The sequence below is a fragment of the Klebsiella sp. 54 genome (genome assembly GCF_018223875.1).
Lineage (GTDB): Bacteria > Pseudomonadota > Gammaproteobacteria > Enterobacterales > Enterobacteriaceae > Klebsiella > Klebsiella quasipneumoniae.
In genome coordinates this window covers 113606-170020 of sequence record NZ_JAGRRA010000007.1, presented here as the reverse complement: position 1 = coordinate 170020, position 56415 = coordinate 113606, and the positions used below count along the sequence as shown (strand labels likewise).

57 protein-coding genes and 1 pseudogene (2 of these 58 only partly in view) are annotated in these 56415 nt (G+C 57.7%); 32 read left to right on the top strand and 26 right to left on the bottom strand.

What is annotated here, in order from left to right:
• On the bottom strand, positions 1–193 hold the beginning of the coding sequence (locus KHQ24_RS17460) for an MFS transporter (protein WP_049092171.1). The gene continues 1229 nt to the left of window position 1, outside the view; only the first 193 of its 1422 coding nucleotides appear in the window; it begins with the start codon at positions 191–193; its stop codon lies off the left edge, out of view.
• A gap of 147 nt (positions 194–340) precedes the next feature.
• Here KHQ24_RS17460 and KHQ24_RS17455 point away from each other — a divergent pair, with 147 nt between their 5' ends.
• On the top strand, positions 341–592 hold the full coding sequence (locus tag KHQ24_RS17455) for a DUF2766 family protein (protein WP_004203448.1): 252 nt from the start codon (positions 341–343) through the stop codon (positions 590–592).
• A 37-nt stretch (positions 593–629) separates the two neighbouring features.
• Here KHQ24_RS17455 and KHQ24_RS17450 read toward each other — a convergent pair whose 3' ends face one another.
• A complete protein-coding gene (locus KHQ24_RS17450) occupies positions 630–2141 on the bottom strand; it encodes an MFS transporter (RefSeq protein ID WP_004203444.1) in 1512 nt (503 codons plus the stop codon).
• 65 nt (positions 2142–2206) lie between these two features.
• Between KHQ24_RS17450 and KHQ24_RS24570 the strand changes: the two are divergent.
• Positions 2207–2284, top strand: a pseudogene (locus tag KHQ24_RS24570) (succinate dehydrogenase); the annotation flags it as partial.
• 160 nt (positions 2285–2444) lie between these two features.
• On the opposite strand, the gene KHQ24_RS17440 reads toward KHQ24_RS24570, so the two are convergent.
• Complete coding sequence (locus KHQ24_RS17440) at positions 2445–2954, bottom strand: non-heme ferritin-like protein (RefSeq protein ID WP_032425947.1); 510 nt, start codon at positions 2952–2954, stop codon at positions 2445–2447.
• Positions 2955–3846: 892 nt separating this feature from the next.
• Here KHQ24_RS17440 and KHQ24_RS17435 point away from each other — a divergent pair.
• From KHQ24_RS17435 to otsA, 5 genes are all read left to right on the top strand, one after another.
• Positions 3847–4827 (top strand): arabinose ABC transporter substrate-binding protein, encoded by a 981-nt coding sequence (locus tag KHQ24_RS17435; protein ID WP_004203441.1) that lies wholly within the window; start codon positions 3847–3849, stop codon positions 4825–4827.
• A gap of 60 nt (positions 4828–4887) precedes the next feature.
• The gene (gene araG, locus KHQ24_RS17430; protein WP_043520582.1) at positions 4888–6402 is read left to right on the top strand and encodes an L-arabinose ABC transporter ATP-binding protein AraG; all 1515 of its coding nucleotides are present in this window, start codon (positions 4888–4890) and stop codon (positions 6400–6402) included.
• Between the two features lie 14 nt (positions 6403–6416).
• The gene (gene araH, locus KHQ24_RS17425; protein ID WP_004203438.1) at positions 6417–7397 is read left to right on the top strand and encodes an L-arabinose ABC transporter permease AraH; all 981 of its coding nucleotides are present in this window, start codon (positions 6417–6419) and stop codon (positions 7395–7397) included.
• 161 nt (positions 7398–7558) lie between these two features.
• Positions 7559–8347: a trehalose-phosphatase gene (gene otsB, locus KHQ24_RS17420; RefSeq protein ID WP_004203436.1), complete on the top strand. Its 789-nt coding sequence runs from the start codon at positions 7559–7561 to the stop codon at positions 8345–8347.
• A complete protein-coding gene (gene otsA / locus KHQ24_RS17415) occupies positions 8322–9746 on the top strand; it encodes an alpha,alpha-trehalose-phosphate synthase (RefSeq protein ID WP_004203435.1) in 1425 nt (474 codons plus the stop codon). The genes otsB and otsA overlap by 26 nt, the downstream gene beginning before the upstream one ends.
• A 23-nt stretch (positions 9747–9769) precedes the next feature.
• Here the strand turns inward: otsA and uspC are convergent, their stop codons facing one another.
• Positions 9770–10198, bottom strand: a complete 429-nt coding sequence (gene uspC / locus KHQ24_RS17410; RefSeq protein WP_004203433.1) for a universal stress protein UspC — start codon at positions 10196–10198, stop codon at positions 9770–9772.
• 352 nt (positions 10199–10550) lie between these two features.
• On the opposite strand from uspC, the gene KHQ24_RS17405 reads away from it, so the two are divergent.
• On the top strand, positions 10551–12134 hold the full coding sequence (locus tag KHQ24_RS17405; RefSeq protein WP_017900226.1) for an MFS transporter: 1584 nt from the start codon (positions 10551–10553) through the stop codon (positions 12132–12134).
• 4 nt (positions 12135–12138) lie between these two features.
• Positions 12139–13278 carry a glycoside hydrolase family 88/105 protein gene (locus tag KHQ24_RS17400; RefSeq protein WP_048295108.1) on the top strand — a complete coding sequence of 380 codons (1140 nt, stop codon included), beginning with the start codon at positions 12139–12141 and terminating at the stop codon, positions 13276–13278.
• Between the two features lie 60 nt (positions 13279–13338).
• Here the strand turns inward: KHQ24_RS17400 and argS are convergent, their stop codons facing one another.
• Positions 13339–15072 (bottom strand): arginine--tRNA ligase, encoded by a 1734-nt coding sequence (argS, locus tag KHQ24_RS17395; protein WP_004203428.1) that lies wholly within the window; start codon positions 15070–15072, stop codon positions 13339–13341.
• Positions 15073–15308: 236 nt separating this feature from the next.
• Here argS and KHQ24_RS17390 point away from each other — a divergent pair, with 236 nt between their 5' ends.
• Positions 15309–15878 carry a VOC family protein gene (locus tag KHQ24_RS17390; protein WP_049092170.1) on the top strand — a complete coding sequence of 190 codons (570 nt, stop codon included), beginning with the start codon at positions 15309–15311 and terminating at the stop codon, positions 15876–15878.
• Between the two features lie 76 nt (positions 15879–15954).
• On the top strand, positions 15955–16698 hold the full coding sequence (cutC, locus tag KHQ24_RS17385) for a copper homeostasis protein CutC (RefSeq protein WP_023318626.1): 744 nt from the start codon (positions 15955–15957) through the stop codon (positions 16696–16698).
• Between the two features lie 80 nt (positions 16699–16778).
• Here the strand turns inward: cutC and cmoB are convergent, their stop codons facing one another.
• The 5 genes from cmoB to KHQ24_RS17360 are packed head-to-tail and all read right to left on the bottom strand — an operon-like array spanning position 16779 to position 20392.
• Positions 16779–17783, bottom strand: coding sequence for a tRNA 5-methoxyuridine(34)/uridine 5-oxyacetic acid(34) synthase CmoB (gene cmoB / locus KHQ24_RS17380; RefSeq protein ID WP_017900222.1), 1005 nt, complete (start codon positions 17781–17783; stop codon positions 16779–16781).
• On the bottom strand, positions 17780–18523 hold the full coding sequence (gene cmoA / locus KHQ24_RS17375; protein WP_057216066.1) for a carboxy-S-adenosyl-L-methionine synthase CmoA: 744 nt from the start codon (positions 18521–18523) through the stop codon (positions 17780–17782). The genes cmoB and cmoA overlap by 4 nt, the downstream gene beginning before the upstream one ends.
• A 39-nt stretch (positions 18524–18562) precedes the next feature.
• Positions 18563–18958: an MAPEG family protein gene (locus tag KHQ24_RS17370; RefSeq protein WP_004203421.1), complete on the bottom strand. Its 396-nt coding sequence runs from the start codon at positions 18956–18958 to the stop codon at positions 18563–18565.
• A gap of 52 nt (positions 18959–19010) precedes the next feature.
• Positions 19011–19829 carry a DUF72 domain-containing protein gene (locus KHQ24_RS17365; RefSeq protein WP_004203419.1) on the bottom strand — a complete coding sequence of 273 codons (819 nt, stop codon included), beginning with the start codon at positions 19827–19829 and terminating at the stop codon, positions 19011–19013.
• A complete protein-coding gene (locus KHQ24_RS17360) occupies positions 19826–20392 on the bottom strand; it encodes a hydrolase (protein ID WP_017900220.1) in 567 nt (188 codons plus the stop codon). The genes KHQ24_RS17365 and KHQ24_RS17360 overlap by 4 nt, the downstream gene beginning before the upstream one ends.
• Positions 20393–20659: 267 nt before the next feature.
• On the opposite strand from KHQ24_RS17360, the gene aspS reads away from it, so the two are divergent.
• The 6 genes from aspS (at position 20660) to ruvB (ending at position 25926) form a co-directional block, all read left to right on the top strand.
• Complete coding sequence (aspS, locus tag KHQ24_RS17355) at positions 20660–22447, top strand: aspartate--tRNA ligase (RefSeq protein ID WP_004203416.1); 1788 nt, start codon at positions 20660–20662, stop codon at positions 22445–22447.
• A 1-nt stretch (position 22448) separates the two neighbouring features.
• Positions 22449–22892 (top strand): dihydroneopterin triphosphate diphosphatase, encoded by a 444-nt coding sequence (gene nudB / locus KHQ24_RS17350; protein WP_002911477.1) that lies wholly within the window; start codon positions 22449–22451, stop codon positions 22890–22892.
• Positions 22893–22919: 27 nt separating this feature from the next.
• A complete protein-coding gene (locus KHQ24_RS17345) occupies positions 22920–23660 on the top strand; it encodes a YebC/PmpR family DNA-binding transcriptional regulator (protein ID WP_002911459.1) in 741 nt (246 codons plus the stop codon).
• Between the two features lie 34 nt (positions 23661–23694).
• A complete protein-coding gene (ruvC, locus tag KHQ24_RS17340; RefSeq protein ID WP_004203412.1) occupies positions 23695–24216 on the top strand; it encodes a crossover junction endodeoxyribonuclease RuvC in 522 nt (173 codons plus the stop codon).
• Positions 24217–24295: 79 nt separating this feature from the next.
• Positions 24296–24907, top strand: coding sequence for a Holliday junction branch migration protein RuvA (gene ruvA / locus KHQ24_RS17335; RefSeq protein WP_002911454.1), 612 nt, complete (start codon positions 24296–24298; stop codon positions 24905–24907).
• A gap of 8 nt (positions 24908–24915) precedes the next feature.
• Positions 24916–25926 (top strand): Holliday junction branch migration DNA helicase RuvB, encoded by a 1011-nt coding sequence (gene ruvB, locus KHQ24_RS17330; RefSeq protein WP_004148860.1) that lies wholly within the window; start codon positions 24916–24918, stop codon positions 25924–25926.
• 63 nt (positions 25927–25989) lie between these two features.
• Here ruvB and znuB read toward each other — a convergent pair whose 3' ends face one another.
• Positions 25990–26775: a zinc ABC transporter permease subunit ZnuB gene (gene znuB / locus KHQ24_RS17325; RefSeq protein ID WP_004203408.1), complete on the bottom strand. Its 786-nt coding sequence runs from the start codon at positions 26773–26775 to the stop codon at positions 25990–25992.
• Positions 26775–27494 carry a zinc ABC transporter ATP-binding protein ZnuC gene (gene znuC / locus KHQ24_RS17320; RefSeq protein ID WP_228958578.1) on the bottom strand — a complete coding sequence of 240 codons (720 nt, stop codon included), beginning with the start codon at positions 27492–27494 and terminating at the stop codon, positions 26775–26777. Before znuC ends, znuB begins: the two co-directional genes overlap by 1 nt.
• Positions 27495–27605: 111 nt before the next feature.
• Here znuC and znuA point away from each other — a divergent pair, with 111 nt between their 5' ends.
• The 3 genes from znuA to lpxM all read left to right on the top strand — a co-directional run bounded on the left by znuA (position 27606) and on the right by lpxM (position 30974).
• Positions 27606–28550 carry a zinc ABC transporter substrate-binding protein ZnuA gene (gene znuA / locus KHQ24_RS17315; protein ID WP_004203405.1) on the top strand — a complete coding sequence of 315 codons (945 nt, stop codon included), beginning with the start codon at positions 27606–27608 and terminating at the stop codon, positions 28548–28550.
• 15 nt (positions 28551–28565) lie between these two features.
• On the top strand, positions 28566–29885 hold the full coding sequence (gene mepM / locus KHQ24_RS17310) for a murein DD-endopeptidase MepM (RefSeq protein ID WP_004203403.1): 1320 nt from the start codon (positions 28566–28568) through the stop codon (positions 29883–29885).
• Between the two features lie 117 nt (positions 29886–30002).
• On the top strand, positions 30003–30974 hold the full coding sequence (gene lpxM / locus KHQ24_RS17305; RefSeq protein WP_017900217.1) for a lauroyl-Kdo(2)-lipid IV(A) myristoyltransferase: 972 nt from the start codon (positions 30003–30005) through the stop codon (positions 30972–30974).
• A 30-nt stretch (positions 30975–31004) separates the two neighbouring features.
• Here the strand turns inward: lpxM and dcuR are convergent, their stop codons facing one another.
• The 3 genes from dcuR to KHQ24_RS17290 all read right to left on the bottom strand — a co-directional run bounded on the left by dcuR (position 31005) and on the right by KHQ24_RS17290 (position 34470).
• Entirely contained in the window at positions 31005–31721 is a 717-nt protein-coding gene (gene dcuR, locus KHQ24_RS17300; protein ID WP_060656073.1) for a two-component system response regulator DcuR, read from the bottom strand.
• A gap of 53 nt (positions 31722–31774) precedes the next feature.
• Entirely contained in the window at positions 31775–33460 is a 1686-nt protein-coding gene (locus KHQ24_RS17295) for an NAD-dependent malic enzyme (protein ID WP_087832167.1), read from the bottom strand.
• A 62-nt stretch (positions 33461–33522) separates the two neighbouring features.
• Positions 33523–34470, bottom strand: coding sequence for an AEC family transporter (locus KHQ24_RS17290; protein ID WP_004203397.1), 948 nt, complete (start codon positions 34468–34470; stop codon positions 33523–33525).
• Positions 34471–34886: 416 nt separating this feature from the next.
• On the opposite strand from KHQ24_RS17290, the gene KHQ24_RS17285 reads away from it, so the two are divergent.
• Positions 34887–36221 carry a 2-hydroxycarboxylate transporter family protein gene (locus tag KHQ24_RS17285; protein WP_053810189.1) on the top strand — a complete coding sequence of 445 codons (1335 nt, stop codon included), beginning with the start codon at positions 34887–34889 and terminating at the stop codon, positions 36219–36221.
• Positions 36222–36280: 59 nt separating this feature from the next.
• Here the strand turns inward: KHQ24_RS17285 and pyk are convergent, their stop codons facing one another.
• On the bottom strand, positions 36281–37723 hold the full coding sequence (pyk, locus tag KHQ24_RS17280) for a pyruvate kinase (protein ID WP_002911440.1): 1443 nt from the start codon (positions 37721–37723) through the stop codon (positions 36281–36283).
• 125 nt (positions 37724–37848) lie between these two features.
• Positions 37849–38754 carry a MurR/RpiR family transcriptional regulator gene (locus KHQ24_RS17275; RefSeq protein ID WP_072096624.1) on the bottom strand — a complete coding sequence of 302 codons (906 nt, stop codon included), beginning with the start codon at positions 38752–38754 and terminating at the stop codon, positions 37849–37851.
• A 159-nt stretch (positions 38755–38913) separates the two neighbouring features.
• On the opposite strand from KHQ24_RS17275, the gene KHQ24_RS17270 reads away from it, so the two are divergent.
• The 4 genes from KHQ24_RS17270 to KHQ24_RS17255 all read left to right on the top strand — a co-directional run bounded on the left by KHQ24_RS17270 (position 38914) and on the right by KHQ24_RS17255 (position 43263).
• Positions 38914–39063 carry a hypothetical protein gene (locus tag KHQ24_RS17270; RefSeq protein WP_032425929.1) on the top strand — a complete coding sequence of 50 codons (150 nt, stop codon included), beginning with the start codon at positions 38914–38916 and terminating at the stop codon, positions 39061–39063.
• Positions 39064–39073: 10 nt separating this feature from the next.
• Positions 39074–40549 carry a glucose-6-phosphate dehydrogenase gene (zwf, locus tag KHQ24_RS17265; RefSeq protein ID WP_004203394.1) on the top strand — a complete coding sequence of 492 codons (1476 nt, stop codon included), beginning with the start codon at positions 39074–39076 and terminating at the stop codon, positions 40547–40549.
• Positions 40550–40771: 222 nt separating this feature from the next.
• On the top strand, positions 40772–42583 hold the full coding sequence (edd, locus tag KHQ24_RS17260) for a phosphogluconate dehydratase (protein ID WP_004203393.1): 1812 nt from the start codon (positions 40772–40774) through the stop codon (positions 42581–42583).
• A 38-nt stretch (positions 42584–42621) separates the two neighbouring features.
• Positions 42622–43263, top strand: coding sequence for a bifunctional 4-hydroxy-2-oxoglutarate aldolase/2-dehydro-3-deoxy-phosphogluconate aldolase (locus KHQ24_RS17255; protein WP_002911423.1), 642 nt, complete (start codon positions 42622–42624; stop codon positions 43261–43263).
• Between the two features lie 57 nt (positions 43264–43320).
• Here KHQ24_RS17255 and purT read toward each other — a convergent pair whose 3' ends face one another.
• Positions 43321–44499, bottom strand: a complete 1179-nt coding sequence (gene purT, locus KHQ24_RS17250; protein ID WP_049003580.1) for a formate-dependent phosphoribosylglycinamide formyltransferase — start codon at positions 44497–44499, stop codon at positions 43321–43323.
• Between the two features lie 135 nt (positions 44500–44634).
• Here purT and KHQ24_RS17245 point away from each other — a divergent pair, with 135 nt between their 5' ends.
• From KHQ24_RS17245 to ptrB, 3 genes are all read left to right on the top strand, one after another.
• Positions 44635–44982 (top strand): YebG family protein, encoded by a 348-nt coding sequence (locus KHQ24_RS17245; RefSeq protein ID WP_004203390.1) that lies wholly within the window; start codon positions 44635–44637, stop codon positions 44980–44982.
• 243 nt (positions 44983–45225) lie between these two features.
• Positions 45226–45885: a tellurite resistance TerB family protein gene (locus KHQ24_RS17235; protein ID WP_048295100.1), complete on the top strand. Its 660-nt coding sequence runs from the start codon at positions 45226–45228 to the stop codon at positions 45883–45885.
• 120 nt (positions 45886–46005) lie between these two features.
• Positions 46006–48066, top strand: coding sequence for an oligopeptidase B (gene ptrB, locus KHQ24_RS17230; protein ID WP_004203388.1), 2061 nt, complete (start codon positions 46006–46008; stop codon positions 48064–48066).
• Between the two features lie 3 nt (positions 48067–48069).
• Here the strand turns inward: ptrB and exoX are convergent, their stop codons facing one another.
• Together exoX and KHQ24_RS17220 are read right to left on the bottom strand one after the other, a co-directional pair.
• Positions 48070–48729 (bottom strand): exodeoxyribonuclease X, encoded by a 660-nt coding sequence (gene exoX, locus KHQ24_RS17225; RefSeq protein ID WP_004203387.1) that lies wholly within the window; start codon positions 48727–48729, stop codon positions 48070–48072.
• Between the two features lie 78 nt (positions 48730–48807).
• On the bottom strand, positions 48808–49038 hold the full coding sequence (locus KHQ24_RS17220) for a DNA polymerase III subunit theta (protein ID WP_002911406.1): 231 nt from the start codon (positions 49036–49038) through the stop codon (positions 48808–48810).
• A gap of 112 nt (positions 49039–49150) precedes the next feature.
• Between KHQ24_RS17220 and yobA the strand changes: the two genes are divergently transcribed.
• The 3 genes from yobA to KHQ24_RS17205 are packed head-to-tail and all read left to right on the top strand — an operon-like array spanning position 49151 to position 50753.
• On the top strand, positions 49151–49525 hold the full coding sequence (gene yobA, locus KHQ24_RS17215) for a CopC domain-containing protein YobA (protein ID WP_004203386.1): 375 nt from the start codon (positions 49151–49153) through the stop codon (positions 49523–49525).
• 3 nt (positions 49526–49528) lie between these two features.
• Complete coding sequence (gene copD, locus KHQ24_RS17210; RefSeq protein ID WP_135722190.1) at positions 49529–50398, top strand: copper homeostasis membrane protein CopD; 870 nt, start codon at positions 49529–49531, stop codon at positions 50396–50398.
• Positions 50399–50414: 16 nt separating this feature from the next.
• Positions 50415–50753, top strand: a complete 339-nt coding sequence (locus KHQ24_RS17205; RefSeq protein ID WP_002911404.1) for a YebY family protein — start codon at positions 50415–50417, stop codon at positions 50751–50753.
• Between the two features lie 657 nt (positions 50754–51410).
• Here the strand turns inward: KHQ24_RS17205 and KHQ24_RS17200 are convergent.
• Positions 51411–51554 carry an Ecr family regulatory small membrane protein gene (locus tag KHQ24_RS17200; protein WP_032425946.1) on the bottom strand — a complete coding sequence of 48 codons (144 nt, stop codon included), beginning with the start codon at positions 51552–51554 and terminating at the stop codon, positions 51411–51413.
• A gap of 103 nt (positions 51555–51657) precedes the next feature.
• Positions 51658–52626 (bottom strand): VirK/YbjX family protein, encoded by a 969-nt coding sequence (locus KHQ24_RS17195; protein ID WP_004203383.1) that lies wholly within the window; start codon positions 52624–52626, stop codon positions 51658–51660.
• A gap of 156 nt (positions 52627–52782) precedes the next feature.
• Here KHQ24_RS17195 and pphA point away from each other — a divergent pair, with 156 nt between their 5' ends.
• A complete protein-coding gene (pphA, locus tag KHQ24_RS17190) occupies positions 52783–53436 on the top strand; it encodes a protein-serine/threonine phosphatase (RefSeq protein ID WP_032456309.1) in 654 nt (217 codons plus the stop codon).
• Here pphA and KHQ24_RS17185 read toward each other — a convergent pair.
• From KHQ24_RS17185 to KHQ24_RS17170, 4 genes are all read right to left on the bottom strand, one after another.
• Positions 53433–53624, bottom strand: coding sequence for a YebW family protein (locus tag KHQ24_RS17185; RefSeq protein ID WP_002911395.1), 192 nt, complete (start codon positions 53622–53624; stop codon positions 53433–53435). The two genes, pphA and KHQ24_RS17185, sit on opposite strands and share 4 nt — an antisense overlap.
• A gap of 97 nt (positions 53625–53721) precedes the next feature.
• The gene (locus KHQ24_RS17180) at positions 53722–53961 is read right to left on the bottom strand and encodes a YebV family protein (protein WP_002911393.1); all 240 of its coding nucleotides are present in this window, start codon (positions 53959–53961) and stop codon (positions 53722–53724) included.
• Positions 53962–54077: 116 nt separating this feature from the next.
• Positions 54078–55511, bottom strand: coding sequence for a 16S rRNA (cytosine(1407)-C(5))-methyltransferase RsmF (gene rsmF, locus KHQ24_RS17175; RefSeq protein ID WP_114508269.1), 1434 nt, complete (start codon positions 55509–55511; stop codon positions 54078–54080).
• A 128-nt stretch (positions 55512–55639) separates the two neighbouring features.
• Positions 55640–56415 carry the 3' end of a PqiB family protein gene (locus KHQ24_RS17170; protein ID WP_017900210.1) on the bottom strand. It continues 1858 nt past the right edge of the window, so only the last 776 of its 2634 coding nucleotides appear in the window; the start codon falls outside the window, past its right edge; the stop codon is at positions 55640–55642.

Here is a 56415-nt window from a genome sequence, read left to right as displayed (position 1 = left end):
CCGCGAGGGTTATCAGATAGGCGCTGATGCCGATATTAAGCTCGACGGCGGTGACGCCAAAATCTCTCGCCATGTCGGGCAGGGCAGTAGCGATCACCGTCCCGTCGAGAAACTCCATAAAAAAGGCGCCAGCCACCAGCAGCGCCGGGGCTGAAAAAGCACGTTCGTTACCGGAAGAGATCGCGGTGTTCATGTTGTCGCTGCCATCAAGGGGATCCTCGGCAAAGCGGCAGCAGAGGCGCCGCCAGCCACTCGGGTGGTGAAAAAAACCTGCCGCGGCAGGTTTTATTATCGTTATCGATTTAGGGTACTATTACGCTCCTGAAAAAAGGAGTAATTAATGTCTCAACATCTTACCGAACACGACGAGCTGGTTTCCGATGTGGTTGCCTGCCAGCTGGTTATCAAGCAGATCCTCGACGTGATTGACGTCATCGCGCCGGTGGAAGTGCGTGAAAAAATGACCAGTCAGCTGAAAGCCATCGACTTCGCCAGCCACCCGGCTTCTGCCGACCCGGTGACGCTTCGCGCGGTGCAAAAAGCGATTGCCCTGATTGAGCTGAAGTTTACCCCGCAGGAAGAAACGCATTAGTAACCGGCCCCGCGGATTACCGCCGGGGCCTTTTTCTTTAATGAGAAACCACGGTCTGCACTGGCGCAGGCTCAGCGGTTTTAAACAATTTGCTGTTGCCCCAGCACTCTTCGTAGCGATGGCCAACCAGATCCTCTACGATTGCCCGCACCTCCGGCGCAATATCACTGATTTTACCGCCTGCTTTAATCCGCGCGACTTCCTGCAGAACCACCAGATGAGCTTTACGGTCCAGTTTCATCTGCTTACTGAAGACGATGGCGGCCAGGGCTAAGGCGACGACACCGACGCAGAATACCACCGCGATGGCGGTCACGGCGCTTTCCGGTTGGCTGTGCGCTTTTGACTGGAAACCGTAAAAGCTCAGGATGGCTCCCATCGAAAACACCACAATCGAGCGCAGAATTTTCCCTGAGAAGGTCATGGCGCCGGCATAGATGCCTTCCCGGCGGCGTCCGGTGTAGATTTCGTCGACATCGGCGAGGAAGGTGTAAACGGTCCAGGGAATATAGTAAACCCCGCCGGTCCCCAGGCCGAACAGCACGGTAATACCGAACATCAGCACTGTCGCCAGGCCTGACGGCAGATGGAAGAACCACAGCGAGGTATACAGCAGGACTGCGAAAATCACGATCCCCAGCGCGAGGATATAGGGTTTGCTAAAGCCCTTTTTCACACACAGGCCGATAAACAGCGCGGTGGAGATCAGCTGCAGAATCGAGTTCAGGCTGTTCAGCCCGGCCACCATTGCCGGATCGTGCTGCAGAACGAATATCACGAAATAGGTAAAGATGGAGGCAAACAGCCATTCCGCGCCAAACCCGCACAGGTACATACCGAGATGTTTGCGGAACACGCGCAGATAAAAGGTGGAACGCATGTCTTTCGCCAGCGACAGCAGGGTGCTCAGCAGCCCCTTTTTCGCGCTGGTATCCACGGCTTCCGCACGCTCGCGCTCCCAGCTGCACAGCCACAGGCAGGTAATCGCGACGATCAGGATCGCGCCATAGGTCAGCCCGGTGAGGAAGAAAGGGGTGGCGGAATCTTTGCCGTACAGCAGAATGAACTGTCCGGGAATAAACGCGGCGAGGAAGTTGGCCAGCTTGCCGAAGATGGCTTTATAGCCGGTGAGCTTTGAGCGTAGCGAGAAATCATCGGTCATCTCTGTCGCCAGCGTCTCATAGGGCACCATGATGGAGGTATAGATGATCTCAAACACCACATAGGTACACAGGTAGTACCAGAAACTCAGGCCCTCTACCCATAGCAGCGGGTAGAACAGCATCAGAGGAATGCCGATCAGCAAAAAGAAGCGCCGACGTCCAAAGCGCTTGCCTAACCGCGTTTTGCCAAAATTATCCGTCAGATAGCCCATCAGCGGGTTGCTGATGGCGTCGATGATGCTGGCGACGGAGAAGATAAATGAGGCCTCGATCAGCGTCAGGCCGCAAAAGGTCGTATAAAAATAGAGTAGCCATGCTCCGCTTATCGCCAGTGCGCCACTCCCTAACAGGTTACCGCCGCCGTAGGCTAACTGATGGCGTAACAAGATCGGTCTTCCCTGCAGCCCTTCAGAGGCTGAAGCCGTGTATCTAGCCATAAAAAATAAACCTCGTGTTTTATATTTTTGAAACAGTGTTTTTATATTTCTTTATGACTCAACAAAAAGTGACCGCGCTCACTAATCCCCCCTAAGGGGTAACGGTGACGAGGGAATGGGATCGAGTTAAAACTTTTTTATTCGTTTGAGGAATAAATAGCAGGGGAGAATAGCAAGAACGGATTAATAAACAGGGCGGGGCAGCGCGAACGCGCTCCCCCTGACCGGGCGAGAAAGGCCCGGCGCGTCTGATTAGTGGGGGTTCTGTGACGCTCCGACGAGGGTCATCAGACGGCGATCGGTCTGTTCCATACCTATCCCGGCTTTGTCGGCATTGCGAATTTCCTCGAGCACGCTTTGCAGCAGCAGCCCATCCTGCTGCTGCTCTTCCGCCAGGCGGGTCAGAAAACGCCAGGTGTTGTCATCGCTCTGCGCTTTGGCTTCCTCGGCGAGACCGCTCAGCATACTGCTCCGCTGGCGGTAATCGACCAGGGTTTGGGTAAAGAGATCTTCCAGCGAGGTACATTCGGGATTACAGGCGCGGTCGGGATTGACTATCGGCCAGCTGCCGGCTTTTTTCAGATAGTCAAATACGCGCATGGTGAGGGTGATGCTGCATTGCGCGCGGTTGCGCAGAAATGTCGCGGCGCCGTCGAAGCGATGCCGGGCACACCACTCGCTTAAGTTCAGGTAAACGTTAGAGGCGTGGAACTCAAGGTTCATCTGGGTGTTTAGCTTTTGTGCCATTCCTGGAACTGCCATAAAAATATCCTTATTAACCGGGAAGGGGTTACTGGTGCGCGTCAACGGTTCCTGGAGCAAACAACAGGATAAAAGAGTGACGCGCTGCACTGTTGCAGAATAATAAAACTTTACACATTCCGTATGAGTCGGGTAATTTTTCCACTTGCCGACAATTTAAGAATACTCGCTGAATGCGATTAAGAAAACTCTCAAGATGGATAATTTACGTTTTGTTACACCATTATTCCTGCATGACGACATGCAGTGGGATTGCGGCTCAGGCTGGGGCGTGGGTGCGGTGTGTCAGGTATAAGTTATAGATATTTGACTACGAGATTCATCGTATAACTCAAAGCTATAAGTTATTTCAGAGGGCAATGTTTCGTTGTGATGATAATTATTTTTATTTTTTGTTGCAGGCTTTTCTATGCAGCGGGAATATCTTTTATCAATTCGGAATAAATTACGCAAAAGATCCGTTTTATCGCGATATAAAACGGCCGACGCTGGACTGGCGGCGCGCGTCTGTTGCACAACAGCGCCGGCGGGCAGTCGACCGCCGCTGCGACCCCCTTAGCCGCTGGTTATAACAGTGCCGTAACCCTCTGTTAAACACCCACTGACATCACAAGGATAAGCCTGCTGGTGGTATAGATGATCCTGCTATTCACTGGTTAAATTGTATGACAATTATGTCTTTTTTTATGTCTTTTTTTGCTAAATCTATGTACGCAATTACTGTAATTCCGCGATGTGATAATGCTCTCGTATGGAGAAATAATTTCCGGGTATTACTACTCTAACAACGGCAGTAGGGGATGCGATTTTTCTAATGCCTTGTTTTGATGCTGATAAAAAAGTTAATTCCGATTTTTCCCTACATGAAAGCGAATTAAAGCTGGAGTTTACCATGCACAAATTTACTAAAGCGCTGGCGGCCATTGGTCTCGCAGCGGTTATGTCACAATCAGCTATGGCGGAAAACCTTAAATTAGGTTTTCTGGTGAAACAGCCGGAAGAGCCATGGTTCCAGACCGAGTGGAAATTTGCTGATAAAGCAGGAAAAGATTTAGGCTTTGACGTCATTAAAATAGCGGTACCGGATGGTGAGAAAACCCTGAACGCCATCGATAGCCTGGCGGCCAGCGGCGCGAAGGGCTTTGTCATCTGTACCCCCGATCCTAAGCTCGGCTCGGCGATAGTCGCTAAAGCACGCGGCTATGACATGAAGGTGATTACCGTCGATGACCAGTTCGTCAACGCCAAAGGTAAACCGATGGAGAGCGTGCCGCTGGTGATGATGGCGGCCAGCGAAATTGGCGCCCGCCAGGGACAGGAGCTGTATAAAGAAATGCAGAAACGCGGCTGGGATGTCAAAGACACTGCGGTGATGGCCATCACCGCCGATGAGCTGGACACCGCCCGTCGTCGCACCACCGGCTCCATCGATGCCCTGAAGGCGGCCGGCTTCCCGGAAGCGCAAATCTACCGCGTTCCGACAAAATCTAACGATATCCCGGGGGCGTTTGACGCCGGTAACTCAATGCTGGTCCAGCACCCGCAGGTGAAACACTGGCTGATCGTTGGGATGAACGATAACACTGTGCTTGGCGGCGTGCGTGCCACAGAAGGGCAGGGCTTTAAAGCGCCGGATGTGATTGGTATTGGCATCAACGGCGTGGATGCCGTCAACGAACTGTCGAAGGCGCAGCCGACCGGCTTCTATGGCTCCCTGCTGCCAAGCCCGGACATCCATGGCTATAAAACCAGTGAAATGCTCTACAACTGGGTCACCAAGGGCGTTGAGCCGCCGAAGTTCACTGCGGTGACCGATGTGGTGCTGATTACCCGCGATAACTTCAAAGAAGAGCTGGCGAAAAAAGGGCTGTAACAGCCCGGTTGAACTGGCCCCCGCCGCGGCGGGGGCTGAGTGCAGAAGAGCGGAGTCGTTATGCAACAGTCTACCCCTTATCTCTCATTTCGCGGCATCACCATGACGTTCCCTGGCGTAAAGGCCTTGTCCGATATCAGTTTTGACTGCTACCCAGGACAGATCCACGCGCTGATGGGCGAAAATGGCGCAGGCAAATCGACGCTGTTGAAAATTCTCAGCGGTAACTACACCCCCACCGCTGGCCACCTGCAGATCGGCGGCCAGCAGATGGCGTTCACTAATACGATGGCGGCGCTCAACGCCGGCGTGGCGATTATCTATCAGGAGCTGCATCTGATCCCGGAGATGACCGTCGCCGAAAATATCTATCTTGGCCAGCTGCCGCACAAAGGCGGCATCGTCAACCGCTCGCTGCTCAACTATGAGGCCCGTCTGCAGCTGGAGCATCTGGGGCTGGATATCGACCCGGAGACGCCGCTGAAGTATCTCTCTATAGGCCAGTGGCAGATGGTGGAGATTGCCAAAGCGCTGGCGCGTAATGCCAAGATTATCGCCTTCGATGAACCGACCAGCTCGCTCTCCGCCCGGGAGATCGACAATCTGTTTCGCGTTATCCGCGAGCTACGGGAGGAGGGGCGGGTCATCATCTATGTCTCACACCGGATGGAAGAAATTTTTGCCCTCAGCGATGCCATCACCGTCTTTAAGGATGGTCGCTACGTCTGCACCTTTGACGATATGTCGAGCGTCAGCCACGACGCGCTGGTCCAGGCGATGGTCGGGCGCAATCTGGGTGATATTTACGGCTGGAAACCTCGTCCCTATGGCGAAGAGCGGCTGCGTCTGGAGGAGGTCAAAGCCCCGGGCGTGCGCACGCCGGTCAGCCTCTCGGTGCGCAGTGGCGAAATCGTCGGCCTGTTCGGGCTGGTGGGCGCCGGGCGCAGCGAACTGATGAAAGGTCTGTTCGGCGGGACGCGGATCACCGGCGGTCAGGTGTATATCGATGGCCAGCCCGTCGACATCCGCAAACCGGCCCAGGCCATCCAGGCCGGGATGATGCTGTGTCCGGAAGATCGTAAAGCGGAGGGGATTATTCCGGTTCACTCCGTGCGCGACAATATCAATATCAGCGCCCGGCGCAAGCATATCCACGCCGGCTGCCTGATCAACAACGCCTGGGAGGCGGACAACGCCGATCAGCATATCCAGTCGCTGAACATTAAAACGCCGGGCCCGGAACAGCTGATCATGAACCTGTCTGGCGGCAACCAGCAGAAAGCGATCCTTGGCCGCTGGCTGTCGGAAGAGATGAAGGTGATCCTGCTCGATGAGCCCACCCGCGGCATCGATGTCGGCGCCAAACATGAAATTTACAACGTGATATATGGCCTCGCCGCCGCCGGTGTCGCCGTGGTATTTGCCTCCAGCGACCTGCCGGAAGTGCTGGGCGTCGCCGACCGCATCGTGGTGATGCGTGAAGGGCAAGTCGCCGGCGAACTGCTGCATGAAGAAGCCAATGAACAGCAGGCGTTAAGCCTTGCGATGCCAAAAGTGAGTCAGGCTGTCGCCTGAGTAAGGAGTAAATGATGTCATCAGTGACTACGTCCGGCGCTACCCGCTCTGCCTTTAGCTTCGCCCGTATCTGGGATCAGTTTGGCATGCTGGTGGTGTTTGCGGTGCTGTTTATCGGCTGCGTAATTTTTGTGCCTAACTTTGCCTCATTCGTCAATATGAAGGGGCTGGGGCTGGCGATCTCGATGTCCGGGATGGTGGCCTGCGGCATGCTCTTCTGCCTGGCCTCCGGCGATTTCGACCTGTCGGTGGCGTCGGTTATCGCCTGTGCCGGGGTCACTACCGCGGTGGTGATTAACCTGAGCGAAAGCCTGTGGCTGGGGATTGCCGCCGGTCTGCTGCTGGGGGCAGTCAGTGGCCTGGTCAACGGCTTTGTCATTGCTCGTCTGAAGATCAACGCCCTAATCACCACGCTGGCCACTATGCAGATTGTCCGTGGCCTGGCCTACATTATCTCCGACGGTAAAGCGGTGGGCATCGAAGATGAGCGCTTCTTCACCCTCGGTTACGCCAACTGGTTTGGTCTGCCGGCGCCGATCTGGCTGACGGTCGCCTGCCTGGTGGTTTTCGGATTATTACTAAACAAAACCACCTTTGGCCGTAATACGCTGGCTATAGGCGGCAATGAAGAGGCGGCGCGTCTGGCCGGCGTTCCGGTGGTGCGCACCAAGATTATTATCTTTGTGCTCTCCGGTCTGGTGTCCGCCGCGGCGGGGATTATCCTGGCGTCGCGAATGACCAGCGGCCAGCCGATGACTTCGATTGGCTATGAGCTGATTGTTATTTCGGCCTGTGTGCTGGGCGGGGTGTCGCTGAAGGGCGGGATCGGCAAGATCTCCTACGTGGTGGCCGGGATCCTGATCCTCGGGACCGTGGAGAATGCGATGAACCTGCTTAACATCTCGCCGTTCTCGCAATACGTCGTGCGCGGGGTCATCCTGCTGGCGGCGGTGATCTTTGACCGTTACAAACAAAAAGCCAAACGTGCGGCCTGATTTCAGGCATAACTTTTAAGTCTACAGAGTAATTGCCGCCAGCGCCCGTTTCGCTGGCGGTATCTATCAAAAATGGCGAGGTTGGTCACACTGTCTATACTTACATGGCTAACATATAATTAACAACCAGCTTCGGCTGGCCATGATAAGGAGGAAACAGGGTGGATAACCAGATATCTGTACCGCCTGCGCTAACCGGAAACTACGCTTTTTTCTTTGACCTCGACGGTACTCTTGCCGATATCCAGCCGCACCCCGATCAGGTGGTGATACCCGACAACACGCTGCAGGCGCTCAACGCGCTGGCCCGGCAGCAGGGCGGGGCGGTGGCATTGATTTCAGGGCGCTCAATGGCTGAACTTGACGCGCTGACCCATCCCTGGCGGCTACCGCTGGCCGGCGTTCACGGGGCCGAGCGCCGTGATATCAATGGTAAAACCTATATTGTCTCTCTGCCGTCGGCCCTGCGGGATGAAATCGCGGCTGAGCTGAGCTCGGCACTGCAGGCGCTCCCCGGGTGCGAGCTGGAGAGTAAAGAGATGGCCTTCGCGCTGCACTACCGTCAGGCCCCGCAGCAGCAGACCGCAGTGCTGGAGCTGGCGCAGCGCATTGTTCAGCGCTACCCGCTGCTGGCGCTGCAGCTTGGCAAGTGCGTGGTGGAGATTAAACCCCGCGGTGTCAACAAAGGGGAGGCGATCACTGCCTTCATGCAGGAAGCGCCGTTTGCCGGTCGCGAACCGGTTTTTGTCGGCGATGATTTGACCGACGAGGCGGGATTCAGCGTGGTGAATCAACTGCAGGGAATGTCGATAAAAGTTGGCGCCGGGGAAACTCAGGCGCACTGGCGGTTGGCGGATGCCGCCGCCGTAAGGACGTGGTTGCAACATCTGGCGTATGACGCGCAAACCGAAAGGAGGGATGACCATGAGTCGTTTAGTCGTAGTCTCTAACCGTATCGCCTTACCGGACGATAAAAAATCGAGCGCTGGCGGTCTGGCCGTCGGCATCCTGGGGGCACTGAAAGCGGCAGGGGGTCTGTGGTTTGGCTGGAGCGGCGAAATTGGCGATGACCAGCAGCCGCTGAAGCAGGTCTCCCGCGGAAATATTTCATGGGCATCGTTCAACCTTAACGAACGTGACCATGATGAATACTACAACCAGTTCTCTAACGCCGTGCTGTGGCCGGCCTTCCACTATCGTCTTGATCTGGTCAGCTTCCAGCGCGAAGCCTGGGAGGGATATCAGCGAGTTAACGCCATGCTGGCGGACAAGCTTCTACCGCTGATCGAGCCAGATGATACGTTGTGGATCCATGATTACCATCTGCTGCCCTTCGCCAGCGAACTGCGCAAGCGCGGGGTCAACAACCGCATCGGCTTCTTCTTGCATATTCCTTTCCCGACGCCGGAGATTTTTAACGCGCTACCGCCGCACGCTGAGCTGCTGGAGCAACTGTGCGACTACGATCTGTTGGGCTTCCAGACTGAAAGCGACAGAACCGCCTTTCTCGACAGCATAGCCATGCAGACCCGACTCTCCGACCTCGGAGACAAACGCTATCAGGCGTGGGGTAAAGCGTTTAGCACCGAGGTTTATCCGATAGGGATCGATCCGGACGAGATTACGCGCAATGCCAAAGGTCCGCTGCCGCCGAAGCTGGTCCAGCTGAAAAACGAGCTCAAAAACGTGAAGAATATCTTCTCGGTGGAGCGCCTTGACTACTCGAAAGGGTTGCCGGAGCGGTTCCTCGCCTATGAGACGCTGCTCGAAAAGTATCCTCAGCATCACGGTAAGATCCGTTATACCCAGATCGCGCCGACGTCCCGCGGCGATGTGCAGGCCTATCAGGATATCCGCCACCAGCTGGAAACCGCAGCCGGACGCATCAATGGCCAGTTCGGCCAGCTTGGCTGGACTCCGCTTTACTATCTGAACCAGCATTTTGATCGTAAGCTGCTGATGAAGGTCTTCCGCTACTCTGACGTTGGGCTGGTGACGCCGCTGCGCGATGGCATGAACCTGGTGGCGAAGGAATACGTGGCGGCGCAAGATCCGGATAACCCTGGCGTACTGGTCCTGTCGCAGTTTGCCGGCGCGGCGCAGGAGCTGAACAGCGCCCTGATCGTCAATCCCTACGATCGCGACGAGGTTGCCGCCGCGCTGGATCGCGCCCTAAGCATGCCGCTGGCGGAACGTATTGCCCGTCATTCCGCGATGCTGGATGTGATCAGAGAAAATGATATTCATAACTGGCAGGCGCGCTTTGTCGACGATCTGCAGCATATTTCGCCGCGCAGCGAGGAGAGCCGCCTGCGGGGGAAGATAGCCACGTTCCCTAAACTGGCCTAGTTCAGGAAAAGGGCTAACCGGCGTTAGCCCTTTTCAAGGGAAACCAGCAGGACATCGACGCCGCAGCTGCCGACGATATTTTTCGCCGAGCAGGTGGCGCGCGAAAAAAGGGAATGATTATGATTGCCGCAGATCACCAGATCGACCTGGTGTGACCGGCAGAAGTCCTTAATATGATGGCCCAGTTCGCCGCAGGCGATGGTCATTTTTTCTATCGGGTAGTCCGCGTGACGCGCCAGCTCGTTGAGAAAATCACGCGTCTCTTCCTGCATCACCTCGCGCAGGTTTTCCATCATCGGCGCGGCGAACTGGTTATACAGCTCCGGATCCGTGGCGAGGGTGATAAAGCTCACTTTCGCGTTCACGGGGCGGGCAATTGACACCGCTTTTTTAATTAATACCTGACTCTCCGGCGTTGGCGCGACGGCAACCAGCAGATGTGAATAAGGCATCTGGCCTCCTTGAGATACGCGGAATAACCCTTTCTTTCCTTCTTTACTCCTGTTTACCCGGCTACGCAAGGGCCGATCCCGGGATTTGCGACGCTCTTCGCCAGTCCGCGTTTTCCCGACAAGATCACATAAATGAACCTAATTTTTTATTTAAAAGAAATGCTGTTTTATAAATGAGTGAAGTTGAGACATCGTCTCTTTGTCATTTTGCCATCGGCGGTTCTTCCGTGGCAAAAACACAAAGGTAACGTCGTTTCACTGCTTTTAGTGTAGCCAGGTACCCACTCCCTTCCGGTGGCAAATCCGGAAAGATTGTCGGCGTTCTCTTAAAAAAAGACACAGGATCACGGCGATGAAAACACGAAAGATTGGACTGGCTAACTACCTGGCCTACGGCGCGGGCGATTTCCTCGGCGCCGGCACCACGGCGCTAACCGCCGCATGGCTGCTCTACTTTTACACCACCTTCTGCGGACTCTCCCCGATAGAAGCCACGCTTATATTCGCTTCCGCCCGCGTACTGGATGCGGTGGTGAGCCCGCTGATGGGCTTTCTCACCGATAACTTCGGCACCACCTGGCTCGGCAAGCGCTTCGGCCGCAGAAAATTCTTTATTCTGCTCGGCATCCCCTGCGTATTCAGCTACTCGGCGATGTGGGTCGGCGAGATGGGATTCTGGTACTACCTGGTCACCTATCTGCTGTTTGATATGGTCTACACCATGATTCTGGTGCCCTACGAGACGCTGGTGCCGGAGATGACCGATGACTTTAAACAGAAAACCAAATTCTCCGGCGCGCGCATCTCAATGGCGCAAATGTCGGCGATTTTAGCCTCCTTTCTGCCGGGGATCCTCCTTACCTGGCTCGGCAAAGACAATGCCAGCTCGTTCTTTTATGCCAGTCTGGTGTTCTCGGTCCTGTGCGCGGTGATGCTGACCTTCGTCTGGTGTTTCACCTGGGAGCGGCCGCGTGAGGCCTGGTCAGAGGCGGCGCTGCGGGCGGAAGCGGAAAAACAGAACCTCACTCTCGCCCAGAGCCTCAATCGCCTGGTGATTGAGCTGAGCTCTACGCTGCGGATAAAAATTTTCCGCCAGCACCTCGGCATGTATCTGGGGGGCTATATCGCCCAGGACGTCTTCAATGCCGTGTTTACCTATTACGTGGTCTTTGTTCTGATGCAGGAAGCTTCTGTCGCCTCGAATCTGCTGGGGACGATGGCGATTTTCCAGTTTATTGCCGTGATCGCCATGATCCCGCTGTGCATTCGCTTTGGCCCCGCGCCGTCGTACCGCATGGTGGTGGTCCTCTTTGGCCTGAGTTCGCTCTCCTATGCGCTGCTCTATTACGCCGGACTGAGCGACGTCTATTCATTATTGTTGCTCATCTCTGCTGTCGCCGGACTGGGACGCGGCGGGATTAACTACGTGCCGTGGAATACCTACACCTATATCGCCGACGTCGACGAAGCGATCACCGGCCAGCGCCGAGAGGGGATTTTTGCCGGCATCATGACCCTGACCCGCAAAGCCTCGCAGGCGGGGGCGGTGATGCTGGTGGGCATCATTATGCAACTGTCGGGGTTTGTCTCCGGGCAAAAAATACAGCCTGAAGGGGTCAGCCATACCATTCTGCTGATCCTCAGCGTCGGTACATTGGTGGTGTTAGCCTGCGGTTTCCTCGTTTCACTGCGCTTCAAACTCAATCTGCATACCCACAGCGTCCTGCGCAGCGAAACCCTCAGAATGCGCGAAAGCGGTCACGCCCGGCCGGAGCTGACCAGTGCAGAACACCGCGCGGTGGTCGAGATGCTGGCGGGGATGCCCTACGACTGCCTGTGGGGGAATAACAATATTGGCTATCTGAATCGTCATAAACCTGCTGCCCCGGCGCTCACCCAGGGCGGCGCTTTGAATTCGACATATACCCGAGGTTAACAACATGAAAGTTTGGCCGGTCAAACATAGCCCATTACTCTGTCAGCCTGAGCGTTTTATCGCCCGCAGCGAACTGCAGGCGCTGATCCGCAACGTGACGCAAAACCTGGTGAATATTAAAGATGAGAGCGGGCAATTTTTACTGCGCCTGGATGACGGGCGCGTTATTGATACCAAAGGCTGGGCCGGCTGGGAGTGGACCCACGGCGTCGGACTGTACGGCATCTATCAGTATTATCAGCAAACCGGCGATATCGAGATGCGCGATATCATCGACCGCTGGTTTGCCGACCGCTTCGCCGAGGGGGCAACGACCAAAAACGTCAACACCATGGCGCCGTTTCTGACCCTGGCTTATCGCTTTGAAGAGACCGGGTGTAAGGCGTATCTGCCGTGGCTGGAGAGCTGGGCGGAGTGGGCGATGTATGAGATGCCGCGTACCGAGCAGGGCGGTATGCAGCACATCACCCTGGCGGAAGAGAACCACCAGCAAATGTGGGATGACACGCTGATGATGACCGTGTTGCCGTTAGCCAAAATAGGCAAGCTGCTTCACCGTCCGCAGTATGTGGAGGAGGCGACCTATCAGTTCCTGCTTCATGTGCAGAACCTGATGGACCGGGAAACCGGGCTGTGGTTTCACGGCTGGAGCTATGACGGTCGGCATAACTTTGCCCGGGCGCGCTGGGCACGGGGCAACAGCTGGCTCACCATGGTGATCCCGGATTTTCTTGAGTTAGTGGATCTTCCGGAAGGGAATGCGGTACGGCGCTATCTGACCGAGGTGCTGAACGCGCAAATTGCCGCTTTAGCGAAATGCCAGGATGACAGCGGCCTGTGGCATACCCTGCTGGACGACCCGCACTCTTATCCTGAGGCTTCGGCGACCGCCGGCTTTGCCTACGGCATACTTAAAGCGGTGCGCAAGCGATATGTCGGGCAGCACTATGCCGGGGTGGCAGAAAAAGCGATTCGCGGAATTGTGCAGAATATATCGCCGCAGGGGGAGCTGCTGCAGACTTCCTTTGGCACCGGAATGGGGTCAGACCTCGATTTCTATCGCCAGATCCCACTCACCTCGATGCCCTACGGCCAGGCGATGGCGATCCTCTGTCTGACCGAGTATCTGCGCAAGTATTTCTGAACAAGAGAGCCCGCTGGCGCGGCGCCTGAAAAAACTAACCCGGCTTTCGCCGGGTTGGTTTTACATACGCTCGACGGTTTCGATACCGAGGGTATCAAGACCCAGCTTGAGGGTTTTCGCCGTCAGCAGCGCCAGCTTCAGGCGGCTGTTGCGGGTCGCTTCGCTCTCCGCGCTGAGGATCGGGCAGTGCTCGTAGAAACCGGAGAACAGGCCCGCCAGATCGTAGAGGTAGGCGCACATCACGTGCGGCGTCCCTTCGCGAGCGACCACGGAGAGGGTCTCTTCAAACTGCAGCAGGCGCGCGGCCAGCTGGGCTTCGCGATCTTCCGCAATTACCACCGGCGCGTCGGTGAGGGCGTTTTCATCAATGCCGGCTTTGCGAAACACGGAGAGCACGCGGGTATAGGCATACTGCATATACGGCGCGGTGTTGCCTTCGAACGCCAGCATATTATCCCAGTCGAAAACGTAGTCGGTGGTGCGGTTTTTCGACAGGTCGGCATATTTCACCGCGCCGATACCCACCACTTTCGCCAGATTTTCCAGCTCATCAGCGGACATCTCCGGGTTCTTCTCGGCCACCAGGCGACGCGCGCGCTCCAGCGCTTCGTCCAGCAGATCCGCCAGCTTAACGGTGCCGCCGGCGCGGGTTTTAAACGGCTTGCCATCTTTACCCAGCATCATGCCGAACATATGGTGCTCCAGCGGCACGGAGTCCGGCACATAGCCTGCCTTGCGCACGATGGTCCACGCCTGCATCAGGTGCTGGTGCTGACGGGAGTCGATGTAGTAGAGCACGCGGTCGGCGTGCAGCGTTTCATAGCGATACTTCGCACAGGCGATATCGGTGGTGGTATAGAGGTAGCCGCCATCCTTTTTCTGGATGATGACGCCCATCGGTTCGCCTTCCTTGTTTTTATACTCATCAAGGAACACCACGGTGGCGCCTTCGCTCTCAACGGCCAGCCCTTTGGCTTTCAGATCGGCGACGATCCCCGGAAGCATCGGGTTGTACAGGCTTTCGCCCATCACGTCATCGCGGGTCAGCGTCACATTCAGGCGATCGTAGGTGATCTGGTTCTGCGACATGGTGATGTCGACCAGCTTACGCCACATCTGCAGGAAGTACTCATCGCCGCCCTGCAGCTTAACCACGTAGCTGCGTGCGCGCTCGGCGAAGGCTTCGTCTTCGTCGTAGTGTTTTTTCGCTTCGCGATAGAAACCTTCGAGGTCGGCCAGGGCCATCTCACCGGCGTTTTCCTGCTGCTGTTTTTCCAGATACGCGATCAGCATGCCGAACTGGGTGCCCCAGTCGCCGACGTGGTTGGCGCGGATCACCTTATGGCCAAGAAACTCCAGGGTACGGACCGAGGCATCGCCAATGATGGTCGAACGCAGATGGCCGACGTGCATCTCTTTCGCCACGTTCGGCGCCGAGTAGTCGACGACGATGGTCTGTACCTGTGGCGTGGCGACGCCCAGGCGTTCGGACTGCAGCGCGCGGTTGACGTTGTCCGCCAGGAACGCGGGGTCAAGGAAAATATTGATAAAGCCCGGCCCGGCGATTTCAACCTTGCTGGCAATGCCGTTGAGGTCAAGATGAGACAGTACCTGCTCTGCAAGTTGTCGCGGCGCCATGCCCAGTTTTTTGGCGACAGCCATCACGCCGTTGGCCTGATAGTCACCGAACTGAACTTTTGCTGACTGGCGGACCTGAGGTTCGCAATCGGCAGGCGCGCCTGCCGCGATCAGGGCCTGGCTGACTTTTTCTGAGAGAAGAGCCTGAATATTCACCGGAATACCTTACGTGTAATGCGCCAGCCCCCGAGGGAGGCGGCGCCGGAATGTGGACAAATTAGGGCGGGAGTATACTGCATTTGTCCCCGTCCGTCAGCATCGCGCGCGGCCCGGCGGCGTGGGCAATCCATCGCCGGTCAGTCACGCAGCGGCAGGGTGGCGGTTGGTCCGCGGCCGGAAACACGGTAGATTAGCCTTTTTATTATTGACGAACCTAATTGACGAGCAAACCCATGGCGAACTGGCAGCAGATTGAACAACTGGCCGATATTACGGCGGATCTCCCGCGATTTTCCGATGCGCTGCAGCGCTTCGCTGCGCGACTGGGACTGGAGATCGGCGGACTCGACGCCGACCATATCTCCCTGCGCTGTCATCAGAACACTACCGCGGAGCGCTGGCGCAGCGGTCTGGCGCAGTGCGGCACTCTGCTGTCGGAGAATATAATCAACGGCCGGCCTATCTGCCTGTTTAAACTGGCGGAGCCGGTCTGCGTGGCGCACTGGCGCTTCCATATCGTTGAGCTGCCGTGGCCGGGTGAAAAGCGCTATCCCCATGAAGGCTGGGAGCATATCGAAATTGTCCTGCCCGGCGATCCGGCTACCTTGAATGCCCGCGCTCTGGCGCTGCTGGCCGATGACGGACTCAGCCAGCCGGGGATCGTCGTCAAAACCAGCTCGCCGAAAGGGGAACACGAGCGCCTGCCTAATCCCACCCTGGCGGTCACCGACGGCAGCGTGACGGTCAAATTTCATCCGTGGTCTATTGAACAAATCGTCGCCAGCGAGCAAGCCGATACGTAACAGTGTGAAGCTGCGCGGCGTCTGCCGCGTGAAATCATGACATGCTAAGAAAGTTGTCTGGATCAGGGAGTGAGGAATGGCGGTACTGGAAGTTTGTTGTTACAGCATGGCGTGCGCCAGGGAAGCTGAGCGCTGCGGCGCCGATCGTATTGAACTCTGCGCCGCGCCGCAGGAAGGGGGATTAACCCCCTCTTACGGGGTGCTGGTCTCGGTCCGCGAGGCGATTACTCTCCCGGTGCATCCGATTATCCGCCCGCGTGGCGGCGACTTCTGCTATACCGAAGAGGAGTTCGCCGCGATGCTTAGCGACATCCGCATGGTGCGGGAGCTCGGCTTTCCCGGGCTGGTGACCGGCGTACTGGATGTCGATGGTCAGGTCGATATCCCGCGGATGAAAAAAATAATGGCTGCGGCCGGGCCGCTGGCGGTGACCTTTCATCGCGCGTTCGATCTGTGCGCCGACCCGCGTCAGGCCTGGAAGACTCTGGGTGAGCTGGGGGTTAAACGTATCCTGACTTCCGGTCAGCAATCCTCGGCGGAGAAAGGTATTTCATTAATTACGGAACTTATTGCCGCAGGGGATACTCCAATCATTATGGCCGGTGCGGGAGTGCGCGCCGCGAACCTGCCGCTGTTTCTGCAGGCGGGGGTGAAAGAGGTTCATAGCTCTGCAGGCCAGTGGTTGCCATCGGAAATGCGCTTTCGTCACCCAGGCGTTTCGATGTCAGCCGATCCCGATGCGGACGAATACAGACGCTACGCCGTGAATGGCGCAGCGGTGGCGGAGATGAAAAAGATAATTTCCGCTAACAGAAGTTAAACGGTTTTTGCTGCACATCATGTCGCCCAATATGATGATTGCCCGTACCAGGCCCCTGCCCATTAAACAGGGGCCTTTTTTTATCTCGCTTTTTTTGCCAGCGACTGCTGGGTTTCCGGTTTAGTGGCAATGATCACAGCCCGTAATGGCGCCGGATAGCCTTCCACGGTTTTGCGCTGATCCCGCGGGTCGAGGAAATCGGCCAGCGATTCGCTGGTCATCCATTCTGTGCGCCGCTGCTCCTCCGTCGAGGTGACGCAGGCGTCGACGATGCGCACATCGATAAATCCGCACTTCTCCAGCCACATTTTCAGGGCCGCCGCCGAGGGGATAAAATAGACGTTGCGCATCTGCGCATAACGGTCGCCCGGAACCAGCACCGTATTTTCATCCCCTTCGACCACCAGCGTCTCCAGCACCAGCTCGCCTCCCGGCGCCAGCTGATCTTTCAGCTGCCACAGATGATCCAGCGGCGAGCGGCGGTGGTAGAGCACGCCCATCGAGAACACGGTGTCGAAGGCCTCCAGTGCCGGCAACTGCTCGATGCCCAGCGGCAGGAGATGCGCCCGCTGGTCGTTGCCGAGGAGCTTACGTACCGCTTCAAACTGACACAGGAACAGCTGGGTGGGATCGATGCCGACCGCCAGATGCGCGCCGGCGCCGATCATCCGCCACATGTGATAGCCGCTGCCGCAGCCCACGTCGAGGATGGTTCGTCCGCTAAGATCGGACAGGTGCGGCAGGACGCGCTCCCATTTCCAGTCGGAGCGCCATTCGGTATCGATGTTGATGCCGTACAGCGAATAAGGCCCTTTGCGCCATGGCATCAGGTTTTTCAGCAGATTTTCTATCCGCAGCCGATGGCCTTCGCTGAGCGGCGTTTCGCTTTCGGCGGTGACGCTGTGCAGGAGGTCCAGACGCCAGGGCGTTAATTCCGGAAGAAACTCAACGGCGCGCTCCCATTCGCGAAACTTGCCGTGTAGGGCCTCGCGCTGCCAGGCGGCTACCTGGGCAGGCAGCGTCTCCAGCCAGTGAGACAGCGGGCTTTTGGCGATCAGCTGATAGAAGTTACTGAAGTCGATCATGCCTGCTCCCCGGATTTTACTGCCACCAGCGAGCCAAAGTTAAAGCACTGGAACCACAGTTCGGCATGTTCGAACCCAGCCTGACGCAGGCGTTTTTTATGGGTTTCCACAGAGTCGGTCAGCATTACATTTTCCAGCATGCTGCGTTTTTGACTGATCTCCAGCTCGCTGTAGCCGTTCGCGCGCTTAAAGTCATGATGCATATTGAACAGCAGCTCGCCGACGTGGGCGTCTTCGAAGCTAAATTTCTCCGAGAGCACCAGCGCGCCGCCGGGATTCAGCCCCTGATAGACTTTATTGAGGATCGCCTGGCGATCGCCCGGCTCAAGGAACTGAATGGTAAAGTTCAGGATCACCAGCGAGGCGTTTTCAATGGTCACATCGCGGATATCTCCTTCAATCACCTCGACCGGCGTCGGTGCTTTATAGGCGTCAATATGGCGACGGCAGCGCTCCACCATCGCCGGGGAGTTATCGATGGCGATAATGCGGCAGCCCGGGTGGCTAATATTGCGGCGCACGGAAAGAGTGGCGGCGCCCAGCGAACAGCCAAGATCGTAAACCTGGGTGTGGGGCTGAACGAAGCGCTCAGCCAGCATGCCGATCATCGAGATGATATTGGAGTAGCCAGGCACAGAACGCTGGATCATATCGGGGAAGACTTCAGCAACCCGTTCATCAAAGGTCCAGTCGCCGAGGCTGGCAATCGGCGCGGAAAAAAGCGTATCGCGGTGAGACATAACGTTAAACCCGAAAAAACGAAAACGGCGTATTGTGCGCTAACGGAGGGAGAAAACCAACTCCCAGGGCATATACCAGAGATTGGCCAGCACCATCAGCAACAACGCGCACCAGGTGGCGCTCATGCCGGAGCGGCGCCAGTGGTAGACACGGTGATGAAAACCCCAGGAGTGCATCAGTCGTCCGAGGATCAATAAAATGCCGCAAACGTGCACCATCCAGGTCTGGGCGCCGTTCATCTCCATAAATAACAGCAAAATGAGGCCAATCGGCACATATTCGACGGCATTGCCGTGAACGCGGATGGCGACCTGCAGCTCGCTGAAGCCGCCGTCGCCATAGCCTACATGGTATTGGGTGCGCAAACGCACCACGTCAAATGAGAACTTCACTAACAATAACGCACCTAAAACGGCATACAGCGCGCTGACCATACGAAAACTCCCTTTAACTCTGGCAGATGGCTCCGGATATGATAGCAGGATATCAGAAAAGAGAAGATTGCTGCGGAATCGACGGCGCATTTCCTAGCGCCGGCAGAGCAGCGCGCAGATCGCCCCACAGGGTATCCACCAGCGCCGGCGCGTAGGCAATGTCGGGGGTATGGAGGAACAGCCACGGCGTCCCCGACTGATGCCATTTCGGCAGCGTCTGCAGCCAGACGCGAAACAGTTCCCGATTATGGACCATATCGTCGCCGCCAATAAATCGCACCATTGGCTGCCGGGCGGTCATCACTGCATGCACCGGCACCTTCGGTTTCTTTTGTTGCGCGTCGATCATCGCCGGACTGGTGGCCGCGGCGCTGTGGACCGGGCGGCTGTCGAGGATCACGCGGTTGACGTTGCGCTGGTGCAGCCCGCGGTTGAGCTGCTGTTCCGCTTCCCCTTTGGCGAAGAACTCGGGGTGACGAACTTCGACGCCGTAGGTGAAATCCTTCGGCAGCCCATCGAGAAAGTGCCATAGCGCGGGGAGATCGCGAGGACCAAAGGTCGCCGGCAGCTGCAGCCAGTACTGGCCGATGCGCGAGGCCAGCGGCGCCAGGCGGGTGAAGAATTCACTACTTAACTCGTCGCAATGGCGCAGGGCGGCCTGGTGCGAGATAGTCGCCGGGAATTTAAAGCAGAAGCGGAAGTCATCGTGGGTCTGCTCGTACCAGCGGGCGACAATCTCCGGCTTGGGCAGCGCATACAGGGTGGTGTTGCCCTCGACGCAATTGAAGTGGCGGGCGTACTCTTCAAGGCTGGTGATGCCAAGGCGCACCCATTTCGGGTGCGACCACTGGGGAAGCCCAATATAAATCATAACGCGGCGAGGATCTCCTCGGTGCTGCGCACGCGGCCGATGCGCGGGAAAATATGCGTCATGCTGCCCTGATGCTGTTCGGCGGAGGCGGCGCTGCAGGCATCTTCGGCGATGACCAGGTTAAAGCCCAGCTCCCAGGCGTTGCGGGCGGTGGATTCGACGCCGATGTTGGTGGAGATGCCGCAGAGAATAATGGTGTCGATACCGCGGCGGCGCAGCTGAAGCTCAAGGTCGGTGCCATAGAACGCGCCCCACTGGCGTTTGGTCACTTCGATATCGCGCTCTTGTTTACCCAGCGCGGCCGGATAGGCCCACCAGTTCTCAGGCAGCGTATGCGCCCCGGCCTGAGCGTCGACAGGTTGTTTCAGCGCTTCGGCGAAATCGGCCGACCAGCCGACGCGGACCATGATCACCGGCGAACCCTGTTGCCGGCATTTGTCTGCCAGGCGAGCGGCGCGCGCCACCACCTCGTCAGCCCGATGTGGGCCGCCGGCGAAAGGCAGAATGCCTTCCTGCAGATCGATCACCACCAGCGCCGTGTTTTTCGCATTGAGTTCTAACATGGTATCCCCGTATCTTCATCTGTTGTCAGGCGGCTACAATACCTTTGCGGCTTCAGCAAAAGGGTAACAAATTTTGTTAATTTATGTGAGTGTGGACGTTAAGCGCGCAGCAAAGCAGCGTACATCGTGCGTCGGACTTATCGAACGACAGAATTTCCAGTATAATAGCCGCCTTTTTTCATTCAGTTGTGACATCAGCTAAAGCTGCGACCTCGTCGCCTGCAGGGCAGACGACAATCCGCCGACGGCTAAGTTAAGGGATATCTCATGCGTACAGAATATTGCGGACAGCTTCGACAGTCCCACGTTGGGCAGCAGGTGACTCTGTGTGGTTGGGTCAACCGCCGTCGCGATCTCGGTAGCCTCATTTTTATCGATATGCGCGACCGCGAAGGCATCGTTCAGGTGTTTTTCGATCCGGATCGTGCGGATGCGTTGAAGTTAGCCTCTGAACTGCGTAATGAGTTCTGCATTCAGGTCACTGGCACCGTTCGCGCGCGTGAAGAGAAAAACATCAACGCGGACATGGCCACCGGCGCTATCGAAGTGCTGGCTTCCGATCTGACGATCATTAACCGCTCAGAATCGCTGCCGCTGGACTCCAATCACGTCAACACCGAAGAAGCGCGTCTGAAATACCGCTACCTCGACCTGCGTCGTCCGGAAATGGCGCAGCGTCTGAAGACCCGCGCGAAAATCACCAGCTTTGTGCGCCGCTTTATGGATGACCATGGCTTCCTCGACATCGAAACCCCGATGCTGACCAAAGCTACCCCGGAAGGCGCCCGCGATTACCTCGTGCCTTCCCGCGTGCACAAAGGCAAATTCTACGCGCTGCCGCAGTCGCCGCAGCTGTTCAAACAGCTGCTGATGATGTCCGGCTTCGACCGCTACTATCAGATCGTCAAATGCTTCCGCGATGAAGACCTGCGTGCCGACCGTCAGCCTGAATTTACCCAGATCGACGTGGAAACCTCCTTTATGACCGCGCCGCAGGTGCGTGAGATCATGGAAGCGATGGTGCGTCAGCTGTGGCTGGAGATTAAAGGCGTCGATCTGGGCGACTTCCCGATCATGACCTTCGCCGAAGCCGAACGTCGCTACGGCTCCGATAAACCGGACCTGCGTAACCCGATGGAGCTGGTGGACGTCGCCGACCTGCTGAAATCAGTGGAGTTCGCGGTCTTTGCCGGCCCGGCCAACGATCCGAAAGGGCGCGTGGCGGCGCTGCGCGTGCCGGGCGGGGCTTCTCTGACCCGTAAGCTGATTGACGAATACGGCAACTTTGTCAAGATCTACGGCGCGAAGGGGCTGGCCTATATTAAAGTGACCGAACGTGCCAAAGGCATGGACGGGATCAACAGCCCGGTGGCCAAATTCCTGACCGCTGAAATCGTGGAAGCGATCCTCGACCGCACCGGCGCGCAGGACGGAGACATGATCTTCTTCGGCGCCGACAACAAGAAAGTGGTGGCCGACGCGCTGGGCGCGCTGCGTCTGAAGCTGGGCAAAGATCTGAGCCTGACTGACGAGAGCAAGTGGGCGCCGCTGTGGGTGATCGACTTCCCGATGTTCGAAGACGACGGCGAAGGCGGCCTGACGGCGATGCACCATCCGTTCACCTCGCCGAAAGATATGACGGCGGACGAGCTGAAAGCTGCGCCGGAAGAGGCCGTGGCCAACGCCTACGATATGGTCATTAACGGTTATGAAGTCGGCGGCGGTTCGGTGCGTATCCACCGCGGCGACATGCAGCAGACGGTATTTGGTATTCTGGGCATTAACGAGCAAGAGCAGCGTGAGAAATTCGGCTTCCTGCTCGATGCGCTGAAATACGGTACCCCGCCGCATGCGGGCCTGGCGTTCGGTCTTGACCGTCTGACCATGCTGCTGACCGGTACCGATAACATCCGCGACGTTATCGCTTTCCCGAAAACCACCGCGGCCGCCTGCCTGATGACCGAAGCGCCAAGCTTCGCCAATCCGGCGGCGCTCGGTGAACTGGGTATTCAGGTTGTGGAGAAAGAGGCAAAAGCGTCTCTGGAGAACAAGTAATATGTCATTTAAGCTGCCCGTTTCGGTGCTGGTGGTGATTTACGCCGAAGATACGAAACGGGTGCTGATGTTGCAGCGGCGCGACGATCCCGCGTTCTGGCAGTCGGTCACCGGCAGCCTGGAAGCAGGAGAGACCGCGCTGCAGGCTGCCGCGCGTGAAGTAAAGGAAGAGGTCGCCATTGACGTTGCCTGCGAGCAACTGACCTTAATCGACTGTCAGCGCACGGTGGAGTTTGAGATCTTTTCTCATTTGCGTCATCGCTATGCGCCGGGAGTGGAGCGAAATACGGAATTCTGGTTCTGTCTTGCGCTGCCTCATGAGCGGGAAATTACCTTTACCGAACATCTGGCCTACCGCTGGGTCAGCGCGACGGAAGCCGCTGCGCTGACCAAGTCGTGGAGCAACCGGCAGGCGATTGAAGAATTTGTAATTAACGCCGCCTGAAAGGGCGCGCTTTTTGGAGAGTTTTTTATGGCAGGTCATAGTAAATGGGCCAACACCAAACACCGCAAAGCGGCACAGGATGCCAAGCGCGGTAAAATCTTTACGAAAATCATTCGCGAACTGGTTACCGCAGCGCGTCTGGGCGGCGGCGATCCGGCGTCCAACCCGCGTCTGCGTGCGGCGGTGGATAAAGCGCTGTCTAACAACATGACCCGCGACACCCTGAACCGCGCCATCGCGCGCGGCGTCGGCGGCGATGAAGACGCGAACATGGAAACCATCATTTACGAAGGCTATGGCCCTGGCGGCACCGCGGTGATGGTGGAATGTCTGTCCGACAACCGTAACCGTACCGTTGCGGAAGTGCGTCACGCCTTCACTAAAACCGGTGGTAACCTCGGCACCGACGGTTCTGTCTCCTACCTGTTCAGCAAAAAAGGCGTCATCTCCTTCGAGAAAGGCGATGAAGACACTATCATGGAAGCGGCGCTGGAAGCTGGCGCTGAAGACGTGGTGACCTATGACGACGGCGCGATCGACGTCTACACCGCATGGGAAGAGATGGGCGCCGTGCGCGACGCGCTGGAAGCCGCTGGCCTGAAAGCCGACGCTGCTGAAGTCTCGATGATCCCGTCCACCAAAGCGGATATGGATGCCGAGACGGCGCCGAAGCTGCTGCGTCTGATCGATATGCTCGAAGACTGCGACGACGTGCAGGAAGTGTACCATAACGGCGAGATCTCCGACGAGGTCGCAGCCACCCTGTGATGCAGCCGCATCCACGGTTCACCGGAGGCGCGTGATGGCTATTATTCTCGGCATTGACCCGGGGTCGCGCGTTACCGGTTATGGCGTGATCCGTCAGGTCGGCCGGCAGCTGAGCTACCTTGGCAGCGGCTGTATCCGCACCAAAGTGGACGATCTGCCGTCGCGGCTGAAGCTGATCTACGCCGGGGTGACGGAGATCATCACCCAGTTCCAGCCCGACTTTTTCGCCATTGAGCAGGTCTTTATGGCCAAGAATGCCGACTCGGCGTTAAAGCTCGGGCAGGCGCGCGGGGTGGCGATCGTGGCGGCAACCAATCAGTCGCTACCGGTGTTTGAATACGCCGCCCGCCAGGTTAAGCAGACGGTTGTCGGCATTGGCAGCGCTGAAAAGAGTCAGGTCCAGCACATGGTGCGCACCTTGCTCAAGCTGCCTGCCAATCCTCAGGCGGATGCGGCGGATGCGCTGGCGATCGCCATCACCCATTGCCATGTCAGCCAGAATGCCGCTCAGATCAGCGAGACCCGGCTCAATCTGGCGCGAGGGCGCTTACGATAATCGCAAATCAGGCTGGATATCTATCCAGCCTTTTTTTATGATACCGCCAGATACTTAGACCATAACGCAGGAGCCCCACGTGATAGGCAGACTCAGAGGCATCATTCTCGAAAAACAACCCCCGCTGGTGTTGCTGGAAACGGCGGGCGTCGGCTATGAAGTGCACATGCCAATGACCTGCTTTTATGAGCTGCCGGAGGCCGGGCAGGAGGCGATTGTCTTCACCCACTTTGTGGTGCGTGAAGATGCCCAGCTGCTGTATGGGTTTAACAATAAACAGGAGCGTACCCTGTTTAAAGAGTTGATTAAAACCAACGGCGTAGGGCCAAAGCTGGCGCTGGCGATCCTCTCCGGCATGTCGGCGCAGCAGTTCGTCAACGCCGTTGAGCGGGAAGAGGTCGCCTCGCTGGTGAAGCTGCCGGGGATTGGTAAAAAAACCGCTGAACGCCTGATCGTCGAGATGAAAGACCGCTTCAAAGGGCTTCACGGCGATCTGTTCACCCCGGCGGCCGATCTGGTGCTAACCTCGCCGGCAGGCCCGACGGCGGACGATGCCGAGCAGGAAGCGGTTGCCGCGCTGGTCGCGCTGGGCTATAAACCGCAGGAGGCCAGCCGGATGGTCAGCAAGATCGCGCGTCCGGACGCCAACAGTGAAACGCTAATCCGCGAAGCGCTGCGCGCCGCGTTGTGAGGTAAGGGATGATTGAAGCAGACCGGCTGGTATCGGCAGACAGCAGCGGCTTCGAAGAGGCCGCTGACCGCGCCATCCGCCCAAAATTGCTGGCAGAATATGTCGGCCAGCCGCAGGTGCGTTCGCAGATGGAGATCTTTATCCAGGCGGCGAAGCTGCGCGGCGACGCCCTCGATCACCTGCTGATTTTTGGCCCGCCAGGGTTGGGGAAAACCACCCTGGCCAATATCGTCGCCAATGAAATGGGGGTGAATCTGCGTACCACCTCCGGCCCGGTGCTGGAGAAAGCGGGCGATCTCGCCGCGATGCTCACCAACCTCGAACCGCACGATGTGCTGTTTATCGATGAGATCCATCGCCTCTCGCCGGTGGTGGAAGAGGTGCTCTATCCGGCAATGGAAGACTACCAGCTGGATATCATGATTGGCGAAGGGCCGGCGGCGCGCTCGATTAAAATCGACCTGCCGCCGTTTACCCTGATTGGCGCCACCACCCGGGCCGGTTCGTTGACCTCGCCGCTGCGCGACCGCTTTGGCATCGTGCAGCGTCTGGAGTTCTATCAGATCCCCGATCTGCAGCATATTGTCAGCCGCAGCGCCCGCCATATGGGGCTGGAGATGAGCGACGAGGGCGCGCTGGAAGTGGCCCGCCGTTCACGCGGCACGCCGCGTATTGCCAACCGTCTGCTGCGCCGGGTGCGTGACTTCGCGGAAGTGCGCCACGACGGCACCATCTCCGCCGACATTGCCGCCCAGGCGCTGGATATGCTCAACGTCGATGCGGAAGGGTTCGACTATATGGACCGCAAGCTGCTGCTGGCGGTGATAGATAAGTTCTTCGGCGGGCCGGTGGGGCTGGATAACCTCGCCGCCGCGATTGGCGAAGAGCGGGAAACCATTGAAGATGTGCTGGAGCCCTACTTAATTCAGCAGGGTTTTCTGCAGCGTACGCCGCGGGGAAGAATGGCGACGGTGCGCGCCTGGAACCATTTCGGGATTACGCCGCCGGAAATGCCGTAGCGCGTTGTGGTTGAGCCGTTCATGGTGAAGCCCGGTCAGCAGCGCGACCGGGCTTTTTCACTTTTAGCTGGCGGCTTTTTTCGTCATGCTGAGAATAAACAGCACCGCAGCGCTCAGCACCACCGACGGCCCGGCCGGCGTGTCGTAGAAAGCCGAGAAGGTTAACCCGCCGGTGACGGCCAGCATGCCCACGCCCACCGCCACGGCGGCCATCTGCTCCGGCGTGCGGGCAAAACGGCGGGCGGTAGCGGCCGGGATAATCAGCAGGGAAGTGATGATCAGCGCCCCGACGAACTTCATCGCCACGCCGATAGTCAGGGCGGTGACCAGCATCAACAGCAGCTTGACCCGCTGCAGCTTCACGCCATCGACAAACGCCAGGTCCGGACTGATGGTCATCGCCAGCAGATTCCGCCACTGCCAGAGCAGAATGCCAATCACAATCACCACGCCAATAGCAATGGCGATCAGATCCTGCGGCGTGACCGCCAGCAGATCGCCGAACAGGTACGCCATCAAATCGACGCGGACGTTAGACATCAGACTGACCACCACCAGCCCAAGGGACAGCGCGCTGTGCGCCATGATGCCCAGCAGGGTATCAATCGCCAGATGCGGCCGTTTTTCCAGCCATACCAGCCCGCCGGCCAGCAGCAGGGTCACGGCGATCACCGCATAAAACGGATTGACGTTAAGCAGTAAACCGAAAGCGACGCCGAGTAGCGAGGCATGCGCCAGCGTATCGCCGAAATAGGACATGCGGCGCCAGACCACAAAGGAGCCCAGCGGGCCGGCGGCGCAGGCCAGCATCATCCCGGCCAGCCAGCCAGGTAAGAGAAGTTCAATCATTAGCGGCTGTTTCCCCGACGCAATACAATTCGCCCCTGAAGATCGTGGCGGTGATTATGGTGATGGCGGTAGATCCCCAGCTGTTCCGCGCCGCGCGGGCCGAACATGGAGATAAACTCCGGATGCATCGAGACGACTTCCGGTGCGCCAGAGCAGCAGATATGCTGGTTCAGGCACAATACCTCGTCGGTTTTGGCCATCACCAGATGCAGGTCGTGGGAGACCATCAGCACCGCGCAGTCCAGCTCATGGCGCAGCTGGTCGATAAGATCGTAGAGCGCCACCTGGCCATTGACGTCGACGCCCTGGGTCGGTTCATCCAGCACCAGCAGCTGCGGACGATTGAGCAGGGCGCGGGCCAGCAGCACGCGCTGGGTTTCGCCGCCGGAAAGTTTTTGCATCGGCGCGTCGATCAGATGCCCGGCCTGCACGCGCTTCAGCGCCGGCAGAATGTCGTCTTTGCGGGTGCCCGGACGTAAACGCAGGAAGCGGCTGACGGTCAGCGGCAGCGTGGCGTCCAGATGCAGTTTCTGCGGTACATAGCCGATCCGCAGGCGTTCTTCGCGCTTGATAACACCCTCTGTCGGTGCTACCAGCCCGAGAACCACCCGCACGAGCGTCGATTTACCGGCGCCGTTGGGCCCCAGCAGGGTTAATATTTTGCCTGGCGTGAGAGCCAGCGAGATGTCAGACAGCACGCGGCGTTGGCCAAAGGCCACCGAGACATTTTCCAGCGTTACAAGGTTTGTCATAATCATTTAGGGGTTGCACAAGCTAGTGAATGTTATAATATCACATCACACTCACTCGTTTCGATGACTAGACGCATTATGTTACATAAAAATACGCTTCTTTGCGCTGGACTTGGCGCTGTTTTTTTGTTCGCACAGGTACCGCAGGCCAGCGCCGCCGTGGTGACTTCCATGAAACCGCTGGGCTTTATCGCAGCAGCCATCGCCGATGGGGTCACCGACACCCAGGTGCTGCTGCCCGATGGTGCCTCTGAGCATGATTATTCCCTGCGTCCTTCCGATGTAAAACGCTTACAGAACGCAGACTTAGTGGTGTGGATCGGTCCGGAAATGGAAGCCTTTATGGATAAGTCGACGCAAAGCATTGCGGCGAATAAAAAGGTGACCATCGCTGAGCTGGATGGGGTCAAACCGCTGCTGATCGCCGGCGCTGACGATGATGACGATCATCATGGTCATGACCATGGCGCAGCGGAAAAAAGTGACGGCGATCACCATCACGGTATCTACAATATGCATCTGTGGTTATCCCCAGAGATAGCGCGGCTTTCGGCGGTTGCAATCCACGATAAATTATTGGAACTTATGCCGCAGAGTCGAGCCAAACTCGACAGCAACCTGCAGCAGTTCGAGGCCGCGCTGGCGGCGACCGACAAGCAGGTTAGCAATGAGCTGGCACCGCTGAAAGGAAAGGGTTATTTCGTTTTTCATGACGCCTACGGTTACTTTGAAAAACACTACGGTTTAACCTCGCTGGGGCATTTTACCGTCAATCCTGAAATACAGCCTGGTGCGCAGCGTTTACACGAAATCAGAACACAACTGGTTGAGCAGAAAGCCACTTGCGTTTTTGCTGAGCCACAGTTCAGGCCAGCGGTTATCGAAGCTGTTGCCCGGGGCACGTCTGTGCGCATGGGGACCCTGGATCCACTGGGTAGCGGAATTAAGCTGGGTAAAGCGAGTTACCCGCAATTCCTCACCCAACTGGCGAATCAGTATTCGAGCTGCCTGAAAGGAGATTAACGAGGAAGTGAATACGTGCAACAGATAGCCCGCGCTGTCACTCAGGCATTTAACAATCTGCCACGACCTCATCGCGTTATGCTGGGGTCGCTTAGCGTTCTTACCTTAGCGGTCGCCGTCTGGCGACCCTACATTTACCACCCGGAATCCGCCCCCATCGTCAGAACTATTGAGCTGGAAAAAAGCGAGATCCGCTCCCTGCTGCCGGAAGCCTCCGAGCCGATCGATCAGGCCCCGCAGGAAGAAGAAGCCATTCCTCAGGATGAACTCGACGAAAAAGCCGATAGCGATGCCGGCGGGCACGAATACGTGGTGTCGACCGGCGATACCCTCAGCAGCATCCTGAATCAGTACGGTATCGATATGGGTGATATCGCCCAGCTCTCCTCCGCCGATAAAGAGCTGCGTAATCTGAAGATTGGCCAGCAGCTCTCCTGGACCCTGACCGCCGACGGCGATCTGCAGAGTCTGACCTGGGAGATGTCCCGCCGCGAAACCCGCACCTACACCCGCGTGGATAACGGCTTTAAAATGAGCAGCGAGCTGCAGAAAGGCGACTGGGTCAACAGCGTGCTGAAGGGCACCGTCGGCGCCAGCTTTGTCTCCAGCGCGCGCGATGCCGGGCTGACCAGCACGGAAATCAGCGCGGTGATCAAGGCCATGCAGTGGCAGATGGATTTCCGTAAGCTGAAGAAAGGCGATGAGTTCTCGGTATTGATGTCCCGCGAAATGCTTGACGGCAAACGCGAGCAAAGCCAGCTGCTCGGCGTGCGTCTGCGCTCCGACGGGAAGGACTACTTTGCCATCCGTGCCGAAGACGGTAAATTTTACGACCGCAACGGGACAGGGCTGGCGAAAGGCTTTATGCGCTTCCCGACGGCGCGTCAGTTCCGCGTCTCCTCTAATTTTAACCCGCGTCGTCTGAATCCGGTCACCGGGCGCGTCGCGCCGCACCGTGGCGTCGATTTTGCGATGCCGCAGGGAACGCCGGTGCTGGCAGTGGGCGATGGCGAAGTGGTGGTGGCCAAGCGCAGCGGCGCCGCCGGGTATTACGTGGCGATCCGCCACGGCCGTACCTATACCACTCGCTACATGCACCTGCGTAAACTGCTGGTGAAGCCGGGGCAGAAAGTGAAGCGCGGCGATCGTATTGCGCTATCGGGGAATACCGGACGCTCTACCGGGCCGCACCTGCACTACGAAGTGTGGATCAACCAGCAGGCGGTCAACCCGCTGACGGCGAAACTGCCGCGTACCGAAGGGCTGAGCGGTTCCGACCGTACCGATTATCTGGCGCAGGTCAAAGAGGTCGTTCCGCAGCTGCGGTTTGACTAACCACCGGTCAGTGGAAAGCCGGTGCCCCAGGGCGCCGGCTTTTTCTTTTGTAGGATACCCAACGTCTCGCTACACTATCCCATTATCTTGATTAAGCAGTCGATCTGCGGATTGGGCATGGAAACGAAAAAAAATAATATTGAGTTTATCCCTAAGTTTGAAAAATCTTTTTTACTGCCGCGCTACTGGGGCGCCTGGCTGGGTGTTTTTGCCTTCGCCGGTATTGCGCTGACGCCGCCATCCTTCCGCGATCCGCTCCTCGGCAAACTCGGTCGTCTGGTCGGGCGTCTGGCGAAAAGCTCGCGCCGCCGGGCGCAGATTAATTTGCTGTATTGCTTCCCGGAAAAAAGTGAGCACGAGCGGGAAGCGATCATCGACGCCATGTACGCCTCGGCGCCGCAGGCGATGGTGATGATGGCCGAGCTGGGTCTGCGCGATCCGCAGAAAATTCTCGCCCGCGTCGACTGGCAGGGTAAAGCGATCATCGACGAGCTGCAGCGCAATAACGAGAAGGTGATTTTCCTCGTCCCGCATGCATGGGGTGTGGATATCCCGGCGATGCTGATGGCCTCCGGTGGGCAGAAGATGGCGGCGATGTTCCACAACCAGGGCAACCCGGTCTTCGATTACGTGTGGAATACCGTGCGTCGTCGTTTTGGCGGACGGATGCACGCGCGCAACGACGGGATCAAACCGTTTATTCAGTCGGTGCGCCAGGGCTACTGGGGCTACTATTTGCCCGATCAGGATCACGGCGCCGAGCACAGCGAGTTTGTGGATTTCTTCGCTACCTATAAGGCCACCCTGCCGGCGATTGGCCGCTTAATGAAGGTATGCCGCGCCCGCGTCGTTCCGCTGTTCCCGGTCTATGATGGCAAGACGCATCGCCTGACGGTGCTGGTGCGCCCGCCGATGGACGATCTGCTGGACGCTGACGATACAACAATCGCCCGGCGGATGAACGAAGAGGTGGAGGTGTTTGTTACGCCGCACACCGAGCAGTACACCTGGATCCTGAAGCTGCTGAAGACGCGCAAGCCGGGTGAAATCGAGCCCTACAAACGCAAAGAGCTGTACCCTAAGAAGTAGACTGCAAGCGCGCCAGTGGGCATTCCAGGCTCACTGGCTATATTGCGTCAGCAACATCACGCTCTCGGCCACAAGCCGGTAGCGATACTCCGGGCGGCCGGTGATGCCGTAGTGATTGCTGGTGAAGAGCACGTTGATCTGCTCAAGCCAGATCAGGTATTTGCGGCACGATACTCGGGAGATCTGCAGCGCCGCCGCCAGCTCATTGGTTGAAAAATCCCGCGCCTGATGCGCGATTATCCACCGGCACACCAGGCGAAGCGTTTGCGGCGTCAGCCCTTTCGGCAAGCGGCGGGGACCGTCCTGTTGCAGAACCCCGCGGCGTAGCAGGGTATCGATATCCGCCTGGGCGTAGCAGGATTTCGCTTGCTTCGCATCGCGTTTATTGCGCCAGGTCCGCAGCGCCTCCTCAAAGCGCGAAAACTGAAACGGTTTAATCAGGTAATCAACCACGCCATAGCGCAGTGCCGTCTGGACGGTGAGCGCATCGGCGGCGGACGTCATCATGATGACGTCAATATTCCGCCCCTCAGCGCGAAGCGCCGGCAGCAGGTCCAGGCCACTCTCCTGGTGCATATAGACATCCAGCAGCAGCAGATCGACCTGCGCCAGATGGCTTAGCATCGCTTTGGCGTCGGCGATCGTCGCCGCAACTCCGCAGCAGTGAAAATCAGCTATCCGGCTGATAAATAACTGGTTCAGTTCGGCCACCATGGGATCATCATCGACAATTAGCACATTGAACATGAGTGGTTCCCCCGAGTGGCGGGAAGCCTGCCGGCTTCCCGCGAGATGAGCGATCACAATGACGAACGTTTATACGCGGTGTAGCGCGCTCGCCAGAAGGTTTTATCGATATTCGCCGCCAGTTGCACCTCGTCAATCTGCGGCGCTACGCCGTCCTGCTGAGCCGCGCGGGCGACATCAGCGGCAATGGCCCGGGAAATCATTTCGATCTCTTCTACCGGCGGCAGCAACCCGCCGGTTTCGCGGGTCGCCAGAGGCGAGTGGGCGGCCAGCGTTTTACTGCAGGTGATAAGCATTGCTTCGGTGACGCGCTCGGCTTTACTGGCAAGGATCCCCAGCCCCAGACCGGGGAAAATATAGGCGTTATTGCACTGGGCGATGTCGTAGGTTTTGCCGTCATAGAAGACGGGGTCGAACGGGCTGCCGGTGGCGATAAGCGCGCTACCCCGAGTCCACTCCAGCAGATCCTTCGGCTGGGCCTCGGCCCGGGAGGTGGGGTTAGAGAGCGGCATAATAATCGGACGCGGGCAGTGCCGATGCATCTCTTTCACTATCTCTTCGCTAAACAGCCCCGGCTGGCCTGACACGCCGATCAGCACGGTAGGGTGGACGTTGCGTACGACATCCATCAGCGACAGCTGGGCCGCCTCGGTATCCCAGTGGGCGATACTGGCTCGGGGGGTGACCAGCTCGCGCTGAAAATCGAGCAGATTAGGCATCTCATCAATCAGCAGACCAAAGCGGTCAACCATAAAGATGCGTCGGCGTGCTTCCGTCTCTGAGAGCCCATCATCCACCATCAGCGCAATGATTTTTTCCGCAATGCCGCATCCGGCCGAACCGCCGCCAAGGAAAACCACCCGCTGATCGCGGAGCGGCGTCCCGGCGGCGGCAGCGGCGGCGATCAGCGTCCCCGATGTCACGGCGGCGGTTCCCTGAATATCATCGTTAAAACAGCACAGCTGGTGTCGATAGCGGTTGAGCAGTCGCGTGGCATTTTTTTGGGCAAAATCTTCAAACTGGAGCAAGACATTCGGCCAGCGCTGTTGAACGGCATGGACAAACATGTCCATAAACTCCAGGTATTGCTCGTCGCTGATGCGCGGATGTCGCCAGCCCATATACAGCGGATCTTCCAGATGCTGCGGATTGTTGGTACCGACATCTAACATAATGGGCAGCGTTGATGCCGGATGAATACCCCCGCAGGCGGTATATAACGAGAGTTTGCCGATGGGGATCCCCATCCCGCCAATCCCCTGGTCGCCCAGCCCCAGAATACGCTCGCCATCGGTCACCACGATGACTTTGATATCGTTGCGGGAAAATCCCTGCAGCATCTCGTCAATATGGTGACGGTTGGGCCAGGAGATGAACAGGCCGCGTCCTCGGCGATATATTTCTGAAAAATGTTCGCATGCTTCACCCACCGTCGGGGTATAAATAATCGGCAGCGTCTCTTTCATATGGCTGCGCAGCAGGTTATAGAATAACGTCTCGTTGGTGTCCTGAATATTTCTGAGATAAATATGGCGCGAAATACTTTTTTTGAACTGGCAAAACTGGCCCCATGCGCGCTCGGTTTGTTCTTCAATGGTTTCCACATTGTGCGGTAACAGTCCCTGAAGATTAAACGCTGTGCGTTCGCTTTCCGTAAACGCGAGGCCTTTATTTAATAACGGGTTTTCCAGCAGGACGGCACCATTATAGGGGGTGTATAAGGTTTCTGTGGCTAACATGACATGACTCCTGAATATCAAATTAAAACGTTGCCTGATGTCTAGGTATTTTATTTCCGTGATTACGAAATGAGATAAATCATGACGCCTTCGGTGACCACGCCGATGGCGGTGCCCAGCAAAATAGAAGATGAGGCGGGTTCAATATAGGTATCGCTGCGCAGGGCAAACATCCCTGCCGCGATAGCGGAAGGCGTCGCGCCGATGATAATAACCTGTTGCATCAGGGTATGACTGAGCCCAAAGGCTAGCCCGGCCAGCGCCATCATGGCCGGCTGGATCAGGTTTTTAATACTGATGTTGGTGCAGGTTTGAATATTGACCGTCGGACGTTCACCGTAAAACAGCAGCCCAAGGGCGAAGAGTGACAGACCGCCGGCGATTTTACCCACCATTTCAACGGGTACGCTGAGCAGATGCGGCAGCTGGATCCCGGCCAGGCTGAGCAGTACTCCGGAAATGGGGATCCAGACAATGGGGTTTCTCACGGCTTTCAGCAGGTTTTGCAGGATCAACTGCCCGGCGTGGAGCTGGGGAGCCCCAGCGTCTCCGGGCTGGTCTCCCATGCGGATCAGGATGATGGTCAGAGGGATCATCAACACGCTGGTCACCAGGTTTCCGATAAGCACCCCGAGAAAGCCCTCCGGACCTATCAGCACCGCCAGCACGGGAGCGCCGAAGTAGGCCATATCGGGGAAGGCGCAAACCAGCGACTGAATCGCGCTAGTTTTAATATCATGACGAAAAACATAGCGCGAGATCAGTAGCGTAAGAAAATACGACCCCATCAGACCGATAACCAGCACCGCCATAAAGGTGAAGTTTTTTATTTTATCCGGGCTGGTATGTAATGCGCCGATAAAAAGATGAAAAGGAAGCGCAAAGCGGATAACTACCGTGGCGAGAACGGATGCGTCCTCACGGCGAGTATAGCCGAGTTTGCCGCTAAGCCATCCGAGCAGCATGATAAATACCAACGGGAAAAGAGATTGCAAGAGCAGTGAAGGCATAAAATGTCCTGACATATATTATCGGTTTGTTGTGCTGCCAATCTAACGATCCCCTAATATTTAAAAGGTGATAGCCATCACAGTCATCTGGATTTAAATAATTTCGCCTTGGCTACTTTAGTTACAAATAGGGAAAAGAGGATTAAATCATGGGGTTGCATTAACAGGAATAATTATTTTAGCGGGCGATAACTTTAGCTTCGTGATAATAAATTAAATTACTTAAAATAAACTTTATGGTTCAGTCACAAAGCCGACAGCGTTAATACGGTTGTCGTTTTTAGTTTTAAAGTCCTGTGTTACCGTTTCGGTGTATTTAGTTGATACGGCGTTTAGCGCTTTTGAATTCATAGTGCTGCGCAATTTTAATATTGCATCCTGACCCTACGTGACCTCTTTATTATTCAGGTAAAAATATGAAAAATAATTCACTCAACCAACCGATAGATAAAACATTGCCAAACGGGCAAGCGACTCGACTTTTCGCCAATATCGAAGTCGGCGCTGTGCCATTAACGCTGTTCATCGGTATCGCCGCGATAGTGGCGCTCTCCGCGGGCGCGGGGTTGTTGCCAAAAAACATGATTGGCGGACTGGCGGTCATCATGACCCTGGGGTTCGCGCTGGCGAAAATTGGCCGCATGGTGCCGGTGTTAAAAGATATTGGCGGTCCGGCGATTTTGTGTTTGATGATGCCCTCAGTGCTGGTCTACTTTGGCGTGTTTGAAGCGCATACGCTCGATACCGTGCATTTACTGATGAAGGAGGCCAATCTCCTCTATTTCGTCATCGCCTGCCTGGTGGTCGGCAGTATCCTGGGAATGAACCGCACGATTCTGATCCAGGGGATGGTGCGCATGTTTGTCCCGCTGGTAGTTGGGACCGGCGCGGCAATCGCCACCGGCCTGCTGGTGGGCAGCTTATTCGGCTACAGTCTGTATCACACCTTCTTCTTTATCATTGTGCCGATTATCGGCGGCGGCATTGGCGAAGGGATCCTGCCGTTGTCGCTGGCTTATTCGGCGATCCTCGGGCAGACGCCTGATGTCTACGTGGCCCAGCTGGCGCCGGCGGCGGTGGTGGGTAACATCTTCGCCATTATCTGCGCCGGCTTTCTGGCCCGCATGGGCGCCCGTCGCCCGGCGCTGTCCGGCAACGGGCTACTGATCCGCAGCCATGAAGATAACAGCGTCTTTGCGCAGAATCAGAGTACGCAGCCGACCGATTTTCAGCTCATGGGCGCCGGGTTGCTGATGATTTGCGCCTTTTTTATTGTCGGCGGCCTGCTGGAGAAGGTGGTGCATATTCCGGGGCCGGTGCTGATGATTCTGGCGGCGGTATTCTGCAAATATACCAAAGTTATCCCGGCGGCGATGGAGCTGGGGGCGCACAGCTGCTACAAGTTCGTCTCCGCCGCGCTGGTGTGGCCGCTGATGATCGGCCTGGGCATGCTGTATGTACCGCTGGAGAGCGTGGTATCGGTCTTCTCCGTTGGCTACGTCGTGGTGTGCGGCTCAATTGTCATTGCCATGGCGCTGAGCGGGTTCTTTATCGCTTCACGTCTAAATATGTATCCTGTGGAAGCCGCCATTGTCACCAGCTGCCACAGCGGGTTAGGCGGAACGGGGGATGTGGCCATTCTCTCGGCCTCAAACCGCATGGGATTGATGCCGTTTGCACAGATTGCGACGCGTATCGGCGGGGCGTCGACGGTGATCGCCGCGACGCTATTACTGAGCTGGATGGTGTAGCCTGCCGGAGGGCAAAAAAAAACCTGCCAGCCGTATCGCTGGCAGGTAGACACCGAGGCTTACTCGACGGTGAGGATACGCGTGGTGTTGGTGCTGCCGATGGTGCTCATCACGTCACCCTGGGTAACAACCACCAGATCGCCGGAGACCAGGTAGCCTTTGTCCCGCAGCAGATTGACGGCATCGTGCGCAGCGGCCACCCCGTCATTCTGGCTGTCGAAGAACACCGGCGTCACCCCGCGGTAGAGGGCGGTCAGGTTCAGGGTGCGCTCGTGGCGGGAGAGAGCGAAAATTGGCAGACCGGAGCTGATGCGCGAGGTCATCAGCGCGGTGCGGCCTGATTCGGTCATGGTGATGATAGCCGTGATGCCTTTCAGGTGGTTGGCGGCATACATCGCCGACATGGCAATCGCTTCTTCCACGTTGTCGAACTGGACGTCCAGACGGTGTTTGGAGACGTTGAGGCTCGGGATTTTTTCGGCGCCCAGACACACGCGCGCCATCGCGGCCACGGTTTCGGACGGGTATTGGCCGGCAGCGGTTTCCGCGGAGAGCATCACGGCATCGGTACCATCCAGCACGGCGTTGGCCACGTCCATGACTTCCGCACGGGTCGGCATCGGGTTGGTGATCATCGACTCCATCATCTGGGTGGCGGTAATGACGGAACGGTTCAGCTGACGCGCACGACGAATCAGCGCTTTCTGGATGCCCACCAGCTCCGGATCGCCGATTTCGACGCCAAGGTCACCGCGGGCAACCATCACCACATCGGAGGCGAGGATCACGTCGTCCATGGCGTCCTGATCGCAGACGGCTTCCGCACGCTCGACTTTGGCGACGATTTTCGCATCACAGCCGGCATCGCGCGCCAGGCGACGGGCGTAGTTCAGGTCTTCGCCGCAGCGCGGGAAGGAGACGGCGAGATAGTCGACGCCGATTTTAGCGGCGGTGACGATATCGGCCTTGTCTTTGTCGGTCAGCGCTTCGGCAGACAGGCCGCCGCCGAGCTTGTTGATCCCTTTGTTATTGGACAGCGGGCCGCCAACGGTCACTTCAGTGAAGACTTTCATCCCCTGAACTTCGAGGACTTTCAGCTGCACACGACCATCGTCGAGCAGCAGGATATCGCCAGGCACGACGTCCGCCGGCAGGCCTTTATAGTCGATTCCGACTTTCTCTTTATCGCCTTCGCCCTTGCCGAGGTTGGCATCGAGCAGGAATTTGTCGCCGACGTTGAGGAAAATTTTTCCTTCTTTGAAGGTCGATACGCGAATTTTTGGTCCCTGGAGGTCGCCGAGGATGGCCACGTGACGGCCCAGTTTTGCCGCAATCTCACGCACTTTATCGGCACGGAGCTGATGATCTTCCGGGGTGCCGTGAGAGAAGTTCATACGCACTACGTTTGCGCCCGCGGCGATAACTTTTTCCAGGTTGTTATCGCGGTCAGTTGCCGGGCCTAAGGTAGTAACGATTTTGGTTCTGCGAAGCCTTCTGGACATGTAATACTCCGTTGACTGATACAACTTTGGTGTTGCGTGAACATGGATTCGGTAGCGCCAGCCTGCAACGTCGCACAGCCGGATCGTTATCGAAGGTGTAATGGGGTACTGCTTGTTATCAACTTTTATTGATTATCACTGGGTACGAACGGTTCTTTATCAAAACGCGATTCCTTCAGCGCTTCCTTGACCCTCTTCAAGTTATCTCTGAATTTTGCCCCCCGGCGCAGGGTAAAGCCTGTCGCCAGCACGTCAATGACGGTCAACTGGGCCAGACGCGAGACCATCGGCATATAGATGTCGGTATCTTCCGGCACATCCAGGGTAATGGCCAGCGTGGCTTCCCGGGCCAGCGGCGAGCCGGGGGAGGTGAGAGCGATCACCATGGCATCGTTTTCACGCGCCAGCTGCGCCAGCTCTACCAGGCTCTTGGTTCTTCCGGTATGTGAGATAATCACCACCACATCATCGTCATCGCAATTCATACAACTCATGCGTTGCAGGACAATGTCGTCGGAATAGATGACCGGCACGTTAAAGCGGAAAAATTTGTTCATCGCGTCATGAGCGACCGCCGCCGAGGAGCCGAGGCCGAAAAAGGCGATTTTTTTTGCCTGAGTCAGCAGATCCACCGCACGATTCACCGCCGACATGTCGAGAGAATGGTGGACCTGATCTAAACTCGCCATGGCCGATTCAAATATTTTTCCCGTGTATGACTCAACGCTGTCGTCTTCATCAACATTGCGGTTAACATAGAGCGTGCCGTGCGCAAGGCTCTGGGCGAGATGTAGTTTGAAGTCAGGAAAGCCGCGGGTTTCGAGACTACGGCAGAAGCGATTGACGGTCGGTTCGCTCACTCCGGCCTCAAGGGCGAGGGCGGCGATGCTCGAATGAATGGCCTGCGCGGGGGTGGCAAGGATCACTTCCGCCACTTTGCGTTCAGATTTGCTAAGGTGTTCCAGTCGGGACTGGATTTTTTCCAGCATGTTCATTAGTAACAGGGCGCTCATCAATGGAAACGATTTCATTAATGGGTGAAATCATCGGGCGTTTTAGCAAGAATATACCCCTCCGCAAGCGCAAGCGGTGAGGAATGACGGGAAAAAATGTTGTTTTTTTTCATTACATGATCAGAGTCGTATTTTACTGACCTGAAACAGGTACAAACAACGAACAATATCAGCCAGATGCCTAAATCATCGCCGAATGTTTTCACCCTGTGCGGTTTTCCCGCTGCAAACGGAGGGGAAGGCTTTCGGGAAACAGGTAAACACAGTACAGTGCAGTGTAAGAAAATTACAAATATAGCCTGGCAAAAGCACCAGACTATCAACTGAGGAGAATGACATGGCGGTAACGCAAACGGCCCAGGCATGCGACCTGGTCATTTTCGGCGCGAAGGGCGACCTGGCGCGGCGTAAATTGTTGCCTTCCCTGTATCAGCTTGAAAAGGCGGGCCAGATCCACGCCGACACCCGGATCATTGGCGTCGGCCGTGCCGACTGGGATAAAGCGGCTTACACCAAAGTGGTGCGCGAAGCGCTGGAAACCTTCATGAAGGAAAAAATTGATGAAGGTTTGTGGGATTCCCTGAGCGGCCGCCTGGAGTTCTGTAATCTTGACGTCAATGACACCAGCGGCTTCACCCGCCTGGGTGACATGCTGGACCAAAAGAATCGCGTCACCATCAACTATTTCGCCATGCCGCCGAGCACCTTTGGCGCCATCTGTAAAGGTCTGGGCGAAGCGAAGCTCAATGCCAAGCCTGCGCGCGTGGTTATGGAAAAACCGCTGGGCACCTCGCTGGAAACCTCGCGGGAAATCAACGATCAGGTCGGCGAGTTTTTTGAAGAGTGCCAGGTCTACCGTATCGACCATTACCTCGGAAAAGAGACAGTCCTCAACCTGCTGGCGCTGCGCTTTGCCAACTCTCTGTTCGTCAATAACTGGGACTGCCGTACCATCGATCATGTGGAAATCACCGTCGCGGAAGAGGTAGGCATTGAAGGGCGCTGGGGGTACTTCGACCAGGCCGGACAGATGCGCGACATGATCCAGAACCACCTGCTGCAGATCCTGTGCATGATTGCCATGTCGCCGCCGTCCGATCTCAGCGCCGACAGCATCCGTGATGAAAAGGTCAAGGTGCTGAAATCCCTGCGCCGTATTGACCGCTCCAATGTGCGCGAGAAAACCGTTCGCGGCCAGTACACCGCCGGCTTTGCCCAGGGCAAAAAAGTGCCAGGCTACCTCGAAGAAGAGGGGGCGAACAAAACCAGCAACACCGAAACCTTCGTGGCGATCCGCGTTGATATCGATAACTGGCGCTGGGCTGGCGTACCGTTCTATCTGCGTACCGGCAAACGTCTGCCGACCAAATGTTCCGAAGTGGTGGTTTACTTCAAAACGCCGGAGCTGAACCTGTTTAAAGAGACCTGGCAGGAGCTGCCGCAGAACAAGCTGACCATTCGTCTGCAGCCGGACGAAGGGGTGGATATCCAGGTCCTGAACAAAGTGCCGGGCCTTGACCATAAGCATAACCTGCAGATCACCAAGCTGGATCTGAGCTACTCCGAAACCTTCAACCAGACGCATCTGGCCGATGCCTATGAACGTCTGCTGCTGGAGACCATGCGCGGTATCCAGGCGCTGTTCGTCCGCCGCGATGAAGTGGAAGAGGCATGGAAGTGGGTGGACTCCATCACCGAAGCCTGGGCGGCCGACCGCGATGCGCCGAAACCGTATCAGGCCGGGACCTGGGGACCGGTGGCCTCGGTTGCCATGATCACCCGCGATGGACGCTCGTGGAACGAGTTTGAGTAAGCTCGCGATCTTATCCGTCAGGGTTATTTTACCGGTAACATGATCTGACGCAGAAAGTCGCACGCTTTTTAATCTTTTAAGCCCCGTGAGGATTCACCCACGGGGCTTTTTTTATTACACTGCCTTCAGACATTTTGCCCCTGAGCGCTGGTGTTGGTGGCTTCGGACACCAAAACACGTCATCTCGCAGCGGCCGGACAGATAAAATTTTGAGGAGCCTTTATGAATTCGACAATGTTACGGGTAACAAATCGCATTATCGAACGGTCGCGTGATACCCGCGCGGCTTACCTCGCAAGGATTAACCAGGCCAAAACCGACACCGTGCATCGTGCGCAACTGGCCTGCGGCAATCTGGCTCACGGTTTCGCGGCCTGTCAGGCCGACGACAAAGCCTCTCTGAAAAGCATGTTGCGCAACAACATCGCCATCATCACCTCCTACAACGATATGTTGTCCGCGCACCAGCCCTATGAACACTACCCGGATATCATTCGCAAAGCGCTGCACAGCGCCAATGCGGTCGGTCAGGTGGCCGGCGGCGTGCCGGCGATGTGCGATGGTGTGACCCAGGGACAGGACGGCATGGAGCTCTCTCTCCTGAGTCGCGAAGTGATCGCCATGTCCGCGGCCATCGGCCTGTCGCATAACATGTTCGATGGCGCTCTGTACCTCGGCGTGTGTGATAAAATTGTGCCCGGACTGACCATGGCCGCGCTCTCATTCGGCCACCTGCCGTCGGTCTTTATTCCCTCCGGTCCGATGGCCAGCGGCCTGCCTAATAAAGAAAAGGTTCGCATTCGCCAGCTGTACGCGGAGGGCAAAGTTGACCGCATGGCGCTGCTGGAGTCCGAAGCCGCTTCTTACCACGCGCCGGGAACCTGTACGTTCTACGGTACGGCGAACACCAACCAGATGGTGGTGGAGTTTATGGGCATGCAGTTGCCGGGCTCGTCCTTTGTCCATCCGGATGCTCCGCTGCGGGAAGCGCTGACCGCCGCCGCCGCGCGCCAGGTCACCCGCATGACCGGCAATGGCAACGAGTGGATGCCGTTGGGCAAAATGTTTGACGAAAAAGTGGTGGTCAACGGCATTGTGGCGCTGCTGGCGACCGGCGGCTCCACCAACCACACTATGCACCTGGTGGCGATGGCCCGCGCGGCGGGCATTATCATTAACTGGGATGATTTCTCCGACCTGTCAGACGTGGTACCGCTGCTGGCGCGCCTCTACCCCAACGGTCCGGCGGATATCAACCATTTCCAGGCAGCGGGCGGCGTTCCGGTTCTGGTGCGCGAGCTGCTGAAAGGCGGCCTGCTACATGAGGACGTTCACACCGTCGCTGGCTTCGGTCTGTCGCGCTACACCCTCGAGCCGTGGCTCAACAACGGCGAGCTGGACTGGCGGGAAGGGGCGACGGCGCCGCTTGACGATCAGGTCATCGCGACATTCGAGAAACCGTTCTCCCGTCACGGCGGCACCAAGGTGCTGAGCGGTAACCTGGGACGCGCGGTCATGAAAACCTCGGCAGTCCCGGCTGAGAACCAGGTGATCGAAGCGCCGGCGGTGGTGTTCGAGAGCCAGCACGACGTGTTGCCGGCCTTCGAAGCGGGTCTGCTGGACAAAGACTGCGTGGTGGTGGTCCGTCATCAGGGGCCAAAAGCGAACGGGATGCCAGAATTACATAAACTTATGCCGCCACTTGGTGTATTATTGGACCGCCGTTTCAAAATAGCGCTGGTGACCGATGGCCGACTCTCTGGCGCCTCCGGTAAAGTCCCGTCAGCCATCCACGTCACGCCTGAAGCCTATGACGGCGGGTTGCTGGCGAAAGTGCGCGATGGCGACCTTATTCGCGTGAACGGGCAGACGGGGGAACTGACGCTGCTGGTGGACGATGCCGAACTGGCGGCGCGTCAGCCGCATATCCCTGACCTCAGCGCGTCGCGCGTAGGAACCGGTCGGGAGATGTTTGGGGCGCTGCGTGAGAAGCTCTCTGGCGCGGAGCAGGGCGCAACCTGCATCACTTTTTAAGACGATTTAATTTGTAGATCTGGCGAGAGAAAATCCTGATGAAAAACTGGAAAACAACAGCAGAAGCAATCCTCACCTCCGGTCCGGTTGTCCCGGTTATCGTAGTGAAAAAGCTGGAACACGCGGTACCGATGGCGAAAGCGCTGGTCGCGGGCGGCGTGCGCGTCCTGGAAGTGACTCTGCGCACCGAGTGCGCCCTGGAGGCGATCCGCGCAATTGCTAAAGAAGTGCCGGATGCGATTGTCGGCGCGGGCACGGTTACCAACGTCGAGCAGCTGAAAGCGGTAACGGAAGCCGGCGCGCAGTTCGCTATCAGCCCGGGGCTGACCGAATCTCTGCTGAAAGCGGCGACCGAAGACGGCACTATTCCGCTGATCCCAGGGATCAGCACCGTCTCCGAGCTGATGCTGGGCATGCAGTACGGTCTGAAAGAGTTTAAATTCTTCCCGGCAGAAGCCAACGGCGGCGTGAAAGCGCTGCAGGCGATTGCGGGTCCGTTCGGTCACATTCGTTTCTGCCCGACCGGCGGTATCTCCCCGGCTAACTACCGTGATTACCTGGCGCTGAACAGCGTGCTGTGCATCGGGGGCTCCTGGCTGGTGCCGGCCGACGCCCTGGAAGCTGGCGACTACGATCGCATCACCACCCTGGCGCGTGAAGCGGTGGAAGGCGCGAAGTAAACCGCGCCTCAAGGTCAACAACCCGGTCAGCGGCAACGCGACCGGGTTTTTTTGTCTTTACCCCTCGACGATAACCGCCGCGGCGGCGGTTTTAGCCCGCGTCACAGCCTCTTCCACCGAATCGGCGACGGCGAGGGTCACCCCCAGACGACGGGTGCCGTCAATCTCCGGCTTGCCGAACAGACGCAGCTGCAGGCCAGCTCCGACGGCCGACTGCAGCTGGCCGAAGCTGACGTTCTGACTGGTCAGCTGCGGAAGGATCACCGCGGAAGCGGCCGGACCATACTGGCGGATAGCGCCGACGGGCAATCCAAGAAAGGCGCGAACGTGCAGGGCGAATTCCGAGAGATCCTGCGAAATAAGCGTCACCATTCCGGTGTCGTGCGGGCGCGGGGAGACTTCGCTGAAGATCACCTCATCGCCGCAAACGAACAGCTCTACCCCGAACAGGCCATGCCCTCCCAGCGCCAGCACCACCTTACGGGCGATATTCTGCGCGCGTTCAAGGGCCAGGTCACTCATCTGCTGCGGCTGCCAGGATTCACGATAATCGCCATCTTCCTGACGATGACCGACCGGGGCGCAGAAATGCACGCCATCGACGGCGCTGACGGTGAGCAGGGTGATTTCAAAGTCGAAATTCACCACCCCTTCGACGATCACCCGCCCGGCGCCGGCGCGGCCGCCCTGCTGGGCGTAGCGCCAGGCTTCGCTGAGCTGGTCAGCCGAGCGGATAAAGCTCTGACCTTTACCGGAGGAGCTCATCACCGGCTTGACGATGCACGGCAAGCCGATCTCCGCTACCGCCGCGCGGAAGGCTTCTTCACTGTCGGCGAAACGGTAGCTGGAGGTGGGGAGCTGCAGCTCTTCGGCCGCCAGACGGCGTATGCCTTCGCGGTTCATGGTGAGCTTCGCTGCCCGCGCCGTGGGGACCACTTTCTGCCCGGCCTGCTCCAGTTCGACCAGGGTATCGGTGGCGATAGCTTCGATCTCCGGCACGATGTAATCGGGTTTTTCCTGTTCGATCAGCGCGCGCAGGCTTTCGCCGTGCAGCATATTGATGACGTGGGCGCGGTGGGCGACCTGCATCGCCGGGGCATCGGGGTAGCGGTCGACGGCGATAGTTTCAATGCCCAGACGCTGACATTCGATGGCGACTTCTTTACCCAGCTCGCCGGAGCCTAACAGCATAACTTTGGTGGCTGCCGGGCGCAGCGCGGTGCCTAATACAGTCATAACTCTCTTCCGCAGTAAAAAAAGATGCGGTCGATTATAAACGAAAACGTTTGCGTCTGTCTTTATGCGCGTGAGTTGAGTCCGGAAGGGAAATTTGCTATACTGTATAAAAATACAGTACTAAGAGGCTGCAGCATGGCGGTTGAAATTAAATATGTAGTGATCCGCGAAGGTGAGGAAAAAATGTCTTTTGCCAGCAAAAAAGAGGCCGACGCTTACGACAAAATGCTCGATCTGGCAGAGGTGCTGAATGACTGGCTGGTAGCATCGCCGCTGGAAATGGACGATGCCCAGCGCGATACCATGGCGATGTGGCTGGCGGAGCGTAAAGAGGCGCTGCAGCATATTCTGCGCGCCGGCAGACTGCCGGAGCAGGATGCGACTGCGCACGATGCGCCCGCGCCGTCAACGGACGCTGAGGCTTCCCCGGCGGAAGAGGCCGCCGCGCCAGCTGCCAAAACGCGGAAAGCCAAAGCGGCCTGATGGCTGGCGGTCAGCCGCTGATGGGCTGATGGGCTGATGGGTTGATGGGTTGATGGGCTGGTCGGTCTGTCGGTCGGTCGGTCTGTCGGTCGGTCTGTCGGTCGGTCTGTCGGTCGGTCTGTCGGTCGGCTGGACCCGGTGCCGCCGCCGCGCGCACCTTTGCGCATCTTTAGCCATGTCTAACATTTCCTGACATCGCGTCGTTTAGGCTGATAACAGTGTTTGTCACCTGAGAGGAAAACCATGGCTAACTGGCTAAATCAACTGCAGTCGTTGCTCGGACAGCAGGGCGTGTCGCCGTCCGGCGAGTCGTCAAAAGGGAGCGCCCTGCTGCCCGGCGCCATCGGCGGGCTGGCGGGGCTGCTGGTGGCCAGCAAATCGTCACGCAAGCTGCTGGCGAAATATGGCACCAGCGCGCTGCTGGCTGGCGGTGGGGCGGTGGCGGGTACCGTATTGTGGAACAAGTATCAGCAGAAAATGCGCGCTCAGAACACGCCCGCTCCGACACCCGAGACGGCTGCGGCGCCGACGGAGGTCGATCCGCGCAGCGTGCGGTTGATCACCGCCCTGGTGTTTGCCGCCAAAAGCGATGGTCATATCGACGATCACGAGCGGGCGAGGATTGAAGCCCAGCTTCGGGAGGCCAATATTGACGTGCAGGCCCGGGTGCTGATTGACCAGGCGCTGGCTCAGCCGCTGGATCCGCAGCGTCTCGCCGAGGGCATCGTTGACCCGCAGGAGGCGCTGGAGATCTACTACGTCAGCTGCGCGGTGATTGATATCGACCACTTTATGGAGCGCAGCTATCTCAACGCCCTGGGTGAGGCTCTGGCGTTGCCAAAAGATGTCCGGGCCGACATCGAACAGGACATCCAGTCACAAAAACAGGCGCTAAGCGTTTAAATTATCACGTTTCGCTTGCATCGCCCGCGTCTTTTGCCACCCTTATAGACACGTCATCATTCAGGCGCCACCCTGCGGCCTGAATGCTCTTGTGTCACGAAAAAGCAGCAGAAGAATAACATGCCACCTAAAGCCAAACGGATCCCTCACGCCATGACCTTGCATGGCGATACACGCATCGATAACTATTACTGGCTGCGCGACGATGAACGCGCGCGGCCTGATGTGCTGGAATATCTGCACGCGGAAAACGCCTACGGCAAGCAAGTGATGGATTCGCAGCTCAGCCTGCAGGAGCGTCTGCTGAAAGAGATTATCGACCGCATTCCGCAGCGGGAAGTCTCTGCCCCCTATAGTAAAAACGGCTTTCGCTACCGGCAGGTGTATGAGCCGGGCTGCGAATACGCTATCTACCAGCGACAGTCGGTGCTGAAAGAAGAGTGGGACGAGTGGGAGATCCTGCTTGATGCCAACCAGCGGGCGGCAAAGAGCGAGTTTTACACCCTGGGCGGGCTGGGTATTGCGCCCAACAACCAGTTGATGGCGGTGGCGGAAGATTATCTCTCCCGTCGCCAGTACGGTCTGCGTTTTTGCGACCTCAGCAACGGCGAGTGGTATCCGGAGACCCTGGAAAATGTCACCTCCGGCTTTGCCTGGAGCAACGATTCACGCTTTGTGTGGTACGTGCGTAAACATCCCACCACGCTGCTTCCTTATCAGGTCTGGCGCCACACCGTCGGGACGCCGGCGCAGAGCGACGTGCTGGTCTACGAGGAAAAAGATGAGACCTTCTACGTCAGCGTGCATAAAACCACATCCCAGCAGTTCGTGGTGATTTATCTCTCCAGCGCCACCACCAGCGAAGTACTGCTGCTCAACGCCGAACTGCCAGACGCCGAGCCGGTCTGCTTCCTGCCGCGGCGTAAAGATCATGAATATAGCCTCGATCACTATCAGCACGCCTTCTATCTGCGATCCAACCGGGACGGGAAGAATTTTGGTCTCTATCGTACCGTGCTACGCGATGAAGATCAGTGGACCACGCTGATCCCGCCGCGTCACGACGTGATGCTTGAAGGATTTACCCTGTTTACCGACTGGCTGGTCGTCGAGGAGCGTCAGCGCGGCCTGACCAGTCTGCGGCAGATTAACCGCAAGACCCGGGAGGTGGTGGGGATCGCCTTTGACGATCCGGCCTATGTCACCTGGCTTGCCTATAATCCGGAGCCCGAAACGTCGCGCCTGCGCTACGGCTACTCCTCGATGACGACGCCCGACACCCTGTTTGAACTGGATATGGATACCGGCGAACGACGGGTGATCAAGCAGCAGGAGGTGAAGGGGCTGGACACCCGCTGCTATCAGAGCGAGCATCTGTGGGTGACCGCCCGCGATGGCGTCGAAGTCCCGGTCTCGCTGGTCTACCATCGCGACCATTTTCGTAAAGGGAGCAATCCGCTGCTGGTCTATGGCTATGGCTCGTATGGCGACAGTATCGATGCCGATTTCAGCGCCAGTCGGCTGAGCCTGCTCAACCGCGGCTTTGTCTACGCCATCGCCCACGTCCGCGGCGGCGGCGAGCTGGGGCAGCAGTGGTATGAGGACGGTAAATTCCTGTGTAAGAAAAATACCTTTAACGACTATCTCGACGTCTGCGACGCGCTGCTGGCTCAGGGGTACGGCGACCCGCGGCTCTGCTATGGCATGGGCGGCAGCGCCGGCGGGATGCTGATGGGGGTGGCCGTTAACGAGCGTCCAGAGCTGTTCCACGGCGTGATAGCCCAGGTGCCGTTCGTCGACGTGGTAACCACGATGCTGGATGAGACCATTCCGCTGACGACCGGCGAATTTGAAGAGTGGGGGAACCCGCAGGATGAAACCTATTACCACTACATGAAAAGCTACAGCCCCTACGACGGCGTGAAGGCGCAGGCGTATCCGCATATGCTGGTGACCACCGGGCTGCACGATTCCCAGGTGCAATACTGGGAGCCGGCGAAGTGGGTGGCAAAACTGCGTGAACTGAAAACCGACGATAACCTGCTGCTGCTTTGCACCGATATGGACTCCGGGCATGGCGGAAAATCCGGGCGCTTTAAAAGCTATGAGGGGGTGGCGCTGGAGTACGCCTTTTTCATCGCCCTGGCGCAGGGGACACTGCCGGGGAAAGCGGCAGTGTAGGGGCTATTCCCCAAGGTAATGCTTGAGCGTGAGGCGCAGTTCTGGGCTCATGCGGTCGAGATTGTTGAATAACCAGCGCAGATAGCCTGGATCGTTTTCAGCAATCTCGGCGACGGCTTTACCGCGATATTTGCCGAAGGTAAAGGTGGTGAGCAGCGCCGGCCGACCTGTGATATCGGCCATTTCGTCAGGCGTCCAGCCGGAAACGTTGATGATATCCAGCAGCAGCGCAGCGGTGATATAGCAGTCATACAGCGCCCGGTGGTGATGCAGCCCCGGCGGCGTGGCCACGTTCAGCTTACGTGATTTATAGAGCCCCATATTACTGTATTTGATCCCCGGCCACAGCCGGCGGGCCAGCTTCATCGTACAGATCCACTCGCCATGCATCTCCGGTAGCACCCGACGATCGAAGCTGGCGTTATGCGCGACGTACCACGGGCTGCCATGATAGTGCGGAATAATCTCCTCAATCCACGGCTTATCGGCGACCATCTCTTCGGTAATCCGGTGGATAGCCATCGCCTGCGGGCTGATGGGGCGGTCAGGACGCACCAGATGACTCATGGGATTGGTGATTTGCCCGTCGACAATGTCGACCGAGGCGATTTCAACGATGCCCCCCTGCAGTCCGCAGGTTTCGGTATCAATGACGCGCAGCATGGCTCGCTCCAGAGCAAAACAATAAGCGTAAAGTAATTGGCCGGGCTTGCCAACCGACGGCGAGGGGGCAAGTAGGCATTATTTCTGTTTCGGCTCCCAGGGCAGGCGGGACAGTGAAACGGAGGCCAGCCGATGGGCGATCAGCCGTTCGCGGAACCAGTCGCGCAGATGGGCGGGCTGTTCACGCTCGACCAAATCAGCGACCACCGGCATATTATACCGCTCTTTAAAGGCGACGCCGGCGGCGGCGAGATCGACGTTAACTTTATCCATCTCATCTTGCGAAATTTTGGCCAGATTTCTTTCCATCATCCACTCCACTCTGCTTGTAAACCCGGTCAGGGCCTGACGCCCGGCTCGACTCTGCCATTATACAGGGTTATTCTCTGTGCTACAGACATAACAAAAGGGAATGACGAATATGCGACTTCTTGCTGGACGCGCATTGCGCCTCTCCGTTGCGTTTGCCGGGCTATTAACCGCGGCGGGCGCGCTTGCCCACGCTCACCTGCAGCAGCAGATCCCCGCCGCCGGAGCGCAGCTGGCGGCCTCCCCGCAGACGTTGACGCTCAGTTTCTCCGAAGGCATTGAACCCGCGTTCAGCGGCGTGACCGTCACCGGTCCACAGCAGCATGCGGTGGCCACCGGCAAACTGACCCGCAGCGCCGACAACCCCGCCCAGGTCACCGTGCCTGTAGCGGAAACCTTGCCGCCGGGAGAATACACGGTGGCTTGGCATGTGGTCTCAGTGGATGGCCATAAAACCAAAGGGCAATACACCTTTAGCGTGAAGTAAGCGATGCTGACCGGGCTCTACATTACTCTGCGCTTTGGGCACTTTATCACCCTGATGCTGGCTTTTGGCTGCGTGCTGTATGGCGCCTGGTGGGCGCCGGTGCCGCTGCGACGCGTACTGATGCTGCGCTTCTATCCGCTGCTGCGCCCGCTGCTGCTGATCGGCGCCCTCTCTACCCTGGCGCTGTATCTGCTGCAGGGGGGATTGATGGGCGACGGCTGGGCGGATGTCTGGCAACCCGCCGTCTGGCGGGCGGTGGCGGGCACCCGCTTCGGCGGGGTGTGGATTTGGCAGATCCTGCTGGCGTGGATCGCCCTCGCCGTAGTGTGGATCCGTCCCCGACATGGCGCTCGCCAGCTGGTGGCCCTGCTGGCGGCCCAGCTGCTGCTTTCCGCTGGGGTAGGGCATGCCGCCATGCATGATGGTTTACTCGGCGCCCTGCAGCGGACTAATCATGCTGTCCACCTCTTCTGCGTTGCCAGCTGGTTCGGCGGCCTGTTGCCCTTTATCTATTGCCTGCGCCTGGCGCAGGGGCGCTGGCGGCAGGCCGCGGTCTATACCATGGCGCGCTTTTCACGTTACGGGCATCTGGCCGTCGCCGGCACCCTTGCCAGCGGGGCGATCAATGCGCTGTTGATCCAGGGAGGGATGATTGGCGCATCGCCCTGGGGACGTCTGCTGTTGATCAAATGTGCGCTGGTGGCCGGGATGGTGGTAATTGCGTTAGTGAACAGGTATGTTCTGGTACCGCGCATGTCGGCAAGCGGTTCGCGGGCGGAAAGTCTGATCCTGCGAACCACGCAGGCTGAGATAGGGCTGGGCGCGCTGGCGCTGCTGGCCGTCAGTCTGTTTGCCACCTGGGAACCTTATTGAATTAACTGGCAAAATCATGAAAAAAATTGTTCTGACCATGTTGTTACTGGCAAGCTCCGGCGCTGCACTGGCGGCGCCGCAAATTATCACCGTGAGCCGCTTTGAGGTAGGGAAGGAAAGCTGGGCGTTCAACCGTGAAGAGGTGATGTTGACCTGTCGTCCGGGCAATGCCCTTTACGCTATCAACCCGAGCACTCTGGTCCAGTATCCGCTCAATGAGGTGGCTGAGCAGCAGGTCAAAGCCGGCAAAACCACCGCCCAGCCGATCTCAGTGATCCAGATCGACGATCCGCAGCATCCTGGGCAAAAAATGAGCCTCGCGCCGTTTATCGAGCGCGCGCAGAAGCTCTGCTAGATTTTCGCGCTATCTCGCTGTAATAGCATAAAAAAAACCGCCCTTGCCGGACAACGGCAGTGGCGGTTTTTTGGCTGGCAGCGCCCACTTTTCAAGGAATTATTCGGCCACATTGGCCGCAGACTGGAAAAGCTGACGCGTTAAACTATTCTTATAGTGCAAGGCGACTTAGCCTGCATTAATGCCAACTTTTAGCGCACGGCTCTCTCCCAAGAGCCATTTCCCTGGACCGAATACAGGAATCGTATTCGGTCTCTTTTTATCTTAATCTGTCTGCTTTCGCGATCACCAGCGACATCCTGTCAGTCAATTCAGTCAATTCAGTCAATCACCAGGCTGGCCTCTGGATGTCCCGTTATAGCACACCGTTTTTAGCATACACAATTCATTTACACACAAATTGCATCCTGCGGAAGAACGGTATGGGGAAGGCGGAACCGTAAGCGAGGGGAGAGGAAAAGAAAAAACCTGCACCTAAACAGGCCCGGCGTGCAGGTTAACTGGCGGGCCAACATCGGAAGGCTGCTAGTATACATATTTGTATGATAAATAGAATAAACAAAACCTTATTGATTTGGCAATTCATGCGATTAGCCGTCCGCGCCCCACGAAAGGGCGGGAAATAATATTGAGGGGCGTAGTTCCGAGCGTCCGGTATTATTCCGGAACGCTGAAGGTGGGAAATATCTGACTTTCCAGATAGCAGAGTAAAAGCCAAATTTCATCGCTGAAAATAAACCATATGCTGCCCAGCAGGACGACCGCGAGAATAATCAGCAGGAAAATTTCGGTTTTACTCATCATGCTAACGACTATCCAGTGGTCTGCGGGGACCATGATAGTAGCGAAATAAGAACATAATAAGCAAACGCCGCGTGACGGGGCGAGTTCACTGGTCGTGAAATTACTCGCCCGGCAGTGGCTGCGTCAATATTGCCACCTGCTCCGCCAGCTGATCCAGCAGCTGGAATCGACGCCGGTATTCGGCCCGTTTTTTACTGGCGATGCTCTCCAGCGGTTTTCTTTCCAGACGCAGCGGTAGCTGCCAGCGCCAGGGGCTTTCCGGCTTGCCGTCGATGGATTGCCAGAATTCGTCGTAGCTGGCGTGGAAATGGCGCCCCTTGCTCAGGCGATAGCGCAGGGCGCGAAACACATGGCCATTATCGCTAACGCCGTAAATCGCTGCGATATGGCTGCGAGCGGCCAGCAGCCAGATAAACTCCAGCAGCAGGCGCTTCGGGAACAGACCGTAGCAGGCGCGGGTCGCCTGCTTGATCACCTCATGAGAAACGTGGCGTCGCGGTCCCTGCAAGCCGCCGATGATCAGTTGCCAGGCTTCGCCATCCCAGGTCACGCTGAAGGTGGCGCTGGCCAGCAGGGTATGATCGCTGTCGCGCAGCCACAGGGTGGTTTCACCCTCACGCTCGGCCTTCCCGGCCGAAGAGGCCGAGAGGGAAAACTGGCGCTCATCCTTTCCATTGAGCGTCAGCAACGGGACCTCGCACACCGCGGTCATGGCATGCGCCAGCCGGGAACCGCGCAGGGTATCGACATAGCGATAATGGCTTATTACCGCCATCGCCCGCTGCCAGGCGTTGAGATCGCGCGTTAGATATTGACGGTGCACTTTCCCCGGCAGCGTCGCCTGCGCCGCCAGCAGCTGGTTAAAATCGTCACGAGCGCTCAGCGCCTCCAGCATCGCTTTGGTCGGGCTATAAAATAATGCCGTGCGCAGCAGAAATTTAAAGCGGTAATTTTTCTGCCGCCATATAGGTGCGGGTGTTAATCTACCCATCACCAGATCGGCAATGAGATGCGAGCGCGGCGTGAGCACGCTGGATGAATGCAGGCTATTGTCTGTCACGATAAACACCTCGTTGTTATTTCCTGCTATTTTAAAACGAGGCGCTGATAAGCTTAATCCTCTGGCCGACTATATTTGCCGTTTGTTTAAAATCGATTGAGGTGTAAATAAAAAACAGCGGCTATACGCTGGAATTACCTATAATTACAGCAGAGAGGTAATTATATGTATCAGCGTATTAATGGCAGAGACTGGCGTAATATCTGGCTGATGGGCGATCTGCATGGCTGCTTTGCGCTGCTGATGGCGCGCCTGCGCCGACTGCGCTTTGATCCCTGGGCCGATCTGCTGATCTCGGTGGGCGATCTGATCGATCGCGGGCCGCAAAGCGCTGACTGTCTCGGCCTGTTGCGCAGCCGCTGGTTCCGGGCCGTGCGCGGGAATCATGAGCAGATGGCGCTCGAGGCGCTGGAGAGCGGAGATATGACGCTCTGGCAGATGAACGGCGGCGACTGGTACGCCCGGAGCAACGTGCGGCAGCGGGATGACGTCGATCGCCTGCTGGCGCGCTGTCAGCGGCTGCCGTTGATTATTGAAGTGGAGTGCGCAAAAGTGCGGCATGTGATCGCCCATGCCGATTATCCGGCGCCGGTCTATCGCTGGCAGCAGCCGGTGGATCCCCAGCGGGTCCTGTGGAGCCGCCATCGTCTGAGTGAACATCTGGCCGGGCGTCATGGCGCTATCGCCGGGGCTGACCATTTCTGGTTTGGCCATACGCCGCTTCGCGCGCGTTATGACTACGACAATCAACACTATATTGACACCGGCGCTGTGTTCGGCGGCACGCTGACGCTGGTGGCGCTGCAGTCGGCAGACTAAAAGTCACTGTATTCGCTGGCGGGTTGCCAGAAGCCGTCAATAAAATCTTCTATCGGGTAGCAGCCGCCGTGGCGGATCCGCTGATCTTCCATCGCCACCAGGCACTGCGTTTCCTCGCGGTAGACGTCCACCACAATGTCCTCGCAGCCGCCATCCAGATAGCAAATAAACAACACTAAGGCAAACATCCTGGCCTCATGTTCGGGGGGACATACTGTTTAGTGTAGGGGATGACGGCGGGACGGGGAAATAAATAACCCGTCTCAGGCGACGGGTTCATTGGCGTCAGGCAAGGCGCATGACCCAGGCATCGGACTGGCGGTCGTAATGTTTACGGTAGAGGACGGAATGTTCACCATTGAGAATCGCGGGAACGCTGGTGTCGGCATCCCAGGCGTCAAGCTGCATACATAAATCTGGATCGGATTTGCAGGGAATGCTTAACGTTCGCTCACCCTGATGTTCACCATGCAGTTCGGCATCGTCTATCTCAAACGCGCCGATGCGGACATTGGTTTTACTCATCGCTTCACCCCATTTTTTCAGCTGAGTTGTGGTACGACCAGTTGCGGCCGTCATTTTTCAGCGTAGTCAATGGGGGGAAAACCGCCAGTCAAAAAGTGCGTATTTTTTGCGCGGCGTCACACCTTGCCGGCAAAAAGTTTCCCATCGCGTACCAGCTCGCGCGGGTAACTGTTCTTCAGACGGGAGCCGACGCGCTTGGCCAGGCCCAGCGGCACGCCCTGGAAGGTGACAATGACTTCATCCTGCGCTGGCGGGGTTTGCGGATAGACGTCGCGTCCGCGATACCATTCCTCCGCTTCCTCCAGCGTCAGCTCGAAGGCGCGCTGCGGCGCGGCAAAGGCAATAACCGCCTCATGCTGCCAGCGGTAACCCTTATTGTGCAGTTCCGCCAGACGCACGCCAATGCGCGAAAACCGCACCTGACCAAACAGAGGCTCCATAGACTGCGGAAACAGCCACAGCTCTTTATCCCGTTGCCACAGCGTGTGGCTCGCGTCCCATTCCAGCCCGACAGCGCGGGCGGCGGCGGTCGCCGCGGCGGCCTCCCGGCCCTTCAGCGGCGCAAACGGGAACTTGCCGACCTTGTAGCCCGGCGCCGGGAGCGGATCGATCGACGCCGTCTTGCGCAAGCGGGCGACAAAGAAGCCTTCACAATCGAAGATCTGCGGGAAGACATGCAGAAATCCCTCGGCGGTTAAGGCATCGGCCGCGCCGGGAAACAGCTCTCCCAGCGGCTGGATCGCCACCGCCTGCGGGTAGCGGGACAGCAGCCAGTGAATGACGGACTGATTTTCTTCGCGGTTCAGGGTGCAGGTCGAATAGACCAGCGTCCCGCCGGGGCGCAGGGCATGGAAAGCGCTGTCGATAAGCTCGCGCTGGGTGGCGGCGATGTCGAGGTTGCTCTCCGGCGACCAGTTTTTCAGCGCGTCCGCATCTTTGCGTACCACCCCTTCGCCGGAGCAGGGGGCATCAAGCAGAACGGCGTCGAAGGCTTCGGGCAATGCCGCGCCGAACACCCGGCCGTCGAAATGGGTCAGGGCGACGTTGCTGATGCCGCAGCGGCTGATGTTGGCATGCAGCACTTTCACCCGGCTGGCGGAGAACTCATTCGCCAGGATGCCGCCCGCATTGCTCATCCGGGCGGCGATCTGGGTGGTTTTCGACCCCGGAGCGGCAGCAACGTCCATGACTCGTTCAGGCTGCGGGTTATCGGCGAACAGGGCGGCGACCGGCAGCATTGAGCTTGCTTCCTGTATATAGAACAGACCGCTGAGATGTTCGGCGGTGCTGCCCAGCGGCAGCGCGTCGTCGTCGTCCCGCTCGATCCAGAATCCCTCCTCGCACCACGGGACCGGCGTCAGCTGCCAACCATAGGGGGCGACCAGAGAGAGAAAATCATCGACGCTGATTTTCAGCGTATTGACGCGAATACTTCGGCGTAGCGGGCGCTGACAGGCGGCGATAAAATCGTCGAAAGAGAGATGAGCCGGCATCGCCGCGCGCATTTGAGCGAGAAACGCTTCAGGGAAATAGACAGTATTTTCGGCCACAGGCAGCGCACCACAGAAAAAAAGGGTGCGCAGTTTAGCACAAACGCCCCGGTGCAGGACACCGGGGCGTGAGGTTTGTGTCTGCCCGCGCCCGGCGTTTGCCGGGGCGGGAGAAGGGGAGGCGAGGATTACTGCGGCAGGGCGGTGCCCCACTCCCGCCACTCTTTCGGCTCGCTCTCCAGCAGCAGGAAGTGCTTGCCGTCCTGGGCCTTCGGCGCCAGCGGCGTACCCGGCGGCGTGGCAAAGGCGATCCCGCCGCGGATAAACTGATTGAAGGTCCCGGTTTTCACCACGCCGCCAACCAGGCCGAAGTCGAGGCTGTAACCCGAGGCCAGCCAGAACACCGAGTTATTGCGCACCAGGTACTGGTAGCGCTTGCTGATGCGCATCTTAACCATGACCCGGTCAGACATCGATCCCAGCGACAGACCGGTCACCGTCCCGACTTCCAGGCCGCGGAACAGCACCGGCGTACCGATGCCGAGCGATCCGGCCTCCGGCGCTTCCACCACGATATTCAGGCCGTCGATATAGCGCGAGTCGCTGATCGTCGTATCCTGGATCTCAAAGTCGCGGCGCGCCGGGCCGCGTCCGGGCTCAACGTTAATATAGGACTGGAACAGGGTGTCGAGATGCTCCACGCCCGCGGCGGAGATCTGCGGGGTGATCACCGAGAAGCGGGTCCCGGCGCGGGCAAACGTGCCGACGTATTCCGGATAAAGCACGGCTTTCGCCTGCACCTCGTTTTTGGCGGTGATCAGCTCCAGCGACTGGATCTGACCGATATCGATGCCGAGATAGCGAATCGGCATCCCGGCCGCCATCTTCCCGGCGTCGAACGCATGCAGGGTGATCTGGCCGCCCACGGCGCGCGCCGCCGTTTCAGAAGCGTAAAGGATACGTT

Bases quoted from the DNA above. Each gene is read 5' to 3' on its own strand.
- cutC (WP_023318626.1), top strand. From the start codon at position 15,955: ATGGCGGTACTGGAAGTTTGTTGTTACAGCATGGCGTGCGCCAGGGAA.
- otsA (WP_004203435.1), top strand. From the start codon at position 8,322: ATGAGTCGTTTAGTCGTAGTCTCTAACCGTATCGCCTTACCGGACGAT.
- znuB (WP_004203408.1), bottom strand. From the start codon at position 26,775: ATGATTGAACTTCTCTTACCTGGCTGGCTGGCCGGGATGATGCTGGCC.
- KHQ24_RS17205 (WP_002911404.1), top strand. From the start codon at position 50,415: ATGAAAAAAATTGTTCTGACCATGTTGTTACTGGCAAGCTCCGGCGCT.
- KHQ24_RS17440 (WP_032425947.1), bottom strand. From the start codon at position 2,954: ATGGCAGTTCCAGGAATGGCACAAAAGCTAAACACCCAGATGAACCTT.
- edd (WP_004203393.1), top strand. From the start codon at position 40,772: ATGAATTCGACAATGTTACGGGTAACAAATCGCATTATCGAACGGTCG.
- KHQ24_RS17200 (WP_032425946.1), bottom strand. From the start codon at position 51,554: ATGAGTAAAACCGAAATTTTCCTGCTGATTATTCTCGCGGTCGTCCTG.
- KHQ24_RS17270 (WP_032425929.1), top strand. From the start codon at position 38,914: ATGCCTAAATCATCGCCGAATGTTTTCACCCTGTGCGGTTTTCCCGCT.
- KHQ24_RS17455 (WP_004203448.1), top strand. From the start codon at position 341: ATGTCTCAACATCTTACCGAACACGACGAGCTGGTTTCCGATGTGGTT.
- araG (WP_043520582.1), top strand. From the start codon at position 4,888: ATGCAACAGTCTACCCCTTATCTCTCATTTCGCGGCATCACCATGACG.
- ruvC (WP_004203412.1), top strand. From the start codon at position 23,695: ATGGCTATTATTCTCGGCATTGACCCGGGGTCGCGCGTTACCGGTTAT.
- pphA (WP_032456309.1), top strand. From the start codon at position 52,783: ATGTATCAGCGTATTAATGGCAGAGACTGGCGTAATATCTGGCTGATG.
- KHQ24_RS17285 (WP_053810189.1), top strand. From the start codon at position 34,887: ATGAAAAATAATTCACTCAACCAACCGATAGATAAAACATTGCCAAAC.
- KHQ24_RS17185 (WP_002911395.1), bottom strand. From the start codon at position 53,624: ATGTTTGCCTTAGTGTTGTTTATTTGCTATCTGGATGGCGGCTGCGAG.
- yobA (WP_004203386.1), top strand. From the start codon at position 49,151: ATGCGACTTCTTGCTGGACGCGCATTGCGCCTCTCCGTTGCGTTTGCC.
- KHQ24_RS17345 (WP_002911459.1), top strand. From the start codon at position 22,920: ATGGCAGGTCATAGTAAATGGGCCAACACCAAACACCGCAAAGCGGCA.
- cmoA (WP_057216066.1), bottom strand. From the start codon at position 18,523: ATGTCTCACCGCGATACGCTTTTTTCCGCGCCGATTGCCAGCCTCGGC.
- KHQ24_RS17365 (WP_004203419.1), bottom strand. From the start codon at position 19,829: ATGATTTATATTGGGCTTCCCCAGTGGTCGCACCCGAAATGGGTGCGC.
- exoX (WP_004203387.1), bottom strand. From the start codon at position 48,729: ATGCTGCGCGTCATTGATACCGAAACCTGCGGACTGCAGGGGGGCATC.
- znuA (WP_004203405.1), top strand. From the start codon at position 27,606: ATGTTACATAAAAATACGCTTCTTTGCGCTGGACTTGGCGCTGTTTTT.
- purT (WP_049003580.1), bottom strand. From the start codon at position 44,499: ATGACTGTATTAGGCACCGCGCTGCGCCCGGCAGCCACCAAAGTTATG.
- KHQ24_RS17275 (WP_072096624.1), bottom strand. From the start codon at position 38,754: ATGAAATCGTTTCCATTGATGAGCGCCCTGTTACTAATGAACATGCTG.
- KHQ24_RS17400 (WP_048295108.1), top strand. From the start codon at position 12,139: ATGAAAGTTTGGCCGGTCAAACATAGCCCATTACTCTGTCAGCCTGAG.
- KHQ24_RS17235 (WP_048295100.1), top strand. From the start codon at position 45,226: ATGGCTAACTGGCTAAATCAACTGCAGTCGTTGCTCGGACAGCAGGGC.
- KHQ24_RS17435 (WP_004203441.1), top strand. From the start codon at position 3,847: ATGCACAAATTTACTAAAGCGCTGGCGGCCATTGGTCTCGCAGCGGTT.
- ruvB (WP_004148860.1), top strand. From the start codon at position 24,916: ATGATTGAAGCAGACCGGCTGGTATCGGCAGACAGCAGCGGCTTCGAA.
- nudB (WP_002911477.1), top strand. From the start codon at position 22,449: ATGTCATTTAAGCTGCCCGTTTCGGTGCTGGTGGTGATTTACGCCGAA.
- KHQ24_RS17360 (WP_017900220.1), bottom strand. From the start codon at position 20,392: ATGTTAGAACTCAATGCGAAAAACACGGCGCTGGTGGTGATCGATCTG.
- KHQ24_RS17255 (WP_002911423.1), top strand. From the start codon at position 42,622: ATGAAAAACTGGAAAACAACAGCAGAAGCAATCCTCACCTCCGGTCCG.
- KHQ24_RS17245 (WP_004203390.1), top strand. From the start codon at position 44,635: ATGGCGGTTGAAATTAAATATGTAGTGATCCGCGAAGGTGAGGAAAAA.
- zwf (WP_004203394.1), top strand. From the start codon at position 39,074: ATGGCGGTAACGCAAACGGCCCAGGCATGCGACCTGGTCATTTTCGGC.
- araH (WP_004203438.1), top strand. From the start codon at position 6,417: ATGTCATCAGTGACTACGTCCGGCGCTACCCGCTCTGCCTTTAGCTTC.
- copD (WP_135722190.1), top strand. From the start codon at position 49,529: ATGCTGACCGGGCTCTACATTACTCTGCGCTTTGGGCACTTTATCACC.
- KHQ24_RS17370 (WP_004203421.1), bottom strand. From the start codon at position 18,958: ATGGTCAGCGCGCTGTATGCCGTTTTAGGTGCGTTATTGTTAGTGAAG.
- KHQ24_RS17295 (WP_087832167.1), bottom strand. From the start codon at position 33,460: ATGTTAGCCACAGAAACCTTATACACCCCCTATAATGGTGCCGTCCTG.
- KHQ24_RS17180 (WP_002911393.1), bottom strand. From the start codon at position 53,961: ATGAGTAAAACCAATGTCCGCATCGGCGCGTTTGAGATAGACGATGCC.
- KHQ24_RS17290 (WP_004203397.1), bottom strand. From the start codon at position 34,470: ATGCCTTCACTGCTCTTGCAATCTCTTTTCCCGTTGGTATTTATCATG.
- pyk (WP_002911440.1), bottom strand. From the start codon at position 37,723: ATGTCCAGAAGGCTTCGCAGAACCAAAATCGTTACTACCTTAGGCCCG.
- aspS (WP_004203416.1), top strand. From the start codon at position 20,660: ATGCGTACAGAATATTGCGGACAGCTTCGACAGTCCCACGTTGGGCAG.
- cmoB (WP_017900222.1), bottom strand. From the start codon at position 17,783: ATGATCGACTTCAGTAACTTCTATCAGCTGATCGCCAAAAGCCCGCTG.
- KHQ24_RS17220 (WP_002911406.1), bottom strand. From the start codon at position 49,038: ATGGAAAGAAATCTGGCCAAAATTTCGCAAGATGAGATGGATAAAGTT.
- ptrB (WP_004203388.1), top strand. From the start codon at position 46,006: ATGCCACCTAAAGCCAAACGGATCCCTCACGCCATGACCTTGCATGGC.
- dcuR (WP_060656073.1), bottom strand. From the start codon at position 31,721: ATGTTCAATGTGCTAATTGTCGATGATGATCCCATGGTGGCCGAACTG.
- lpxM (WP_017900217.1), top strand. From the start codon at position 30,003: ATGGAAACGAAAAAAAATAATATTGAGTTTATCCCTAAGTTTGAAAAA.
- KHQ24_RS17405 (WP_017900226.1), top strand. From the start codon at position 10,551: ATGAAAACACGAAAGATTGGACTGGCTAACTACCTGGCCTACGGCGCG.
- KHQ24_RS17390 (WP_049092170.1), top strand. From the start codon at position 15,309: ATGGCGAACTGGCAGCAGATTGAACAACTGGCCGATATTACGGCGGAT.
- uspC (WP_004203433.1), bottom strand. From the start codon at position 10,198: ATGCCTTATTCACATCTGCTGGTTGCCGTCGCGCCAACGCCGGAGAGT.